Genomic DNA, 56,000 nt, shown 5'->3' with positions numbered 1-56,000 from the left:
CGGCCAAAGGGATCAGACTGTAAATCTGACGGCTCAGCCTTCGCTGGTTCGAATCCAGCTCCCTCCACCACTTTTCTACTTCTTATCTAGTAATTCATCTGTTTTATACAAACTATTTAAAATACCCACTGCAAACTACTTCCATGTATTTTTAACCATTGTGATGCTGCTTTATATTCAGGATAAAACGTTTCAACCCGTTGCCAAAATGCTTTACTGTGATTTAAATAACGCAAATGTGCTAATTCATGAACTATTACATAATCTATAATGTGGTGAGGCGCACAAACAAGATGCAAATTAAACGTTAGCTCACGTTTACTATTACAACTTCCCCACTTTCGCTTATAAACTCCAATATTTAAATTCTCAGGTAATATCTCTTTCATTTGAGTGCAGTAATAAGCTAATTGCATTTCTATATAGGCAGTTAACTTCTCTTTTAAATATGCTTCCAATAACTTTTGATGCTTTTGTTGCTGATGCTTAACACGAGAAGATACCGTAATTAATAATCCCTCATCTAAATAAGGTTTTACTGCAGAGTCAGGACCTTGCTCAAACCGTAAATTAACTACTTCTGAAAAAAGACGTATTTGTTCTTTTTCAAAGGGGTATTGTTTGGTATCAGTTGCATTAAGCTGCTTTCGTAACTGGGCATCTACCCACTGTTTTTTTTCATGTAACCAGCTATCAATTTGATTTTTTGCCACATAACTAGGAGCATATACCGTCACTTTTTGATTGTGCACTTTAATAGCAACTGTTTTTCGTCGGGCACTTTTTTTTAGCTGGTACTCAAACACAATAACGTCTCATAAATAAATTTTATATGCTGATGCAATAATATCGTATCTACTGCGTATATTTAATACTTATATTTACATAATAAAATTGCCTCTTATTTAATAATTAGCATTGTAACCTTCTTTACTTGTAGTTTTATAACTAACGAAATCGTATTAATAATTTAAAGTTGTTTTTTATAGTTCAAAAAACATATAGCCCCAATCTAAATATAAAAGTTAAAGCGATATTTGAGTAATAAAAGATAATTATTAGTTATAAAGTTGTTGTTTTAAGGCATTCGTGGAATTAACAGTTTATTTATTAAGAAATTACATTAAAATAAAAATATAAAGACTATATTTTGAGCCGCTATGTTATCCGCATTTTTCATTAAAGACCAAGATCCAAGCTTAATTGTGAATGGGGTTTACGATCCTGTTTTGGTATCGATGTCTGTTTTAATTGCAATATTTGCTGCATTTTTTACAACTAAGCTCATTGATTTAGCAAAAGAGACTAAATTTCCAAGTTATCAACGTATCGCTAATATAACGGCAGCAACTGTTTTTTCAGCCGGTATTTGGAGTATGCATTTTATTGGTATGCTGGCTTTTTCGTTGTGTACTAATATCAAGTACGATCCAACTATTACATTGTTATCTTTTATTCCCGCATTTTTGGCCTGCCAATATGCTGTATCAATGCTGGTAAACAGTAATGGTAATTTTAAAGTATTAGCTATCTGCTCAGTATTACTCGGCTCAGGTATAGGTACCATGCATTACAGTGGCATGGCTGCAATGGAACTCTCTCCATTATTGCGTTACGATCCTTTAATGTTTGGGCTTTCAATTATTGTTGCAGTGGCACTTTCTTTCATTGCTTTATATTGTCGTTTCAACCTTGAAAAAGTATTCCCAAATTTAACCTCTCTCCAAAACCGCTCAATTAGCGCTCTTATTCTAGGTTCAGCCGTCGCAGGCATGCACTATATGGGAATGGCAGCAACGCGTTTTGTTGCAACCTCTCCACTGCTATACGACGATGTTAATGCTACAGCAGGTCTTACTTTTGTCGCTATCGCGGTTGCCACAGCAACGGTCGCAATAACAAGTGTAGTTGCCGTTCTTAACGGCATGGTTAGATATAAAATGTTGCTGGAAGAAAAGTCGGCTGATGAGTCTCGTTTAAATGCTATTTTAGGCACCGCTATTGATGGCATTGTGACAATAGATCATAAAGGCGTGATTTTGAGCTTTAACGAATCAGCGAGTAAAATTTTTGGTTGGCGTGAAAGTGAAGTACAAAGCAAGAACATAAAAATGTTAATGGACGATACCATCGCAGCACATCACGATAGCTATCTTTCAAGTGCTAAAAATGTTGATTTAGGCAAGGTCATTGGTGTTAACCGTGAAATATTAGCAAAACATAAAAATGGTCACTTATTCCCTATTCGCTTGGGTGTAGGAGAGGTAAACCAACCAGGACAAAACCCGTTATATGTTGGTTTTATAACTGATTTAAGTGAGCAGCGAAAACTACAACGAAACATTATTGAAAAAGAACAAAAATATCGCTCTTTAATAGACAATATGCCAGGTGTCGTGTTTCGATGTAAATTTGATATTAATTGGACTATGTTATTTATAAGCCCCAGAATATTAGAATTAACGGGCTATAAATCAGAGGAATTTACTGAGCATTGCATCGAGTTTAACGATCTTGTTTTAAAAGTTGACCAACAACCTATCCTAGATGCTATTACATTAGCTATTGAAGAAAAACGACAATATTCTATTGAATATAGAATTAGGCATAGAAATGGCAAAATTTTATGGCTTTTAGATAAAGGTAGTTTTGATTTTTCAGATAAAGCGACACCGCAATGGATTGACGGCGTACTAGTCGATATTACTGAACGAAAAGAATACGAAGCAAAATTAGAAAAATCTAAACTCCAAGCAGAAGAAGCCGCGTTTGCAAAGCAATCTTTTATGGCTAATATGAGCCACGAAATACGCACGCCTATGAATTCAATTATTGGTTTTAGTGACTTGTTAATGGATACCCCACTAGATCAAGAACAACAAAAACATCTTATTACCGTTAATAATGCCGCACGTTCTTTGTTACGTCTACTTAATGAAATTCTTGATTCAGCAAAATTAGAGCGCGGCAAACTGACTATAGAACCAATTCACTTTAGTTTAAAACCTGTAATAGATAGTATTATTTCTACCTTTTGGCTTGAAGCTAAAAAGAAAGATCTTAACCTAACTCTCGATATTAAAGCATCTGTACATACAGCCTACTATGGTGACCCTGATCGAGTAAGACAGGTGCTTACTAATCTTATAGGTAATGCTATAAAATTTACCGAACAAGGCTCTGTAACCGTCACCGTAAGTACAACACAAAACGAGCACCTGTTTTTTGAAGTTCAAGATACGGGTATTGGTATTGCTAAGGATCGTGTAAAAGCTGTTTTTCAGCCTTTTGAACAAGCAGATGGCACAACTACACGTCGATTTGGAGGCACTGGGCTTGGTACAACGATAAGTAAGCAACTTGTTGAACTTATGGGCGGTACAATTAATCTAGTGAGTAACATAGGCAAAGGCACTTGCTTTTACTTTTCATTACCATTAGAGGAAGGTGACGAAACTAAAATAGATTATTTTGACGGTCTACATACTCAGCTACCAGCGCTAAGAGTGTTAGTTGTTGATGATATAGAACAAAATACAGAGCTTCTTTCGTTGTTACTTTCTCGCGATCAACACATAGTAACTAAAGCGAGTAATGGGCTTGAAGCCATTGATATTTTTGAGAAACAAGATTTTGATGTTATTTTAATGGATATACATATGCCTGAATGCGACGGTATTGAGGCAACAATTAAAATACGCAAAATTGAAAAACAAAGGCAATTAAAATACACACCTATTATCGCCTTAACAGCGAGTGTGTTACAGCAAGATAAACTGACTGCAAAAAAAGCAGGTATGAACGGTTTTGCAAACAAACCAGTCGATATAAATCAACTAAACCAAGAAATTGCTCAAGTTTTAGGCCTGGGTTTAGCAAAAGAAATTGTAATATCGCAAACAGACCCTAGTGCCCAACACATTGATTTTGAAAAAGGCTTAGCTTTATGGGGCTCTAGGTGCAAACAATTAACTGAAATCACTAAATTTACTAATGACACAGACAAACGATTTGAAACTCTATTAAACGAACCGCTATCTGATATAAAAGATATTGATAGTTTAATTCATACCCTGAAAGGTGTTGCTGGAAATCTAGGTCTTAGTACTTTAATGAAGCTATTAGCCAGTTTAGAACAAGCAACCGATGCTAATATTGATGGTATTTTATCGGCAATAAAAAATGAGCTTGCCGTCATAACTAAGTTACTAGCAAGTAGTGTGTGTAAAAAACCAGATAATACAGTTGAAGAGACCGATACATTATCAATAACTGAAATAAAAGCACTTTGTGAGCAACTTTACCAAGATGCCAAAAATGCTGAACTTAATGATGATCTACTTACTCAATTACAACGTAACCCTGCATCACAATTTAAAGAAAATATAGCTGATATAGCAGACGCATTTGATGAGTTCGATTTCGATGCCGCAGAAGTGAAATTAGAAACTTTACTTGAAAAATTAACACATGAATGAGTATTAATTAATGGATTTTTCTTCCGATAGGCCACGTATATTAATTGTTGACGATGAGCCAGCAAATCTAAAAGTAATGCGAGAAGTGTTAGGTAATCAATATCGAATGTCTTTTGCTAAATCAGGAGATGCAGCCCTTGCTTTGCTAGAAAAAGATCTGCCACAGCTCATTTTACTCGATATTATGATGCCAGATATGAATGGCTTTGAAGTATGTCAATTAGTAAAAAGCAATCCAAAAACATCTCATATTCCAGTTGTTTTTGTAACCGCCTTAGGTGATGAAAGTGATGAATTTAAAGGTTTTGAGCTTGGTGCTGTAGATTATATTACTAAGCCTATTAGTCCTGCAATTGTAAGAGCAAGGGTTAAAACACATCTTTCACTTGTGCAAGCTGAACAACTAAAACAAGCCCATGTAGATTTAGTACAGCGATTAGGGCGCGCTGCAGAGTATAAAGATACCGATACGGGTGAGCATATTGTTCGAATGAGCCAATATTGCAAAGTACTTGCATTAGCATTAGGTATGCCAGAGCATCAGGCTGAATTATTACGCCAAGCCGCCCCTATGCACGATGTTGGTAAAATCGGCATTCCAGATGCTATCTTATTAAAGCCTGGACGACTAACAAGCGAAGAATTTGATCATATGAAAAAGCATGCTGTTATAGGTGCGCAAATTTTAGCTAATTCATCATCTCCTTTATTGCAACTTGCTCATAGGCTGGCAATTGAACATCATGAAAAGTGGGATGGTACCGGCTACCCTAATGGGCTAAAAGCTGAAGAAATATCAATAGAAGGTCGAATCGTTGCTATAGCAGACGTATTCGATGCACTTACATCTAAACGCCCTTACAAAGAAGCTTGGAGTGTTGAAGAAACAGTTTCACATATGCAAAAACAAGCCGGAATTCATTTCGACTCTGCTCTAATGGAACTATTTATCAGTAAATTAGACGATATTCTTGCTATAAAGAATGAAAATCAAGGAAGTTAATCTTTCTTAGCTGAATGAGACCCTAAGCTAACTTTTGGAAAATAAGATTTAATATAAGTGTAGTCGTGAGAAGTAATCTCATGGCTATTGCCGCTTTCGTCTTTAAAGTACATAGAAAATGTTACACCATGATCTGCTAAAATTACTTTTATATTTAAACACTCAAAATGTGAAAGCCACTGTATAAACTGCTCGCCAGTTGCCAAAAATGCAATCCCTTTACTGCATCCCTCTCCTTCAAAAAGTGCTAAACGAGTTGTTAAACTAGCATCTTCAAGAGTTAAAGGTCCTTGCCCACTCTCATTCCAAAAGGCAAGCTCGGTTACTACGCTAAAACCTAAAACATGTTCATACCACTTAACGGCATTAGCTAAGTTATCAACATTTAAATGACAATGATCGATACCAGATAATGTAGGTGTGTTTGTATTATTCACATTACTCACCAATTTCTGACTTTAATTGTTCTAAAAATTCGTGCATGTACGTTGTACGTCTTTTAGCTTCATCTTTAGCTGATGGCGTATTCATGCTATCTGCAATATGTAATAACTTTATAAAAAAATGATCAAGCGTGTATTTCTTATCATCGGCTTCACGTTCAATACAAAAAGGGTCTTCTGGATTATACAATAACCGAGAAATTGAGCCACCAACCTTCATGCACCTGCTCACCCCAATAGCGCCCAATGCATCCATTCTGTCTGCATCTTGTACTATTTGCGCTTCAACAGTTTTAATTTTTATATTGGCGCTGAAGCTATGTGCTGCAATTGCATGATGAATCTCATCAAAAAGTGATTCGTCATAATTAACAGATTTTAAAAACTCTAGTGCTTTATCTGCAGCCATAGTAGAAGCTTTTGCACGATCGGGATGATTTTTAGCTACGGCTACACAGTCGTGCATCCACGCTGCCGGTAACACTACCGACATGTTTGCCTGCTCTGCATTACACAATTGTATTGCAACGCGCACCACTCGCTCTATGTGTGTAATGTCGTGAGCTACATCGGCATGCACCAAAGAGGTTATAAATTTTCTACATTGTGAATTAAGCATTTCTAAATCGGGGCTTAAAATGGCGTCAGGCACTAATAGGTTCCAAAAGCTAATGAATCGATGAATTACCCGTACTTTACCGTGCTTTATGCCCCTCTTGCAAAACATTCATTGTATGTTGCTCGTTGCTTGACTAAAATACAGCGCTTATTTATTACTACTGAGAAGCCCTATGTCATCTGCCGTTTACCTACAAGCTGGTCGCGATAAATCATTAAAAAGAAAACACCCTTGGTTATTTTCAAAAGCCATCAAAAAAATTAAAGGTAAACCAGGATTAGGCGACACAGTAACGATTCATGACAGTGAAGGTAAGTTTTTAGCAACAGCCGCTTACAGCCCTCATTCACAAATTCGTGCTCGTGTTTGGAGCTTTGACGAGAAAGAAGTAATCGATCAAAACTTTTTTGAACGCCGTTTACGCCGCTCATTAGAAGCACGTAGCCAAGTAATTGAAGAAGGCGGGTTAACAGGCTTTAGATTATGTGCTGCGGAATCTGATTACCTACCTGGCGTTACAATCGACAAGTTTGATAACGTATTAGTGTGTCAGCTATTAAGTGCTGGTGCTGAGCGTCATAAAGGCGAAATTGTAGGCGCACTAATGTCTATTTTCCCTGGATGTAGTATTTATGAGCGCTCTGACGTAGAAGTACGTAACAAAGAAGGCTTAGAGCCAATTAAGGGTGCACTTTGGGGTAATGAACCAACACAGCCAGTACTTATTGATGAAAATGGTTTTAAAATTGAAGTCGATATAATTAATGGTCATAAAACAGGATTTTATTTAGACCAACGCGATAGCCGTGCTGCACTTGAACGCTTTTCAAAAGGTAAAACCGTACTTAACTGCTTTAGCTACACAGGTACATTTTCATTATACGCTTTGCGTGGTGGATGTGAGCATGTAACTAATGTAGATGTATCTCAACCTGCTTTAGATACAGCAAAGCGTAACGTTGAACATAATAACTTAGATTTAGATAAAGTTGATTTTGTTAAACAGGATGTATTTAAGTTACTACGCCAATACCGCGATGAAGGCAGACAGTTTGATACTATAGTAATGGATCCACCTAAGTTTGCTGATAATAAAGCACAGCTAACAGGTGCATGTCGTGGTTATAAAGATATCAACATGATTGCCATGCAAATACTTAAACCAGGTGGAACGCTATTAACGTTTTCATGTTCTGGTTTGATGGAGCAAAATTTATTTCAAAAAGTAGTCGCTGATGCAGCACTTGATGCGGGTAAAGACCTACTTATAATGGAGCGCTTGAATCAAGCTGCCGATCACCCTATCGCAGGTAGTTACCCTGAAGGCTTTTACTTAAAAGGCTTAATCTGTAAGGTATATTAATAACTAATGATTCAATTTAATTAGTTAAACTGAATGATTTCAAGCCCTGCGGTTATAGTGCCATCATCTTCTTTGCTGGCACGTATTACTTTAGCCGTTGCCTTTAAAGGGGCAATACTTGGATGAGTAGACGCTATATCAACAGATAAAATAGTGTTTGGTTCGAGTAAATCATCTAAATGCAGCGACAACCCCGTCGCACTTAAATCTGTACACTCTGCTGTATAGTTTAAACCCGCAACAGGTTCTATTGTTGTTAAATTTGCAGGCGTATTCACCTGCATACGTCTAAAGTTTCGTTTGTCGTCTGTAAACATATTACCCTCTACACAATCGTATTAATTTGCTCTAGTAATACACCCATAGAAAAAGGCTTTACTACATAAGCATCACATCCGGCATCAAATCCAGCTTGTTTTTCAAGTGGCGATTCAAGTCCTGAAACCATAACAACGGGAATATTTTTTGTTTCTGGGGTATGTTTAAGCATTCTACATGTATCATAACCATCAAGCCCTGGCATACATACATCTAGTAATATAATGTCCGGAGGATTAGCAATTGCCGATGCAAGGCAACTTTGCCCAGAGTCAGCGTAGCTAACCTCAAACTTTGATGCTAGCCCAGCTTTGAGTATCTCGTAATTAAAATACTCATCGTCTACCACTAACAAATGTTGTCTTCTCGTTTCATTCAATGAGGACATGTGTATGCCGTTTCCTTCTCATAACAAAAAATAAATCCTTCTATTAAGGTACTAAGCTTAATAGAAAATGCAAGTTTTATTCAATTTCTTTTATCGCATTTAATACACGTTTAGCAGAAATTGGATAAGGCGTACCTAACGTTTGTGCGAATAATGATACTCTTAGCTCTTGCTGCATCCAAAAAATAGCTTCTACTTCTGGTGGATGAGGCATACCTTTTGGTGTTTTATTAGCTAATTTCTTATACTCTAATGCTACTTTATCTAGCTCAAGTACACATAGCCTATCTTTGTTAGGGTCTACAGGCAGTTTTTCTAAACGCTTTTGAATCGCTTTTAAATAACGAATTAAATCCCCTAGTTTCATTGCACCATGTTGGCTAACAAAACCTTTAAAAATGAGTGATTCCAGTTGAGATTTAATGTCGCCATGCGCGGTTATCATAGTTAAATCAACTCGCCCTTTCATTTTTTTATGTAAAACATGGGCAATACTTAAAACTTGTTCAACTTGGACTGCAATTTCTACAACAGCATCACCTAACTCACCGCGTATATGCTCTTTTACATTTTCAAATGCATCACTGGTACGAATATCCCCGTACTTAACTAACAGGCTATCTACGCCAGAAGCTATACAATCATCAATTAGGTCAGCTATTTTACCAAACGGATTAAAATACAAACCAAGCTTAGCTTTGTTTGGTAAATTTTGCTGTAAATATTTAATTGGCGATGGCACGTTTAACAATACTAAGCGGCGCAAACCTTGTTGGTGCGATACTTGTGCTTTAACTTCGTTATCAAAAAGCTCAACTGCAGCACTTGATTTTTTATCCACCAGCGCAGGGTAAGCCTTTATTTCATACTGCCCTTGCTTTTTAACATACGAGCTAGGTAACTCGCCAAAATCCCATTGTGTTAAATCTACTTTTTCTATGCCTTTATCGGCTACTTTAGATAACGTTTGAGTCACTTCGCCTTGTAACTCAGCTTTAAGCTTAGCTAAATCAAGCCCGCGTGCGAGTAATTTATCGTTATCATCACGTACTTCAAACTGAAAACGTAAATGCGGTGCAAGCGCGCTCAAATCCCATGCCTCTGGGTCTACTCGCACGCCGGTCATTCTTAGTAAGCGATTGCTCAATGACTCAATTAAATTACCTTGCATTGGTTCTATTGCAGCAAGTACAGCATCTGCATAATTAGGCGCTGGTACAAAGTTACGACGAAGTGATTTAGGCAGCGATTTAATTAGTCCACTTATCAACTCATGTCTAAACGCTGGTATATGCCAATCAAAACCAATCTCTTGAACTTGGTTTAGCAAGGCAACCGGAATTTGTACAGCAACACCATCTACTGCTTGTCCAGGGTCAAAATGATAAGCAAGCGGTAAAATTAAATTATCTTGTTGCCATGTATCAGGGTAATCAAACTCTGTAATACTATTTGCACCGTGCTGCATTAACTCTTCGCGGGTCATGTGCAAATAGTGCTTATTTTGCTGTTTTTGGGTTTTATACCATTTTACAAATGCAGCACGATTATTGATCTCTTTTGGAATCTTTTTATCGTAAAACTCAAATAATGTTTGCTCATCAACTAAAATATCACGACGACGCGATTTATTTTCAAGAACTTGAATATCTTCAATTAATTCACGATTAAACTGTAAAAAGCTTTCATTTAAACCGAGATCTTGTTCTACCAGTGCAGTACGAACAAACAGCTCTCTACTTACTTTAGGGTCGATGTTGCTATAAACACATCGGCGCTTATTAACGACTAGTAAACCGTAAAGTGTTTGTTGTTCAAACGCGATTACTGCACCAGGCTTTTTCTCCCAATGAGGTTCTGTATAACTACGCTTAACCAAGTGCTGAGCCAAAGGTTCAACCCAGTTAATATCAATTTTAGCGTTAATACGTGCGTATAATTTACTTGTTTCTACAAGCTCCGCCGACATCATCCATTTAGGGCTTTTCTTAAATAATCCCGAACCCGGAAATATATAAAACAGGCTATTACGTGCACCTTTATAAACTTGTTTTTCATCTTTAAAGCCAATATGACTTAGCATACCGCTCAATAACGCTTTGTGGATAAGTTCGCCATCAGCCGCTTGGCTGGTTGCTTTCATACCCATTTCGTTGCATACAGTACTTATTTGATAAACAATATCTTGCCACTCACGCAAACGCATATACGCTAAAAAATCTTTTTGACACAACTTTCTAAACTGACCATTAGTCAGATCACTTTGCTGCTCTTCTAAGTAATTCCATAGATTTAAAAAAGCGATAAAATCTGAATCTGGATCATCAAAGCGTCCGTGTTTTTCATTTGCAGCGGCACGTTTTTCTTGAGGTCGCTCACGGGGATCTTGAATCGAAAGCGCAGCAACAATTATAATAACTTCTCGTAGTGCGCCAAGCTTATGCGCTGTTAACACCATTTTAGCTAAACGAGGGTCAACGGGTAATCGGCTAAGCTCTCTACCCGATTGCGTTAAACTCGTTTTGCTATCTCGCTGTGCAGGTTTTACCGCTTGTAGCTCTTCGAGCAGCATTAAACCATCGTTAATATTACGGCTATCTGGAGCTTGCACAAACGGAAACTGTGCCATATCACCAAGCCCAAGTGCTAACATTTGTAAAATTACAGAGGCTAAATTGGTACGTAGTATTTCGGGATCTGTAAATTCAGGTCGCGATATAAAGTCATCCTCAGCGTATAAACGGATACAAATACCCGCTTCAACACGCCCACAACGACCCATACGCTGATTAGCACTTGCTTGTGATATAGGTTCTATTGGTAAACGCTGAACTTTTGTACGGTAGCTATAACGGCTTATACGCGCAGTTCCTGGGTCTATTACATAACGAATACCCGGCACGGTTAATGATGTTTCGGCTACGTTTGTCGATAAAATAATATGGCGACGAGAATGCGGTGCAAATATACGGTTTTGCTCTGCGTTCGATAAACGAGAATAAAGCGGCAACACGTCGGTGTGTTTTAAATTACGCTTGCTGAGTGCATCAGCTGTATCGCGTATTTCACGCTCACCATTTAAAAAGATCAGTATATCGCCAGGACCTTCAGCACAAAGCTCGTCAACCGCATCAAAAATACCTTGCAGTTGATCGCCTTCTGCTTCCATATCATCTTTATTAATGTCGGTAATCGGGTTATAACGCACATCAACAGGGAAAGTACGTCCCGACACTTCAATAATTGGCGCATCATCAAAATGTTTAGAAAAGCGCTCAGGGTCAATGGTTGCAGAGGTAATGATTATTTTTAAATCAGGGCGTTTAGGAAGTAGGTTTTTTAAATAACCTAAAATAAAGTCAATATTTAAACTACGTTCATGCGCTTCATCAATAATAATAGTATCGTATTGATTTAAAAAACGATCTTGCTGAATTTCTGCCAGTAAAATACCGTCGGTCATTAATTTAACGTAAGTATTATTTGAAACCTGATCGCTAAAACGAATTTTAAAGCCAACTTGCTGACCAAGTTCACACTTCATTTCTTCTGCAATACGATTGGCAACTGTACGTGCAGCTAATCGACGTGGTTGAGTATGACCAATTAAGCCATCAACACCTCGACCAAGCTCTAAACACATTTTAGGGATTTGCGTGGTTTTCCCCGAGCCCGTTTCGCCGGCAATAATAACCACTTGGTTATTTGCTATAGCGTTTTTAATCACATCCTTTTTTTGACTTACTGGCAATTGCTCTGGGTAAGTCACCTTAGGAAGATTAGCTAAACGTTTATCACGAAACTCTTGGCTACGGGTAATATCAGCCGCTATTTTTTCAAGCGCGTGTGCATGTTTGCTTTCATCTGTTATTTTTTTTACGCCATGTAAGCGTTTTTTGAAAATGAATTGATCTTTTTTTAAGCACGTTTTTAGTTCGCCAAACAGCTGACCTAGGTTTACCACCCGCATACCTTACAAAATTAGTAAAAGAGTCGTAATTATATCAAATTAAATGGCTGGGGTTAATCCTACAAAACGTATAACAACTACACGTTTATTATATAAAAGGATTAGTTACTCACTTAAACCAATTATTCATCGTTAAAAATGCCCACATAGGTTGCTTGCGTGTTCGATTTGCTCGCGCGATACATTCCAGAAGTATTAAACGGCAAACTAATATTACCTTTAGTATCAATAATAATAACGCCACCAGTACCGCCAATCGGTTTAAGTACGCCGTTTATAACATCATTCCCCGCATCAGCAATGGTTTTACCCTGATACTTAACACGTGCACAAATATCACTGGCTACATTGTAACGAATAAAATACTCGCCATGCCCAGTTGCCGATACAGCACACGATTCATTCTCAGCAAATGTACCGGCGCCAATTACTGGTGCATCACCAACACGACCATAACGTTTTGCCGTCATACCTCCCGTTGATGTACCTGCCGCTAAATTACCATTTTTATCCAACGCTACAGCGCCAACAGTACCCATTTTATAATTATTAGGTAACGCCTTATGTGCGGCTTGATACGCTTTGCTGGCTGCTTTCGCTTTATCTAATTTTTGTTTTGCTTTTATCAGCGCTTCATAACGATGGGGTGTATCAAATAAGTTATTTTCAATTAACGTTACGCCTTGCTCTTTAGCAAACTCCTCAGCCCCTTGACCACTTAGCATTACATGTACAGAATTTTCCATTACTAAACGCGCTAAATTAATTGGGCTCTCTATATGCTTTACACCTGCCACTGCACCTGCTTGGCGATTTCGTCCATCCATAATCGACGCGTCGAGTTCATGGCTTCCTTCATAAGTATATACCGCACCACGACCAGCATTAAAATAAGGCGACTGTTCCAGCACTTCAATAGCCGCTGTAACCGCATCTAAACTTTCACCACCAAGTTCAAGTACTTTGTAACCAGTTTCAACGGCTTCACTTAGTTTATCTCGGTAAAGTTGCTCTTGCTCTGGTGTAAACCGTGCTTTTTCGATTGTGCCAGCCCCACCATGAATCGCAATAGCAAAAGGAGTCTCCACGCTTAACGCATCATTACTTAACGTTAAACAGCTGCTGGCAGTAATTGCAAATAATAATTTTTTCATAGTGGACTCTCAGGGTTTATAGGCTATTTATACAATTTGAATTGTTGTGGCTAAAATTTCAACTAAAGTGAGTTTAATGACATAAAAAAAGCGCCCTAAGGCGCTTTTTAAATTTAACGTGTTTTTAATTAAGCTTGTTTAGCTTTTAAACGCGCTAAACGTGCTACTTGGTGTGTAGACGTTAGGAAAGAATAAATTGGTGCTAAATAACCGCGTTTACGAAGTTCTAAGAAGTCTGCATCGCTTAAGCTATTTAATTTTTTCTCATCGATAAGGTAAATACCGTTGATGTCTTTTTTCTCGCCTTTAATATCTACTGTTAGCGTTTGTGCTACTAGTAACTCTTTATCAGCAAGGAATTTAGTGAACGCGTCAGTCACTTGAGAAAACTCAATGAACGATACTAGCGCTTCTTTACGACGTTTAAGGTAATCAGTTTCTTCGCCGTTTTCAAACAACGCGTTACCTTCTTCTTTACCTACAAGTGAACTGCCTTCATCAAGCACGATACCAAATTGATCTTGGTCAGGGTGTTTAACAAGACCTAATGGGTAACGAGTAGACGCCATTGGTGCAAATGCAGCTGTCCATTTACCATCTTCAACAAAAAGGTTTTCGCCTGGCTCAAGACCAAACATAGCAACGGCTTGATAAGTATCATTTTCGTTATTTTTAACGAATGACATTGGAAACTCGTTTGCTACACGTGCAAACTCATGTGCAACTACTGGCACTAAATGTTGAGTTTTCATAAATTCTACGTTGATGCCATTTTTAATTTTAATGTCGGCATGTTTTTCGTTGTGTAAAGGCTGTACTTGTTGCTCCGCCATGATACTGCTCCGTTTATTTTTAAATTATATAATTCATTGTTAATACCTTTAGGCTAATGCTTTTGAAACCAAAAAGGAAGGGAAACTTTTATGACAACCGTCATGAAAAAATAAAATTTAAATAAATCTGTACGTTGCCAAAAAACATACAAGTAATAAAATTAAAATGTGCTTAAAAATAATACGTTACATGGCTAATACCTATACAGACCCAGCGTTTTAATTAACAAAAGTTAACACTTAAAATATTATTTCTTTGTTTTTAGCGAGTGATATTTAAGCAAACAAAAAGGCAGCTAAAATTAGCTGCCTTTTCTAAATGTACATTAAACGTCTAATTTTTAAATTAAGGCGCCCAATACACTTCAATATTTATACTTGGGTGATTAAGTACAGCGCGTAATGGCATGTCGTTTACATTACCATCCGCTCTAGCTTGTTTGTAAACAGCGAGCTTTTCTTCACCGCTAATTAAAAGCTTAACGACTTTTGATTGTGCAATCGCATTTAAGGTCAGGCTCATTCGCTCTGTAATACTTCCTGTAACATCACTTTGTATTGCATTAATAGCGCATACAAGGTTCTCGGTCGTTAAACCGTTCTCTAAACCTTCAGCATTAGGAAAAAGCGACGCAGTGTGTCCATCAGGACCCATACCTAAAATAGTTACATCAAACGGGCGTTTTAATGCACCAAACGCATTTTCACATACATTGGTACCTTGCTCTGCTGTTTGTGCTTCATTTTTCATAGTAATGAAATTTGCAGCAGCACCATGATTTTGAAGTAATGTGCTTTTTATAAAAGCTTCGTTACTTTTTTCGTGAGTTGGCTCTACCCAGCGCTCATCAACCATTGCAACATCAACATTTTGCCAATCTAAATCAAGCGTCGATAAATGTTTATATGCAGGTGCTGGCGACGAGCCGCCAGATACCATTAATACAGCACGTCCATCATTTGCTATACCATCACGTAAAGATTGCTCTAGCGTGGCAGAAAGCTCTGCTGTTAGTTCGTCTTTACTGTTAAAAAACTTTTCAACTAGTGTCGCCATTACTTATGCCTTATCGCCAGTGTTAAACCAAACATGGTTATTTTCTGCCAATAGTTCATCAGCATCATCCGGTCCCCAACTACCAGCACGGTAAAGCGCAGGTTTACCCTTTTCTTGCCAACGGTCGATAATTGGATCAATCCATTTCCATGCTTGACGAACTTCGTCGCGATGAATAAATAGCGAAGGATTATTTGCAGCCGCATCTAGCATTAAGCGCTTGTATGCATCTGAATGAAAACCATTGCTATAAGCTTGTGAAAGCTCAATGTTCATTGTTACTGGCTCTAGCTGCATTTGAAGGTTATCAAGGCGCTTAGACATAAGCGTTAATTGAATTGTTTCCTCTGGTTGCAAGCGAATAACAAGACGGTTTGGTTCGATATTACCTACATCATCTTCGTATATATTGTGTGATACTTTTTTGTATTCAACCACAATTTCAGCACAGCGTTTAGCCATACGTTTACCTGTACGAAGATAAAATGGAACACCGGCCCAACGCCAGTTATCAATGTGTGCACGAATAGCTACAAACGTTTCCGTTTTACTTGAACCTTCTTTTAGCTCTTCTAAGTAACCTGGTACAATTTTACCGTTTAAGTCACCTGGTACATATTGACCACGTACAATGTTTTCATCAACATCGCTGCCATCAATTGGGCGAAGTGCTTCTAATACTTTTAATTTTTCGTTGCGGATACTATTCGCATTAAGTTTATTAGGCGCTTCCATTGCCACTAAACATAATAACTGAAGTAAATGGTTTTGAACCATGTCGCGTAGTGCACCCGCTTTATCGTAAAAACCTGCACGGCTTTCTAGCCCTACTGTTTCAGACAAACTAATTTGGATGTTATCAATAGATTTAGCGTCCCACATGTTTTCAAATAATGAATTTGAAAATCGTAGTGCCATTAAGTTTTGTACTGTTTCTTTACCTAAGTAATGGTCAATACGGAATATTTGTTCTTCTTCAAAAAACTCTGCAATTTTAGAGTTAATTGCTTCAGCAGATTGACCGCAATAGCCAATTGGCTTTTCAACAACAACACGAGATGTTGGTGTTACTAAGCCTTTTGTAGATAATATTTCACAGCAAGTGCCATATACAGCAGGTGGAAGTGATAAATAGAACACACGTGATTTAGTGCTTTCGTGTTCATCTAAAATACCTTTTAACACATCCCAATTGTCGTCAGCTTCAGTAACGTTGCTTACTACAGGTACTAAAAAGGTAGAGAATGCTTTCCAATCTTTAGCGTTAAATTCGCCTTTACTTAAAAATTCTTGTAATGCTTGGTGCGCTGTTTCTATGTACTCAGCTCGCTTATCTTCTTCGCGAACAGTTGGCAGTATACGTGAGCCTTCAGGTAAATTACCTTCTTGATATGCTCGATACATTGCTGGTAGTAATTTGCGTAACGCAAGATCACCACCGCCCCCAAAAATTATAATATCAAAAGGATTAAGCATAGTTACTCTCTACGTTTAGGATACCTATTACAACTGCACCGGCAGTATGGTATGCCTGTTTACTTATTGGATGATGTTAGCTTTTATAAGTATGTTTAAACAAAAGCCTACTGAATTGTTCTTTATTGATGATGTTTTTATTATTTGATCATCTGCGCTTGTTAAATGAGCCTTAGGGGCCCTGTATTTCCTCTCACAAAAATACAGACCCTAAGCACTCCAGCGCTACCCGTTCAAAGGTACTCGGTTTGCTTACTTTAGTTTGCGTAAGCTAATTTTTTACTGCGTACGGTGTTGTTTATAGTACGCCATTAAGCCGTTTGTAGAACTGTCGTGATTGTGTTTAACACTTTCATCTGTCAGTTCACTTTCAATTTTAGATGCCAACCCTTTACCTAGTTCAACACCCCATTGATCAAACGAACATATTTCTAAAATAATGCCTTGGCAAAATATTTTGTGCTCGTACAGTGCAATTAAACGACCAACTGTCTTAGCATCTACAGTATCTAATAGCATAGACGTTGTAGGACGATTGCCCTGATGAATTTTATGATTTAGCAATTCATCAATTTGCGCTTGTGATTTACCTTTAGCGGTTAAATCAGCAGTTATTTGCGCTGCATCTACACCGGTCATCATCGCTTCTGTTTGTGCAAAAAAGTTAGATAATAAAATATCATGGTGCTTATCAACACTTACCTGTGGTTTAACCGATGCTATAAAATCAGCTGGCACAACCACATTACCTTGATGTAAACACTGGTAAAATGCATGTTGACCATTAATACCAGTCATACCCCAAATAATTGGAACCGTTGTGTACGGCACTGTTTCACCAGCAAAGTTTACGTGTTTACCGTTACTTTCCATTTCGCCTTGCTGTAAATAAGCAGGCAACATATGAAGAGCTTGGTCGTACGGCAAAATAGCTTGTGCTGTGTAACCTAAAAAGCTGGTATTCCATACACTTAAGAGCGCCATAATTAACGGTACGTTTTGCTCCAAAGGCGCAGCTTTAAAGTGTTCATCAACTTCAAACGCCCCTTCTAAAATAGCTTCAAATGCTTCAAAACCTAAATACAAAGCAATCGGTAAGCCTATCGCACTCCAAAGAGAAAAGCGACCACCAACCCAATCCCACATAGTAAATACGTTTTCGTCGCTAATACCAAAAGCGGCCGTTTTTTCTAAATTAGTACTTACCGCAACAAAGTGCTTTGCAACAGCACTGTTATCATTTGCGGTTTCTAAAAACCAGTCAACGGCTGTTTTAGCGTTAGTCATGGTTTCAGATGTAGTGAATGTTTTAGAAGAAATAACAAACAATGTTGTTTCAGGGTCAATTGCTTTTAAAACAGACGCAATCTGCACGCCATCGGCGTTAGATACATAATGAATATTTAAAGTGTCGTCAGCTAATGCTTTTAATGCTTCAGTTGCCATTTGCGGACCAAGGTTTGATCCACCAACACCAATGCTAACCACATTTTTTACAGCTTTACCTGTGTAGCCTACCCATTTACCACTGCGTACTTTTTCAACAAACACTTTAATTTTTGCTAGTTCGTTATCTACCGCTTGCGTTACATTTTCACCATCAACAATCAGTGGTGTATGTGCACGGTTACGAAGGGCTGTATGTAATACTGAACGCTCTTCGGTGATATTAATTTTTTCACCGCTAAACATTTTTTCACGCCACGTGGCAATGTCACACTCTTTGGCAAGTGAAATTAACTGAGCAAAAACATTTTTATCAATAAGCTGTTTTGAGTAGTCGAATAATACACCCGGAATTTGGGTCGAAAATTCAGAAAAACGCGAATCGTCTTGTGCAAATAATGTTTTAAGATGTGTTTGTTTCATCTTTGCTGCACTTTGCTCAAGCGCTTGCCAACTTGCTAATTGCGATCGGTTAGACATTTAATTATCCCCTAAGTTTTTCAACTAATTGATTTAATATTTCTTTTTTATAAAAGCAACACATTTGTAAGTGCTCATTTATACGTAAATAAAGCGTTCTTAGTATAACGAATAATGAAAAAAAAATGCTGTTTTTATAATTTCAGGTGCAGATGATAACGCACTTTTTTGCTTTTGACACCGGTATCATAAAAATTTTATAAATTAATTGACCCGCAATTTTAAAGGCACTGGCATAGTTTAATTGTTTAAAATGAAATATTAATGAATTTTAATATACCGTTAAATTCAAGTAATCGCTATTTGCTAATATAGAACAAATAAAAAGGTCAGCTATAAAGCTGACCTTCAATATTTTTTATAATTAATTAGTAGCTAAGCGCTAAACCACCATTGAGGTTATAAACAGTTTTGTAGCCAAGCTGCGATAAATTTGTAGCAGCAAGCTTTGAACGGTTGCCACTTCGACACAGTAATATATAGCTATTATTTTTATTGAGCTGACCTTCTACAATAGCATTTGCCATTCGACTTAACGGAATATTTAGCGTTTTATCACTATTGCTGTTAAACAACTGAGCTACATTATTAGCACCGTGCTCGTAAGGTTCTCGTGTATCTATTAAAAATGCATTATCGTTATTTAACATCGTTTTTGCAGCATCAAAAGTGAGTTGCAACGTTGTCACACTCGGTATTGCATCAACATAGCCACATAACTGCGTACTACTAACTTGCTTTTGTGTATCGTAATGCTCTTTTTTTACAGCAAACTCATCAACCGTTATATCACCCGAAAGTAGTTCATTAAGTAAGGGGGTTTGTTGCTGCTGCACATACCAGTTCATAGCAAAGCATTGTTGATAGTCGTGCCCGGAGCAAATTACGCTATTATTTGAAAGTTGTTCGTTTAGTAAAACTAAAGACTGCCCCATGCTATAAGCGCTTCCCCCTTCTAGTTTGGTATTGCCCAAACCGGCTGGTAAAACTAAGTCTCCGCAAAAGCAATAACGTGCCTGCCCACTTTTACTTTTTAATATGTAAGTTACGCTATCTTTGCTGTGACCTGGCGTTGCTATTTTTTCAAGTATATCATTATCTAATTCAATGGATTTACTGTGCGTTGACCAACCTAATTCGTCAACGTCAGTCTCAATTAAATGCGATGCTAAAACACTTCTTAATATAGCGGCTGCTGGGTTACGGTCTTGGTGTGCGTGCGTATCTAAAATTGCAGCTATTGTTAAGTTTTGCGTATTTGCGATTTTTTCAAAGCGAGGGATCAGCTCACTTATTGGATCAATTATTACCGCTTGTTTATTATCGCTTACGTATAACCAACTACATGCCCCTAAATGTCTAAATTGTGTTAAGCCAAGTGCACACACTTCTTGTGTTGGTGTTGTGCTGTCTGACACGATTAAACAATTTGCTTGTAAAATAGGTTTTAGCGCTCTAATACACCTGCATGCGTGTGCAATCTCTTGCTCAGTAGTTGCAGGTCCAAACGATAACCGAATCGCATTTTCGCTTTGCCACGTTGTTGCCCCCATTGCATCTAACACAAAACTTGTTGATGCACCTGTACTGCAAGCAGACCCACCACTAACACGAATTCCTGCTGCATCAAATAAATCAATCACCTCTTTGCTTGTTAAGTCATTAACTGCAAAGTTAAGTGTTGTAGGCACCGAATAAGCAAAATCATGATTAAATGTAATATCACCAAATGTATCGCTTAGCGCGCAATGTAATTGATCTCTGTAAATATTTAATACATCAGTTGATTTGAATGTTGAGTCGGTTTTATCAAGCAATAAACTGAATAACTTATTAAGCCCTGCAATACCTGGTAAGTTTTCGGTACCTGAGCGCATACCGTTTTCTTGCCCGCCACCCGCAATAAAAGCCGTATAAGCACTACCACTGCGAATATATAAAAGCCCTATTCCTTTTGGAGCATAAAGTTTGTGCCCTGAAAACGGTGCATAATCTATTGTTGTTTCGCTAAGTGCTAGCTGTTGCTTACCCAGCGCTTGAACGCAGTCAACCATCCACGACACATCGCTATTGCGGCTTCTTATTGTGTGCTCTATTGCTGTTAAGTCTTGATATACGCCGGTTTCATTATTAACTGCCATAGTGCATATCATTAATGCATTATCAATATGTTGAGCAATAAACTCTAAATCTAAAATACCGTTACCATCAACAGGAATAGCAAGTACTTTGGCGTTAATTTCAAGCACACTATTCCAATGCTTTAACGTATTTGGTACCGCTTTGTGCTCTGTAGCACCATATAACAACACTGGATTTTTTTTATTATGTTTTTTAGCGTTAATCAGTGTAGAAACAACAGCGGTTTGAATACCTTCGGTCGCGCCAGATAAAAACAAAATATCGCCATCGGTCGCACCTATAACTGTACGTGCTTTTTGGCGTGTTTGTTCTAATAAATGTTTGGCTTGAATACCAGTAATGTGCGGGCTTGAGGGGTTACCAAAACATATTTGCATGGTATGAGAAACTACATCAGCGATACAAGGCAACACGGGAGTTGTTGCGTTTGCGTCAAGATAAACTTGTTTCGCTGGTTCATCTTGCAATAAAAACTCAGACATTAAAAAACGCACCTTATTACTAAAAAATATATCTTATTACCAATAGTACATAAATTTAAAGGTAATGAGTAATAATCAATTAGCACTAGAGGTGCGTTTACTATGCTTTTTTATACTAAAAGTCTGTTTACTTAATTATTCACTGAGCTCTTTAGCAATTTCTTCGTGGGTAGATGACCACGCTGTTATTAATGCTTTTACTAATGAAGCCAGCGGTATCGCAAAAAACACCCCCCAAAAACCCCATAAGCCACCAAAAAACAGCACAGCAACAATTATAAACACAGGGTTTAAATCGACTGCTTCTGAAAAGAGTAAAGGTACAAGCACGTTGCCATCAAGTGCTTGAATAATTCCGTAGATAATTAAAATAGTCCAAAATTGAGTTTCTAATCCAAATTGAAATAACGCCACTGCGGCTACCGGAATGGTTACAAGTGCAGCGCCAATAAACGGAATTAACACCGAAAACCCAACAAGTACGCCAAGTAATGCTGCATAGCGTAAATCTAAAACAGTAAACGCAATAAATGAAGTGCCACCTACAATCAAAATTTCAAACACTTTTCCGCGAATGTAATTCATGATTTGCTGATTCATTTCGTTCCATACCTGTAAAATTAAACGTCGTTGCTGCGGAATAAGTGTAGCAACGCTGCTTGTTAGCTCAAGTTTGTCTTTAAGCATAAAAAACACAAGTAGCGGCACTAATACTAGGTAAATTAGCCATGCAACTACATCTTTTAAAGACGTAAGCGAAAACGAAAGTACAGCTTGACCAAACTCAACTACCTTAGCTTCAACGTTTGCCACTATTACTTGTACTTGTTCGGCATTAATTAAACTCGGGTAATGCTCAGGAAGCGCAAGTAAAAATGACTTTCCTTGCTCAATCATATGCGGTGTTTCTTGCACCAAATTACTCGTTTGCTGCCAAAGCACCGGCCCTATTACTAAAATAAGCGTTAACATAATGCCAATAAAAATTAGCATTACAATAATTGTGGATGTAAATCGTTTTAAACCAAAACGCTCTAAATGCAGCACAGGCCAATCAAGTAAGTAGGCTATTACCAATGCAACGAGTACAGGCACTATTAACGAGCCAAAAAAATACAGTAAGGCAACAGATGCCAGTAACAAAAATAATAGGGTAAACGAATGAGGATCTGAGAACTTCCTTTCGTACCACGTTTTTACATACTCAAACACGTAATAGCTCCACTAATAACAACCCCTGTTGTTTATTTAAATTATAATTATAATCATTTTTTTGCAAAAACCGCTCTATGTCGTTCGCGGCTTCACCCTTGTTCAAACTAAAAGTAATGCTTTGCTGTAATGATAATGCTTTACGTAGTCCTAATTTAAACTGAATAAACTGTTGAGGACACTTATAAATTCGCAAATCTTGTTTCAACATACTCGCTTTACCAACGTGTTAAAATGAATAATAAGTCGTATCGCCACGGTCTAGTAATTTATAACACGTGAACAAAGGTAACTTTTTCTTAAAACAACCACTGCAATGGTTTATCCTTACACCATAGTTAGCAGTAAGGATAAGTTAATGCCCGGCACGCATAATAAAGCGCAACTGCCAAGTAATCCAACACTCAAAGAGATTAATTGGTTTAAAAAACAGATAAACTGGGGAGAGTTACCTCCTTTTTATCACCTTGTTGCCTCATCAATAAGCGAATCTGAAGGGATTTTAGAGCATGGGTTTGATAACGCTGTTAAAAATTTAATTGATAAGCGTAATTGGAATTTAGATTTATTAGAGGGTTATGAAGATAACCTTGGCGAAATTTATACTAAACATAAGCCACGTATAGCACTGCACCAAGTGTTTACAGACAGAGGGTTTGAGCTTTGGGCTCAGCCTTATGCTAAAGACGTAATTATTGATCAATACATTAAAGGTAACCGCTTTGTAGAGTTTAAAGTATGGGACCCACTTTCAATGAAAAATTTGATTAGAATAAACCAATTACATAAGTTTATTGGTTTTTACTTTGAAAGCGGCGACAAAGCAGATAAAGCCATTATTTTACACGCACATAAAGTAGTGCATAAAATTATCACTTTTTTGCAGCGTGAATTGAACGTTGTAAAGCTAGATGGAGTCACAATAAAAGAACTCTATCAATTGTGCGAAAAAGATAGCCGTGCAAGTAGCGACGAAATAGACATTGCCAAAATTGCTATTGGCGAAAAAATTAACAAGGAATAAAATGCAGCTAAAATCAGCCTTTATCACTTTATGCAGTGCCGCGCTTACGTTTAGTCTGTTAGTAAGTGAGCCTTTAAAGGCGCAAACTAACTTTACACTTCCTGATTTAGGAACTTCTGCATTACAAGCTCTTCCGCTAGAAAAAGAACAAGCGATTGGCGAAGTAATGATGATGCAAATACGTGGTTCATCACCGGTAATAAACGACCCTGTACTTGACGAATACTTAACGACTATTGGTCGTAAACTAGTCGCCAACGCGAACGATGTGCGTTTTCCATTTTCATTTTTTTGGATAAACAACTCTGAAATAAATGCATTTGCGTTTTACGGTGGTCATGTAGGTGTGCACACAGGGTTAATAGCTCAAGCAGATAACGAAAGTCAATTTGCCTCAGTGCTTGGTCACGAAATTGCCCACGTTACTCAACGTCATTTAGCGCGCAGAATTCAACAACAACAAGATAACAGCGCCCTTACTATTGCCGGTATGATTGCCGGTATATTAGCCACGGTTGTTGCGCCAGATGCAGGTATTGCGATTATTTCAGCAAGCCAAACACAATCGGCTTTTAGTCAGTTAACGCATAGTCGCTCTGCTGAGCAAGAAGCTGACCGCATAGGCATGCAAACACTTAATAATGCAGGCTTTGATCCACGCGCTTCAAGCGAGTTTTTAACTAAACTAGCTGCACAAATACGTTATAAATATAAGCCACCTGCATTTTTGCTGACTCACCCATTACCAGAGAGTCGTGTATCAGACGTACGCTTACGTGCGCAACAATTTCCTGTTCGCCTTATGAATGCAAGCCTTGAGTTTAATTTAGCAAAAAGTAGAGTACTTGCGCGCTACGACAATAAACCGGAAGAAGCTGAAAACTTATTTAGAAAACTACTTCGCGAAAACACATATAATAACACCGCGTTAAAATACGGTTTAGCCATAAGCTTACTTGATCAGAAAAAACTAGACGAAGCAGCTCCAATTTTAGATGAGCTTTTAAAAAGCGACCCTAAAAATCTATTTTATATAGATACACATACAGATTTACTTATAGCGCAAAAAAAACCTGATGAAGCCGTTAAGTATTTAGCTAATTTAAATCAATACCGTCCCAATAACCAAGTAATTACGCTTAATTATGCCAATGCTGCGCTTGAAGCTAAGCAGTATCAGCTTGCCGAAAATATTCTTAAGAGTTTCTTACTTGAAAAGCCCGATCACAACTTAGGTAAACAACTACTTGCTGATGCCTACAAAGAACAAGATAAATTAGCCGCCTACCACGAAGCTAACGCCGATGTATTATCGCAATATGGTGCATATTTAAAAGCGGCTGACGAAGTGCAAAAAGCACTTAATTTTGTAGATTCAACTGAGCTTGTTAAACAACAACGCTTAAAAGCACTGCTTACTCAGTACCGACGTTTACAAAAAGAGCTTGCAAGACTTTAAGTCTGCAAGCGCTTGCCCTAAAATAGAGGCAATTCACACTTTGGATACATTTTATGTCTGTTACTATTTACCACAACCCACGTTGCTCTAAGTCTCGCGAAACCCTAGCGTTACTTCAAAGTAATGATATAGAGCCAAGTATTGTAGAATATTTAAAAACACCGTTAACTAACGAGCAAATTTCAACGCTTATAAATCAGCTAGGCTTTACATCTGCACGAGAACTAATGCGTACGAAAGAAGACGACTACAAAGCACTTAGTTTAAAAGATGAAGCAAACGAAGACGCACTTATTAACGCTATGGTGCAAAACCCAAAACTGATTGAACGCCCTATTGTGGTTAACAATGGTAAAGCAGCAATTGGTCGCCCGCCAGAAAACGTACTAAGCGTTTTATAATGAGTGTAACTATAGTAGTGCTTTATCACTCAAGCCATGGTTCAGTTGAAGCAATGGCGCACGAAATAGCTGAATCGATAGAACAGCAAGGTGCCACAGCACTGCTTCGTACTTTTGTAGCAAAAAATGCACACGACATTGTGATAAGTAAAGATGATTTAATAAATTGTGATGGACTTGCATTTGGCACCCCTACTCGCTTTGGTATGATGGCTTCTCAGGCAAAAATGTTTTGGGAAACCACCAGCGATTTATGGTTAAAAGGTCAACTAATAGATAAACCTGCATGTGTATTTTCGTCATCAAGTAGTATGCATGGCGGCAATGAAGCAACCTTGCTCAACTTATCGCTACCGCTACTACATCACGGAATGATGTTACTTGGCGTGCCGTACGATGTCCCTGAACTACTTGGCACACAAACAGGCGGAACGCCTTACGGTGCGAGCCATGTTGCAGGCAGCAGTAATAGTTCGCAGTTAAGTAAAGACGAAATTAAAATATGTCAAAGTGTGGGCAAACGCCTCACTCAAATAGCGAGAAAACTTAAATGAATACAGCTGATATTCCAGCTAAAAAGCCGATAACAATTAAATTTCAACGCACAGCCCTCATTGGCTATATTGGGTTGTTTATTTTAATGCCACTGTGGATGTATATAGTGCCTCCTCAAGAAGGTCCGCTTGATGTGGTTTCTCTTTTTCTGCCAATTATACCGCTATTACTCCCGCTTAGAGGAATAATTAAAGACAACACATACACCTATGCATGGGCTAACTTTATTGTAATGCTGTATTTTATTCATGGGCTTACTATGCTTTGGGTAGCACCAGATGAGCTAATATGGGTATTGTTAGAACTAGTATTTGCATCGGCAATGTTTATTGGCTGTACATATTACGCAAGGCATCGCGGTCAAGAGCTTGGTTTAAAAATTCGTAAACTTAAAGAAGAACTTGCAGAAGAAAAAGCGGCAAATGAGCACAATAAATAACAATATATTTGTTTAATTTAAACATAAAAAAACGCGCTAAAATAAATTTCAGCGCGTTTTTTATTAATTTTTTAGCTTATTATCACATAAGTAACTTTAACTAAACCAAATCACTCAATGCCGCAAGCGTTACAATACTCGCCAAACCAAGCTGAGCAACTAAGCTTATTAAAGAAAATATTCTTAAAACAAACAAACCCCATGGATGTTTAATATGAGGATACAAAGCACAGCGCTTAAGGCTCATCGCAAAGAAAAAACATATAACGGTAAGCATCGTTAAACCAAGCGTTAATTCGCTTTTAACCGTGAGCGTATCATCAAAAAAGAAAAACAACTGCAAAGGGAAAAGTAACGTAACAATAGCATGTAACGCATGTACTTTTTTAATTCGAGCAAACTGCCCATCTGGCGACAATTCTTTAATTCCAAAATCGCGCTCTAAGCACTTCACTAAATTAGTAGCTTTAATACTAACCGCTAATCGGTAGCAACTTAAGCCTTCTTTGTTTCGAGTTCTAAAATCGTAACCGGCTTTAATTAACAACACCATTAACGATTCATTTTTAGAAAGCACCGCGTAATGTAGGGCTGTGTTACCTAAATTATCACTCACTTTTTTGTCTTGTTTTGTAAGAAGCGTTTCAACTACACTTACAAAACCTCGCTCGGCCGCCCACATAAATGCCGTTTTGTTGTTTTCATCAGCAAGAGTACCTGTAGCACCTTGCTCAATAAAACGCATTGCCATAGTTTGCTTAGCTGTTTTTTTACGTAAGTGCGTTAGTAGTGCTTTTTCAAGCAATACAACAGAGTCAACATCAGGGGAAACCTGCGTAAGTAACGTAAAGTAATCTTTTCCTGTCGCTACTTTTTCACTTGCAAGCTCAGATAGTTTTTCTAAGTCTGCAACTGATTCCGGAATAAAAGTACTTAGGCGATCTCTAAAATCGAGTTCTTTCCATAGCGCTAAAGTATCAACCGCAGAAAGCTTACTGCCATTATTTAAAGCATGTTCAATGAGCGTAAAATAACGTTTGCTAAAAAACAGGCTTAGTAAAGATTGAGGTGTAGCAATAGCATTTTGCGCAGCAACACTTGCATATTGCTCCAAGCGCTGGCAAAGCATTAATACTAAGCTTTCAGGGGTATATTCATTATCATAAAAATGGTTTTTAACCGCACTAATATACGCTTGCGCGTCTTCGTCATATTCAGAAATATGTTGAAAGAAGCACTCTTCAAAAGGTTCTAACGGCGTTAACCACGCCAAATAATAAATAGGCGGTAAAACAGTGGTACATACACCATCATCTTCATCTGTAGAACGACAAGCAGGCCAGGCTTCCAAAGCATCTAAAATAAAGGCACCGTTTTGTTCTACAAGTCCTTTAATAAGTAATGGGTATTCCTTTGGCCAAATCAGTACATTTTCCATTAAAACAACACAACTCCAGTGTAGCTTGGGTAAGTGGTCAGTTATAGCAGTTTTTAGCTGACACCACGCTTAATCAAAGAGTGAATATTCTAGCACACCCTGATCCCCACGCTAGCCCTAAGTCGATGAATAAGCAAAAATATAAAAGCAGCCGAGTACATAAGTACTTGGCTGCTTTTTTGGTTGGAGCTGTGCTTAATCAGAGCCAGACAAATATGGGTTATTTATTCTTCAATTCTGTAATTACTTGCTCTAAACCAACATCCGAAATACGCTGAGTAATCTCTTTTTGTTTAGCACTTAGTAACGAAATACCTTCAGCAACAATATCATATACTTTCCACTCATCATTTTTACCTAAACGAAGCTTAAAACTTAAATCGATTGTTGGTGCGTTTGGTTCAATAATTTGCGTATTAACTGTCGCGTATTCAGAGTCACTTTTTGCATTATTTTTTTCAAATACTACTTTTTGACCCGTGTATTTCATTAATGCACCAGCATAAGTGCCTGTTAAGTAATGATCTACTGCATCAATAAAGCGAACGGCTTGTTCACGCTCAATGCCTTTGATGTGCTTACCTAACAATTTAAACGACACAAACTTAACATCTATATGTGGCATTAAACGTTTTGATACGATTGCCGACATTGCCTCTTTGCTTGCATTACCTTTGGCATTTACTTGGGCAATGTCAGAAAATAATGTATTGGCTACTGATTCAAGCAATTGATCAGGAGATGTTTGTTCTTTAGCAAAAACTGAACTGCTTAATAATGCAGTAGCAAGTAGTAAAAGTTTAATGAGTTTCATAATATGTTTTGTCTGCGTGATTAATATGTCTGCAATTTACGCGATAAATACGCAATGAAAAAGACACAAATAAGCAATTTATTAATGCCAATTCAGCACCAATAAATTTATTAACGCAAATTCAAGTAGTTACTAGCCTCTATTAACACCCCATAAACAACCGGCATTTTGTCCTCATTGAATTTGCTAGTGGGTCGCCCTTACTATTTGTTTATCAACTTGAACCAAATAAAAGTAGTCACCTATGAAAACGTCACTCAAAACATTTTTTATATCTTTTATATTAATACTTTCGCTTTTTGGAAAATTTGCTTTTGCCCAATCAAATCATGGGTACGCGGTTGATATACTTAAGGGTGAAGGTAACGTAAATGGAATTAAATTAGCATATCAATATCATGCACCTAGTATGCAAAATCTGATTGGCGATGCCCGTTTTTATTTTGAAACCAGTGTAAATATGTGGGAGTACCGACACGGCGATCAAACACAGTCAAACCTAGTTTTAGCCATGTCGCCTGTATTACAATTTCCCGCGTTTAGCTTTAACAACACTCCGTTTTATGTTGAAGCAGGAATTGGCGTATCACTAATAGATGAAACCGAGTTTGCAGGTAAAAACATTAGTACACACTACCAATTTGAAGATCGAGTTGGTTTAGTTGCCGACTTTGGTGAAACAAACGTAGCCCTTAGAGTAATACACTACTCCAATGCGGGGTTTAAAGAACCAAATCCAGGTCTTAATTTTATGACATTGTCGGTAGCAAGGCGCTTTTAAAGCAACCTAAATTTTAGTTAAAATAATTACTAATATGCTGAATTAAAATAATATTAAAATTTATCTTTCTCTGATCAAAATTTATAGTAGTAGCAATGCAAATTTACGCGTTAATAGCTTACTTATTGCAAATAAATTAAACGCAGTTAGTATTTAAATAGCTGTTTTAAATAGATTTACTATCAAGGTTTTAAGGGGAATGAATACAAGCGTAATGTGGTTTTATTTATCAAATAGAATGGTTTTGTATTTTATTGATATTTAAATACAAAGCCGTCAAACTTTAGCTTTGTTTAAACTTAAGAAAAACCCTTATGCAAACTTGGCATATAGTCACTATTGTAACCATTATTATTGGCAACATTGCACTTATTAAATACTCTGCAAAAGTGGAATTTAAAAAGCACGAACCAAAACTCAAAAACACGGTACGCACAAAAAAGCCCTGATTAATCAGGGCTTTTTAATACCTGCTAAACCTAGCCTACGAGCCAATGCGCCATAAGGGCAATAACCGGTAAAGTAATTAGCGTTCGCAGAATAAAAATAATAAATAACTCTAAAATATTTACTGGTATTTTACTGCCTAATAAAAGTGCGCCAACCTCAGACATATAAATAAGCTGAGTTACACTCATTGCTGCAATAATAAAGCGCGTTACATCACTTTCAATAGTAGTCGCCAATATTGACGGAATAAACATATCGGCAAAACCAACCATAATAGTTTGTGATGCTGCGGCTGCTTCTGGTACTTGCAATAACTCTAAAAATGGTACAAACGGCATACCCAAATACTGAAATATAGGCGTATGCTCAGCAATAATGAGTGCAAATGTACCTACAGCCATAACTACGGGTAATACACCAAACACCATATCAAGCGCGTTATGTACGCCCTCTTTTATAGTGCCTTTAACACCTGTTGAGTTATCTGCTTTAGCAAGTGCTACATCTAACGAATGACCAAATAAGCTTTTATGATCAGGAATTGATTCAGCATTTCTATCTGGCTCACTGCCATCTATTAGTAAATCTTTTTTAAAGCGCAGTGGCGGTAATCGCGGCACAATAATAGCGGCTACAATACCCGCTAAACATACCGTTGCATAAAACGGTGCAAATAGGTATTCAAGTTTAACTTGCCCTAACACCACTAAGCTAAACGTAATAGACACCGCTGAAAATGTAGTACCAATAATGGCTGCTTCGCGTTGTGTATAATGCTTTTGCTCATACTGCCTTGCAGTCATCAAAATACCTACGCTGCCATCACCTAACCACGATGCAGTACAATCAACCGCGCTTCTGCCTGGTACACCAAATATAGGGCGCATCACTTTAGTCATTAACGTACCAGCAAGCTCTAACAGGCCAAAATTAATTAATAGCGGTAATAATAAACCCGCTAAAATAAATACTGAAAACAACACAGGCAATAACTCATTTAATACGAGTGCGCCAGTGCTGGTCGAGGTAATCATCTCGCTGCCCATGCTTAAGTACGTCATTAAAACAAATGCCATACCAAATAATCGCACCACTAACCATGCCCAGCTCACATCAAACAAATGCTTTAGCAAAGGCGATTGACTAATAGCAGCGGGTTTAAAGGCTTTAGTAACAATAGAAACAACACCAGTAATACAAATAATTACAGTAATAAAGGTTTGTATTGATTCAGCCATAACCCCTTGTACAATTTTTGCCATAACGGCAATAGGAATGGTCATTCCTGCAGAAATATCAATAACTATTTCTTTAAAGAAAATACTGCTGAGTGTTTCAGAGAGAGCTACTTTCATCTCTGCGGAGGTCGTTATGGGTGTCATAAATAAAAACACACCAATTAACGATGGAACTAAAAAAGTAAACCAAGTGCGCCACGTGTAGTGTGAGCGAGGAGGTAACTGTGACATATTGTTTAACCCATAAAAACCACAAAAAGAGCATAGCGCTCTTTTTGTAGTAAAATTTATTATTATTTAAATTTTAATGCCACGCTTAATGAGTGCAGCTTCTAATGCTTGTTGTAAACCATTCATAGTACCAGGCTCAAGCGTTTCGCCCTTTTCATCCATCCACGTTAAGCTTGTACCGCCTTCTTTAGTTTTACTAACTAAAATTTGGTACTGACCTTCATCAATAGGTAATTGTGCAACTTCATCGCCCCAAATAGAATCCCATACACTGGTTTCTGGTGCTTTGTAATCTGCCGTAATTAAGCCAGTTTCTTGGTTAATTTCAACTATAGTGAAAGATAAACGCTCTAAAAAGCCAGAAAAACGATCAAATACAGCATCGTAAGACTGCTCAGTAACCAATGCTGCATTACCTTTATTATCAAAGCCCATTTCAATTGAAATAATACCTTGGCGTTTACGCATATCAACTTCAAGTTGGCGATAACGATAATCAAACTCTGCAATTACTTCGTTAAGTGCACGCACTTCTAATTGCTGCTTTAATATATCAGTAAGTGTGTTGTCACCTTTAAAGTCAATCAACTCAACGCGTAAAGAAGCAGTACGTTGATGTGACTTTTCTTCAATAGTAAATCTAAACTTTTCTAAATCGGCGTTTTCACTATCGCCCCAAAGCCAGCTTTCTTCTGTTTTAATAATTGAATACCAATCGGTTTCAATCACACCTAACAGCTTATCTTCTTTAATCGTTGTTGCGTTATTGTCGTTTAGAACCGATTGAATCGAATCCCATACAAAGTCATCTAAATCAACAATGCCATCGCTTTTATCAAAATAAACACGAGACAATGAATCTGTTTCTTCAACCCAACTGCCTTTAGCTACGGTAAGTACTTGAGCAGGCGGACGGTAATTAGTTGCGTCTGGTTTATTGTCGTACTGACCAACTTCCATTTTAAAAACGGGATCTTGAGCTGGTTGTGACAATGACGCTGGCGCTTTTACAGGCTCATGTGTGCGATAATTACGCTCATTATGTGCATCGTTAGTAAATACACTACACCCTGATAAACTTACCAATACACTTACTGCAAGTGCTTTTGGGATCCAATACTGCACAGATATTTCTCCTTAGCATACCCTTTAATTGTTTTAACAAGTATATGAGTGGGTTATGCCGATTTGGTTCAGTGTAAAATCGATATTAACTTTACATTTATTATTTGGCTGCCTAATTGCAATAAAGTTCAGCACTTCAACTTAGAAAAAAACTAAGCGCAAATAAACAAATTTTAGCTATGGTACTTTCCTGTGCAAGTAAAAACAAGAAACACCGCACTTTAAAAACGCTTAATTACCGTGTGCTGTAGTTTACAGACGGTTTTGTGTTAAACTTCGCCGCCAAACAGCCTCTCGCGTGTGTTTAGTGCTGTTGCCAATTTAGTTGTTAATAATCCAAGTAACTTAGGTATTTTAACCCATGACTGCATTTTCAAATCATCAAATTGTTTTAACTGCTATTGGCGAGGATAGGCCTGGTATTGTAAGCGAACTTACCCAATTAGTAAGTGACTGCCACTGCAATATAATAGATAGCCGCATTGCTATTTTAGGCTGCGAATTTACCTTTATAATGTTACTAAGCGGCGATATGTCGGCAATAAGCCGTATTGAACACGTTTTACCAACTAAAGCCATGGAACTCGGTCTGCTTACCATGATGAAGCGCACAGCAAGCCACACTCAAAGTGAGTTTTGTGCAGGATACACACTCGAATATACAGGCATAGACACCCCTGGTACACTTAGTAAAGTGACCCGTTACTTTGCCGACAACAGCATCAGCATTTGCTCGTTAAAATCAGACACATTCGATGAACAAGTCGATACTAAAATGCGCTGTGAAATAGAATTTAATATTCCGGTTGATGTAGATATAGATCAATTTAAAATTAGTTTTGAGACCCTTTCTCACACGTTAAACGTAGATTATATTTTTAAACGAATTCGTTAAGGATGCTAAACATGAACACAATTAGTCCATTACAAGCCGGCGATACTGCCCCCGCTTTTAGCCTACAAAACCAAAACGACGAAACAGTAACATTAAGCGAGCTGTTAAAAGAGCAACAAGTGCTTGTGTACTTTTACCCTAAAGCGTCAACCCCTGGGTGTACTGTACAAGCCGAAAACCTACGCGATGAGCAAGCACAGCTTGCTAAATTTAACACCCGCGTTGTAGGTATTAGTCCAGACCCGATTAAGCGCCTTAAAAACTTTGAAACTAAAAAAGAGCTCAACTTTGATTTATTAGCCGACGAAGACCACGCCATTGCTGACGCATTTGGTGTATGGGGTTACAAAAAGTTTATGGGTAAAGAATACGATGGTATTCACCGCCTTACGTTTTTAGTAGGTCAAGACGGTAAAGTTAAACACCTATTTGATAAGTTTAAAACCAAAGATCATCATCAAGTGGTTTTGGACTATCTCGCAGCAGAGTAAGTAAGTGGCAGAGTAAGTTAGCTACCAGCTATTAAAAAAACAGAAAAGCGTTGCTCAAGGGCAACGCTTTTTTATGCCTATAAATTTGCGCTATATAAAACTTAAATAGCAATAGAGTAAATAATTTATTAAAACTTTCAAAGCACTTATTTTTAGCACCTTGCCAATTGGATACTTAAACCTTGAATAACAGCCTAAAATTTAAACTTTATTTAACTGCCTTAATCATCTGTATTATCGGTTTTAATTTTTCTGAGCCAAGTATGCAATTTTACTCAAACCCGTTTTATATCGGTAGTTTCGTTTTTGCTATTGCACTTATAATCTCTGTAATTAATTACGCCTGCCCTGCCTGTAAGAAAAACCAAGTAATGCGATCTATTTCTAGTTATAAGCTCCCCACTAACAATTGTTATAACTGTGGGAAAGAGATTGATAACAAGAGAAGTCAGTAAGTCGCGTATTCGATGCGGCTTATTACTACTTAGTAAATTTAAAGTGCATGGTTTGAATGTTCTGTCATAACCTAGAGCAAATACCCCTAATATTTACATTAAAGGATTCACCAAGCTCTACCTGCTTTCTTTTGTGATAACTCTTTTTTGGATAACCCATTATCTAACTTTATTTTGATAACTCGTCATTGCTTTATTTATTTTGCTTCTGGTATTTTTTAATAATTATCATTCCTTGATGTCTTATTTCAGGGTACATTGCTGTTTCATAAAAATGGGATATACCTAAAAAATATAGCAACTCACGCAAATCATAATTAATACAACTAAGCCATTGAAACAAAGAAGAAAGAGGATTTTGTCTATCTTCTGTTTTAAAAAAATATAAATTAGAAGACTCCTCACTTTCATAGATATCAATAACCATATAAGAGTTGTCGTATTCTCCATATATATTTAAATCTATGCGGGGATCTTGTAAACAAATACCCTCTTCATTAGCAATGATTAAAATCCAAGTGCTCAAGCTAGTAATATCGCCTATGGTAAGCATACCAACATCTACTTTTTTAACCGACTCAATCCCTTTTTCGATTCCTGTTGCATTGTTTACTTTTTCTGTAAGATCATCTTCTACTTTATGTTCTATAAATTCGTCTGAACTCATGCAATATCCAAATAGTTAAATATATATTTTGGGAAGCCTGTTAGGACGTTGAGTAGTAAAGATTTGTCGGGTTTCGTTTCAATCAGAAACTAAATTAGTCACCCAAACTTAGCTAAATAAAAATTAAAGTGGGTTATGAAGTGGACGACCCCCCAAACAGTATCTATGCGTCACACTGGTAATAACTCAAACTCAGTTAAAGGAAACATTCACCATGAAAATTAAGAAATTATAGAAAACTAAAGGAGACAAATTTTGACTTCACACATCATGATTAATTAATGACAACTTTTATCACTTTTCAGCCATTTGATAATACAAAGGACCGAAATAAATTGATAGAGCCTTTTTATCGTTAGGTTGGGTTTCGTTTCACTTAATAACAACGATGAAATAACAACTTTGACACTCCTCCTAACCTCCTTCACAGGTAACGATAAAAAATGGACTTTTAGTTAAAAAGTTAGCTTATTAGTAGCTTTGCTTATTCAATTAAGATGTCTGCCGTGTACTTTTAAAGAACAACCGTATTAGTAATAGCAATGTGAACAATACTTAAAAAAACACTTTACGATTAGGCATAAAATTTTCTTATGTTCTATAACTTATAAATTACATCGAATAGAAGATGATTAAAACTGCATTTCAGGCACGTGTTCAGGGACAATCAACTCGCCTTCGGTTAATTGCATTATTTCATCAACAGACACACCAGGCGCACGTTCTAATAAATGAAACTTACCTTCTTTAATTTCAATAAAAGCTAAATCAGTAAGTACTTTTTTAATGCAAGCTTTACCGGTAAGCGGTAACGTACACTGCTTTAATAACTTAGATACGCCATGTTTTGATGCATGAGTCATCGTGACAATGATATTGTCTGCGCCAGCAACTAAATCCATAGCTCCACCCATGCCCTTTATTAATTTTCCAGGGATCATATATGAGGCGATATTTCCTTGGCTATCAACTTCAAATGCTCCTAGAACGGTTAAATCAACATGACCACCACGGATCATGGCAAATGATTCAGCAGAATCAAAAAGTGATGCGCCTATTGCCATTGTTACGGTTTGTTTACCTGCATTAATAAGGTCAGCATCAATTTCCTCTTCAGTTGGAAATTGCCCCATGCCTAATAACCCGTTTTCAGAGTGCAACATTACTTCAATACCTTCAGGGACATAATTAGCCACCAGAGTTGGAATACCAATCCCCAAGTTAACGTAATAACCATCTTTTAATTCTTGCGCAACTCGTTGTGCCAGCTGTTCTCTTGAAAGAGCCATAAATCCTCCTTATTTGTTAACCGATTGAGTAGAACGAGTCGTTCGTTGTTCTATTTTTTTTTCGAATGATCCTAGAATTAATCGGTCTACGTAAATACCCGGTGTGTGAATTTCATCGGGATCTAATTCTCCCGGCTGTACTATTTCTTCAACTTCAACGACGGTTATCTTACCTGCTGTAGCCACCATAGGATTAAAATTACGTGCTGTTTTCCGGTAAACCAAGTTTCCATATGTATCTGCTTTCCATGCTTTTACGATGGCAAAGTCACCCGTTATAGCTTCTTCTAGAATATAATTCTTTCCATTAAACTCGCCTACAACTTTACCTTGGGCAACTGGTGTTCCATAACCTGTGGCAGTATAAAAAGCAGGAATACCAGCACCACCGGCACGTATTTTTTCGGCTAAGGTACCTTGGGGAGTCAATTCTACTTCAAGTTCACCAGCCATCATTTGTGATTCAAAGTTAGTATTTTCACCAACATAAGACGCTATCATTTTTTTTATTTGTCGATCAAAAAGTAGTATACCTAAACCATGTGTAGTGGTTCCGCAATTATTTGAAACAACCGTTAAGTTTGTGGTTCCTTTTCTTTTTATTTCATGAATTAGGTTCTCTGGTATACCGCAAAGACCAAAACCACCCGATATTATGGTCATACCGTCCATTAAGCCCGCCATTGCCTCTTCGTAACTATCGACTACTTTGTTAAAGCCTGACATTGCGTATCCCCTTAGATATTTGTGTTGTTATTTTTATGATAGATATCGTATTAAATACCCGATTTTTTAGCTCGTGCTAAAATAGCTCTAGCGTGGGTACGCACCGGTTCATCCACCATTTCGCCATCAACTGAAATTGCGCCATCACCTGAAAGCACTATTTTTTCCGCCCAAATCATTTCTGCTTTTGAAGGAAGAAATGCACGCTTAACCTCTCCAACTTGTTTAGGGTGTATGCATAGTTTCCCTGTAAAACCGAGGTTTTTTGCATGAACGCTATCATCGAAGCTGATGTTTAGATCATCAAGTGCTGTTGTTACACCATCAATCGGAGCCGCAATTCCAGCAAGTCGAGATGCCATTATTAATTCAGACCGTATCGGTAGAAGAACCTCACGCAAATGAGCGCAACCGAGGTCAGTACAAAAGTCCACTGAACCAAAAGCAATTCGTTTAACCCCTTGTGTTGCCGCAATGCTTCGAGCATTCGATACTCCAAGAGCTGTCTCAATGAGTGCGATAATTGGAATTTTTTCTCCGAGCGCCTCGAAAACGCTTCTTATTTGCTGAGAATTTTCAGTTTTGGGAAGCATAACTGCAGCAACAGAAAGTTGGCGCACGGCTTGCAAATCTTCGATGTGCCACGATGACCCTTCCTGATTTACCCGAACAATTACTGGAAGATCAGTAAAATCACAAGTAAGTGCCTTACGAGCATATTCCTTTGCATCAACAGCTACAGCATCTTCAAGGTCAAGGATAATAGAATCTGCACCAGAAGCAGCCGCTTTACTAAAGCGTTCAGGTCGGTTTGCGGGTACAAAAAGTGGAGTAACAATATTTTCAATATTTAACATTAAGTGGCTTCCCCGTAAAAAAGTTATGTGCCCAATTACAGCAAAGCTGTAGGTTATCGTGCACTATAAAAACAGAAATTTACTCAACAATATTATTTAAATTTATCTCTCTGGCTTTTTTAACGCAGGAATAGGACCGTAATTACGTTGTTCTCCCACAAATATAGCTGCAGGTGCAGGATAAGATACAGGACCATTTGGAGAATCGACTGTGATCCGACGTAAATGAGGATGATTTGATAGTCCGCCCATATCATTTACTGAAGCAAAAGCGACATCAGCATTATCGAGTAAAACTTCTGCTTCATCTTTAGATAAAGTTGCAAATCGAGCAGCTACAATTCCGTCTGTTTGCTCTCTAATGCCGACACGATCCACATTAGTTGCAAAGCGTGAATCTTTACCAAGCGCAGCATCTCCTATAAATTCAGAGCAAAGCTTGACCCACTCTCTATCGCTTTGAATAGAGATCAAAATTTGTTGACCATCTTTAGTATCAAAAACACCGTAAGGAGAAATTGATGGGTGAGCCATACCTACACGCTTTGGCGGTTTTCCGCCTTCAAAATGAAGCAGTGGTACAGTGAGCCAATCAGCCATAACATCAAACATTGAAACTGATATTTGAGCCCCTTTACCAGTTATTCCTCGACCAATTAAAGCTTCCAAAATGGCTGCATGTGCAGCCGCCCCAGTAGCAATATCGACAACAGAAGTGCCAACACGAGCTGCCTGATCTGGTCCGCCAGTAATAGAACAAAGACCTGACTCTGCTTGAATTAAAAGATCATAAGCTTTTCGATGTGCCATTGGCCCTTCTTCACCATAGCCACTAATAGAACAAACAATAAGTTTAGGATAATCACGTTTAAGCATCTCGAAATCGAAGCCTAACCTGGCTAATGAACCTGGTTTAAGATTTTGAACAAGAACATCAGCTTCAGATAAAAGATTCGTTAGATCGTCTTTTCCTTCAGGAGTAGTTAGATCAACAGTGAACGTGTCTTTACCCCGGTTAAGCCAAACAAAATAGCTGCTCTGTCCCGCTGCAACAGTGTCATATCCGCGAGCAAAATCTCCAGCTGGTCGTTCAATTTTTATAACCTGGGCGCCAGCATCGGCAAGGCGAGAAGTAGCAAAAGGAGCTGCAACAGCTTGCTCTATAGCTAATACTTTTAGACCTGCCAGTGGAAGGTTCGATTCTTTAGGGTTTTCCTGCGCGTTGAATTTCATATCAATAGTTCTCTAATTAAATTTTATGGGCGTCAGCTTGAACTTCGGGAATAGCTGCACGAAAACTATCAAGTTCTAAGCATGCCGCCTCTATCCGACAAATCGTTGGAAAGGGAGACAGATCGACATCAAAGCGGCGGGCATTATATACCTGAGGTACTAATAACACGTCTGCTAGAGTCGGTGTGTCACCATGGCAAAATTTTCCAGTTTTAGTAGAACAAGTTAATAGTTTTTCAAGTGCAGGAAAGCCTTTTTCAATAGTGTTGCGATACCAAATAACTTTATTTTCTGGATCAACCTTCATGTCGTTAATTAGATAATTTAGAACATTAAGGTTATTAACTGGATGGATATCGCAAGCAATTACTTGAGATAATGCTCGTACTCGAGCTCTATCTACTGGCTCACAGGGAAGTAGTGGTGGCTCTGGGTAGGTTTCATCTAAGTATTCTAGGATAGCTAAAGATTGAATTAAGATGGTTCCATCATCTAACTCCATTGAAGGTACCTGCCTTTGAGGGTTTATTTTTGCATAGCTTTGTTTAAGTTGTTCACCGCCATCTCTAAGTAAATGAACAGGAACACTTTTATAAGGCAGACCTTTTAAGCTAAGACCAATGCGCACGCGATAAGCAGCAGACGAACGCCAATATGTATATAGTTTCACAGATTATCTCCCCTATTTTCTTGTGATTTGTTCAGATGAATGCAATTTTATACCTTCAGCATTCAAGCGAACTTTTTCCATTAGCCGGATTAATGTTTCACGCTCATCCTGCGATAAACCGTCAAGTGCCTGTTTTTCTACATCACGAACAATTGGGATCAACTCGGTCATCGCCTTTTTTCCTTTAGGCGTTAAATTCAAGAGTACCGATCTGCGATCTGTTGGGTCTTCGTGTCGCTCTAAATATTTACGTTTTTCAAGGTCTGCAACCCCCCTAGAAACATTAACCTTAGCCATACTAGAATATTTAACGACATCTTTTGCCGTTACGTGTTTATGCTCATTAAGCACAACTAAAACTCGCCATTCGTGAACAGAAAGTCCATGGGATGTAGCATATGCTTCTCGGACCTTACTGCTTATAGATGTGTAGTAAACTCTTACCTGATAAGGAAAAAAATCACTAAAAATGAATTCTTTTATTGGTTTGCTCATTACAATACTGTCTCTCGTTATTTATTAAAGACCTTGACCATATAGCCTAATGTTATTCAACTAACCGGCTGTACATAGATAATCTCGACCTTAAACAATTGGAGTTTGTTTCATATGGAACTAGTTTAGTTGAGATTAAATAAATTGCAACAAACAATGAAACATAAATAAAAATCATATTTAAAAGCATGTTATGCATAAGAATCTATAATTTAAACATTGTTAATATATTAAAAAATAAAAAACGCAATGCTAAACAATTGACATAGTTCCAAATGTATCTAATAATTGTTTTCTATTTATATCCTTATTTGATGACGAATAGTCAGTGCCTAGACCAACGAGTAATAACAGGACATATAGAAGGCTCAAGAAACTCGATGTAGTTAAGTAGTAGATGATCGAATCGGAATATAAAACCAAGCGAGATCCCAACACACCTGTGGGATGCGTGATAAATAATTAAGCTTATAAAAGGAATCGACACATGAAACTAGCAACATTAAAAAACGATACACGAGATGGTCAACTAGTTGTCGTCTCTCGTGATTTAAGTCAGTGCATTACAGTACCTAATATAGCCAGTTCGCTACAGCAAGCACTTGATAATTGGAGTACAACATCACCATTACTTAATACTGTTTACCTTGCTCTAAATAATGGTAGTTTAGAGTCTCAACCTTTTAACCAGTCTGCTTGTACTGCGCCACTACCTCGCGCTTATCAATGGGCTGATGGCTCGGCTTATGTAAACCACGTTGAGTTAGTCCGTAAAGCACGAAATGCTGTATTGCCAGAAAGCTTCTGGACAGAACCTCTAATTTACCAAGGGGGGTCTGACGTATTTCTTGCACCCCACGATGATATTCCACTAGAGGATGAGTCTTGGGGGATGGATCTCGAAGGTGAAATTGCTGTTATTACTGACGATGTAAAAATGGGAACCAAGCCTGAAGACGCTGCAGATAAAATCAAGTTAGTGATGTTAGTTAATGATGTAACGTTACGTAACGAAGTTCCTGCAGAACTCGCTAAAGGGTTTGGTTTTTATCAAGCCAAACCTTTCGGTACATTTTCACCTGTTGCAGTAACGCCTGATGAGCTGGGTGATGCATGGCATGGAGGAAAGCTCCATTTACCGCTACTTGTTACCATTAATGGGGAGTTATTTGGTAAGGCTAACGCAGGCGTAGATATGACCTTTAATTTTTCGACCATTATATCTCATGCCGCTAAAACACGTCCTTTAGGTGCTGGGACTATTGTTGGATCAGGTACTGTATCTAACAAACAAAATGGTGGTCCTGGTAAACCTGTTCCAGAAGGTGGATTAGGTTATTCTTGTTTAGGCGAGATACGTATGATTGAAACAATTCAGTATGGTAAACCAAGTACACCTTTCCTACAGTTTGGCGATCATGTGTGTATAGAAATGAATGATGCAAAAGGTAGTTCAATCTTTGGATCTATCAAGCAGACAGTTGTTAAGTTTAAATCAAATAACTAAAAAAATTCAATCCAGCCCATCACAGGCTGGATAGCGTTTGGAGTTATCTCATAAGAAAAAAGAGTGACTAAAGTACAATAACTCTGAAACTTTAACCTTTTAAACCTAAAAGTTTGCGATATTTACTTATAAACAAATCTTTACCTTTGATAACACTCGTTACCCAATTTCCAAAGGTTGCAATAACAAGAAATGAATTACCTTTATTTGGACCTAGTGGCAAAAATAAAGGTGCTTTTCCTGCGGCCCAAGGGGAGTAAGGTTTAATTTGATTTAGGGCCTTTCCTTTCACTTGTTCTTTTAGCATTTTGGTAAGCCATCGTACTTGTCGACTAACAGCAACAATCGTCATAGCATCTGTGTTATTTGCAACATCACCTGCAGCAAATACATTATCAAATGTAGATGGACGTAAGTAACTATCGACCTTAACACGATCCGATTTATCTTTTGTAATGTTAGGTAACCCGTTAAGTACAACTGAAGCAGCACGTGAACCTACCGTAGGAATGATCAGATCTGCTATCAGTGTATTACCGTCAGACAAACTAAGGGTACCAGAATAAGGAGTGGTTAAGCTTTCAAGATTGTTCACTCTCACACCTAACTTTACATCAACACCAGCGTCATTAAGTTTTGAGGCAAGGGAAGCTCCAAACTTAGGTGGCATTTGTAAAAATAGACTGGAATCACTAGAGATCAACGTAACGTTTTTCTCTGACATTGCATAACTAATTTCACCAGCTAACTCTGTTCCAACAGTACCGGCACCGACAATAGCAACAGACGATGCTGCTTTTAATTTATCATGTAACCCCTTGACGACAGAACAAAAGTCATCGATATTATCACCTGCAGGTTTGAAAGCGTCTCCATTAGTAGATCCCGTTGCAATGACTATAAAGTCGGCCGCAATGTGTGTGTCATCCATTAACGTGACACCATTTTCATCTACGCTAGTCACTTTTCCTTTTATTACTTTCCCTTTTGATAGGAGTAAGTCATAAGGCATTAATGCGCGATCTAATAACGAAGGGTCTACAATGGCACGTATCATTGCTGGCGCATGAACGAAGGATTTGCGTTGCTCTATAAGTGTAACGTCAAGATCATTATCTAACGCTTTAGCTAATTCAACGCCTAAATAGCCGCCACCGACTATTACAAGTTTCTTTCTCATTTTAAGACCTATTACTTTTTTGGATAAACAATTTCATGTAAACCTTCTGATAGATAGGTTTGGGTAACGCCATTTCGAGTTACTATAAGCTCTTCTTTTGCTATGTAACGATAAGCATCTTCTCCAGGAAGGAACTCCCCTGGTTCAATCATTACTAAAGCTATAAGGTCTATATTGGCGATATAACTTAAATCACCTTTTGAACCTTTAAGCGTCAAACTTTTTGAGAATGTATAACCCATGATATCTTCAGTCATGATGTCATTAATGACAGCTGTGGCTTTTACATTCTCTGGATCTGTCATCGATTCAGAAGGAGATATTATAAGATTTTTACTGTCAGTGACCAATGCGCCAGACTGAAGTATATTATCTTCAAAATCCATAATTACAGAGTAGTCGATAGAAATATCAGATGAATGCACTTTCCCCCAGTACCAATTTTTCACCCTACCCGCTAGACTTTTTTCCCCCCAATTATGATCGTGATAACCTGTTCCTTTTACTTTTGTTGTTTTACCATTTTTATAAAGTTCGCCTTCGATATGACCAGAAGGAACAGCAACTGTCCAAGGCATTGGTGTGTCGGTTCCTTCGGATGTGTACGGGTGATTACCTTTATTTAAGGTTAACTTTGCACCATAGCCGTCAATCATTGTATAAAGTTCGTAATGATCGCCACAGTCTTTGCAGTATTCTTCTTTACCAAATGTTACATCACACTTTATATCGCTAGTTGATACGTCTGTCTCCGTGTATTTCTTTATTTTAGATATTTCAGATTGGCCCCTCGGATAAATATTTAATCTAACAGAAGGTTGTCTAGGTTTTAGCCGTGTGTCATTTAAGGAGAACATTACAACCAGGAAGTCACCATTCTCAAAATGGGCATCAAAGTACCACCACTCAAAATGTTCTTCTCTATTGGTGACAGGAAAATCAATATGAGTTGCATCTGCTTTAACGTAATTAAGTGTTTTATTAACCATTTAAAAACCTCTTAAATGTGTAGTGTTGAGTATATTCCATAGCCGTTTAGTAAAATATTATTTTTACATGCTTATGAAACAGACCGCAATATATGCGGCCTTGTCATTTTTATCTAAAACTTAGACTGTGGTCGGTACACTAGATCAGCCTCATTGAGTTGACGATTTACCCAATCTCGCCTTTCTTTGGTAATTTTCTTATCAAGCTTTTCAGCATAAGCTGGATTGTTCAACCGACGTGTACCTCGAATATAATTCTTTGGTCCTGTTACGATCAAATAAACAAGCCCCCAAAATTTCGCTTTAGGAAGCTCTGCAACCTCATGTGTTTCGGGTGAAACAAAAAATGCAGTCATCGCTATGTTTGACTTGTATTCCCACCAACGCTTAAATCTCTCAAGACCTTTAAGTTCTTTAGGCGGTTCAAAACAATCCATAAAGGATTTACACAAGCGAATACCATCCGGATCATCCGACGCTTCTGACGAAAGCATCAAGTGATACAAAATTTTCTGCCCCTCCTTGATCGTTGTAGGGAATGGAATATCATAGCTGTAACCCATCACATGTGACACATAGCGCCACAAGTGCATCATTGCTTCGATTTCTTCATCGGTTACTTTTCGACCCAACATACGACTGGCTTTACCCAAAACTAAAGCGGAAATAATTGGTGCAGCCAGTAAACCTGCTTGGTTAATCGGCATGCCGAACTCTTCAGGGTCCCACTTTTCGCTACTAAACACCGCACGACGGATAAGTGTATGCAGCAAGCGCACACGAAGTGCTGTTTTCCAGCCTTCCCCAAATTTTTTCATGCCGCCCACTTCAGAAATTTCAGTCCAGAAGTTACAGGTTAACAAGAAACGTTTATATGCAGTATCATCTGAATATTGTCCTGTGGACATTAATGTACGTGAAATGTTACGAACGCGGTAACCGTCTAATGTAGCAATACCTTGAAATTGAAAACCATAAGAACCATAACCACGATAAGTTTTTGCACCGAGCTCTATCTTGTCCCAATCTAGCCATTCTGGATCTTCAGAGACCTCTTCCCAAATAGCTTTCAATTCAGGAGATGGGCTTTCAACGGCATCAATGCCACCCGTCAAAATTTGGTTGATTACTTCATGCGGGTTCTCGCCGTCACGACGAATTTTAAGAATAGCAGCATCCGACAACGGGTCCCCAGACCAGTTCGACATGCTCATTTTTTTCGCGAATTCAGGATCATATTCAGGGATTTCCTTAAACAAAAGCTTCATGAGTTTGTCTACATTTTTCCGACCAGGATTCTCTTCAAACGGATATACAACCATGTCACTAGGAGGCGCTGTTCGCCCCTCTGCTATTGTTAACATTGCTTGGTCTATTGCAAGCTCTGCAGCAAGATCTTTTTCATCAAGTAATTTCATTAGTGTTGTTCTCCGATGCGAGCGATAACCGATTTTGATTCTAAATAACCACCAAGTCCTTCAGTGCCTAAATCACGTCCAACACCAGATTGACGGAAGCCTCCAGTTGGTACGCCTGCAGGGGGGAAAGCTGCACTATTTATAAACACCGTACCAACGCGCAAGTCACGTGCCGTTCGTTGAAGAGTCGCGTGGTTTGAACCGAAAATGGTTGCACACAAACCATAGTCAGATGCATTAGCTGCCTCGATGACTTCGTTGATATCATCAAAAGTTTCGATAGTCATTACAGGACCAAAAATTTCTTCTGTAAGTAACGCACTATTTTTAGGGAGATCGGTGATAATAGTGGGTTTAATAAAATAACCATCACTTTCAATTGCCTTTCCTCCGACTAGAACTCGACCTTCTTTTTCGCCAAGTTTAATGTAGTTCATTACACGTTCAAATTGGCCTGCAGAGCACATAGGGCCAATCATATTACCATCTTGTAATGCATTACCTTGTGGTAAGTTTTCTGTAAACGCAATACAAGCTTTAGCCAATTTTTCAGCAATAGAGGTATGAGCAATAACCTTAGAGCCAGATACGCAGATCTGACCTGAGTTGGCAAATGTCGCCATGCAAATCATCGGAACTATAGGTTCAAGATCCGCATCACCCATAACAATTACTGGATTTTTTCCGCCTAGTTCTAAACTTAGGCGCACCATTCTATTTGATGCTTTTTCGTGAATGTGTTTACCGATAGAAGTTGAGCCAGTAAAGGCAAATTTGTCTATGTTTGGGTTATCTAATATAGCTTCTCCAACTACTGGACCTTCACCCGTTACCACATTAAATACACCTGCAGGAAAACCAACCTGTCGCACAAGTTCTGCAAGACGGAGTACAACTAATGAGGCGTCTTCAGCAGGTTTCATAACTACAGTACAACCTGCAGCAAGTGCTGGCGCTAACTTCCAGCTCGCTATCATTAATGGAGCATTCCAAGGAATAATGGCACCAACAACACCTACTGGCTCTTTTGTTGTGTAACTAAAGTAATCACCTTCGTGCATATCAGGATCAATATCGATTGTTTCACCCTTAATCTTTGTTGGGAAACCCGCAAAATAACGAAAGGTTTGAACGGTTTTCAACACTTCAAAACCAAGGGCAAGGTGGCGAGGTAGACCTAAATCTGCAGCGATAAGATCAGCAAGTGTTTCACTGTCTTCTTCAATCGCGTCTGCTAGTTTGTTCAGCAGCTTCTCACGATCTTGAGGGCTACATTTACGCCATGGAGAGCCAATAGCAAAAGCGCTTTTGGCCGCCGCACAAGCCCTATCTACGTCTTGCGCTGTTGCGCGAACTGTTTGACCGATGACCGTTGCAGTCGATGGATCAATGACATCAGTCGTTTGATCACTGTTACTGGCTGTCCATTGTCCATTGATAAATAGCCCAGGGTTACTCTCAATGAAATGACGAGATGTGTCGCTGATTAAATCTAGAGCTGATTGCATTACTTTTCTATTCATTATTACTCCCCACAATGCCGTGAAGTGACATTTTCAATAATTGTGTGTGTTGTGTAGTGTGTGTTGTGTGTTTTTGTTAATTCAAACCTTAACGTAAATAATATATTACAAAGTGTAATGTAAACGCAAGATATATTACAACTTGTAACGTATCTAGGATTTAATCAAAAGAGATAAGTAAATTTCATCCGAAAGCACCTCTCTTATATAACGTTCAACACAAATCGGCTTATATTGGGGTCTATTTAACGACAAGAAAATTGAGTTAGCGCTAGGCAAAAATATTTGCATCTCGTTGTTATCACTCATTGCTCCTGCATTACTCTACTTTCAGCACACATAACGTCGTAAATAAAAAAGTGTGTTCAATTATTTATGCATGTTGGCATAAATGAAGTTATTTCCAGATCATTTGATTAAAGTGAAACATTGCGAGGTTTAGAGAAATGTATGTTTATCTTTGAATATAAGCACGATCATATACTCGTCGGAATATAGTCTATATTAAACAAAAATAGTTTATGGACATCACTTGAGAATTTTTAAAATATCGTTGAAATAAAAATTAGTCATTTTTATTTCGTTTGAAAAGACTTGAAGTTATCAACACCAAGGTGAATAAGTTGTGCGACATTGAATGACGTTGTTTCGATATCCCAAGGATTATTTTTTTGTAAAAAACTTTGCAAAACACCATCTAATGCAGCGGTAGTAAAAGTAGCAATAAACTGCATATCATTATCACCAAGAGAGTGACCATAAGACTCTTTGAGTAAACTTACCGCCCTTTTTCGACCGCGCTCTTGCAATAATAATTTCGTTTTTAACCCTGCGTGACCGCGTAAAGCTAAGTGTAAAAGATGATTTTCTGGATCTATACTATCAAAAACAATGCGAAAGTATCCGGCGAGAAGATTTACACTAGGCTCCATCTTATACTGACTCACTTGCTCAATTTTAACATCTAGTTGATCTTGCCATTCCTTCACCGCTTCATCCAATATTGCCTGTCGCCCTGTATAATTACGATAAAACGTTGGACGTGAAACGCCTGCTTTTAGCGCTATTTCTTCAATAGAAAGTTCATCTAAAGACTTTGTTTCTAATAACGTTGCGAGCGCTTGCTCGATCTTTTTTCTACTTTTTATTTGTCTTGCGTCCAAAATAAAACGATCTCTATTTAACTTTAATATCAGGTTAAGGACCAAAGTAAAACATTATTATGATGATTATTTACGTATTCTACTTTGAATAAATTGGAAATTAGATTGTGATAACGTCTCTAATATATCACATTATTTTTGTTAAATTTGGGCTAGATTCTAAAAGCTATAGCAAAATGTGAGTATATTCATAAGGGTTATCTAAAATCATTAAGGTAAGTAATACGTAGCGTAAACATCTTCATCTTATAGGTTTTACATTAAATGTTGGTTTGGTTATTTATCATCTCTTTTTTGACTATTTGAAAAAAATGACACAAAATCCCGAATACTAGCTTACACCGCACATAGCGAGAAATTATTCTTTCTCAAGATCGATTATAATCTACTTTGGCTTGCTATAAATAATGTATACCAAAAGGAAATATTTTGACGTTAACTGAACAAGCTATTGAAAAACTGCGTGAGGTCATTTTAATTGGAGTCCTTGCTGATGGAGCGTCTATTACAGAGAGGCAGATCAGTGATCTTCTAAGTATGTCTCGCACGCCTGTGCGTGCTGCAATGCAAGCATTAGCAAACGAAGGGTTGCTGGAGTACGAATCACAACGAGGTTATCGGGTTCGCACGATTAATCTTGAGACTATTTTTGATGCATTTAAAGTGCGAAGTGCTTTAGAAGGGCTCGCCTGCCAAATAGTGTGCGAAACAGGCTTGTCAGATGAAACCACAGCAATACTGAAAAGTTGTATTGAAAAAGGAAGAATGTTACTTGAAGGTGCGGGAGAGGGATTTCAGCATAACGAATGGCGAAATATGAATGAGCTATTTCATCAAACTATTGTTGATGCTGCTAATAACGACACCCTTAGTAGCTCTTTGGCAAAAGTAGTTATGATGCCGATGCTCTCATTTAAAGTGATTGCCACTACGTTGACTAGCCCAAATATGACTCTATTGGAAGGCTCGCAGCGCGATCATGAACAAATTTTAGATAGCCTGCAAGCTGGTCAATCAACTCGAGCATCTAATCGTATGCAAGAGCATATTCTCGTGGCTGCGGATTTAATTTCGAAAGATGCTAGAAAGCAACTATTAGTGGTTAATAAAATATCACCAAGCATTTAACATTGGCAGTTTTATAAAAATAGATAAAAAAATATTATTCCTGTACTCCTTAAACATAAGGAATACAGGGTTTATATACTATGATGTTATGTATTGCCGTGCATGAAATCGTCAACATCAGGTGCACGTTTCGTCTTCGACCACTCTTCTAACATTGGTCCTGCTCTTTGGTTTAACTTTAAGACCATTTCTGGTGTTGTTGTGTCTGCAACTAACTCCATTCGGTGCCCATTCGGATCAAAGAAATATATAGACTGGCAAATTTTGTGATCAGTAGGTCCAACCACCTTGATGCCCCCGTCTTGCAAGCGATTTTTATAGGCTAAAAGAGTTTCCATGTCCGCAACGCGAAGTGCTAAATGCTGTACCCAATCAGGTGTGTTCTTATCCATCTGCATATCTGGTGATTCCGGCAATTCGAAAAATGCTAAAAATGAACCATCCTCCATCTTTAAAAAAATATGAATATGAGGGGACCATTCGCCTGTTGATGGCACCTTATTTTCTGCAACGGAGATAGTTAGATTAAGGTCCATGTATTTTTTATAGAATTCAGTTGTTTCTTTAGCATCGCGACAACGATAGGCAACATGGTGCAAGCCATATACGGTCATATTATTCTCCTGTTATATATTTAAATTATTGATCTAATAAATTTACTCGTCATTTTTAGAACCAAAGCCTGGTAATAAATTAAAGCGTTTTAAAATAGTTTTATTCTTTTCTCATTTACTCAATTTTATCTTTTAATACTTTGCCTGTAATAGTTCAGGGTTGTTTGCATGAGCAATTCAAAAATGTATTCCTTCTAGTCTTTCTTTTCCCTTATCTTTTTATGCTTCCTTCCCATCAACATTAAGAAAAAAATAATTTTTGGATCTCTTATTTGAGATGAACAGACGTATTCTGATGATAAATTAACCTTTCTGGTATACATTTTACTAGCAAAACCTATTTATGTATGTATATTAAACTAAAATGTATACCAAAGCATTTAAAATAATAATTATTTCTAATAGACCATGGGGAGCAGAACAATATGTTTAATAATAAAAACTTTAAAAATAAATTGAGTAAAAAAGTATTAGCAAGCACCGTAGTAATGTCCATCATTAGTAGTAATGCGTTAGCGGGAGCCATTGACTTTAGTGGAATGCCTATCACTAAACTATTTGAAGAAGGAACTTTTATTGAAGCTACATATAGCCAAATTTCAGTCGATTTTTCAGGAACGGATATAGCAGGTATAGATACAGGGCAGCTAACGGATGACATTAAAGTTTATTCATTTACCTATAAGCAAGATATAAACGAAAAACTATCGTTTGCATTAATAAAAGATACGCCTTTTTATAATGAGACCACTTATGGTGAAGGTTTTTTTGCGGGGGTAAAAAATGAAGTACAAGTTGATAGTATTACTGGTCTATTGAGATATAAACTTAGCGAGAATTGGGCGGTACATGGCGGAATAAGTGGACATAAAAAAGATGCAACAACGTATGCACCTGCTACGTTAGTTGAAGGTGGATATACGCTAGAAACTAAAGGTAATGTCAGCTTTGGTTATGTAGCTGGAGCAACATATGAAATTCCGCAGTATCATGTACTTGTTGGACTCACGTACTTTTCTGACGTTGACCAAGAGTTAGATGCTACAGAAAATGGCGTGGAAACAGGGAAGTTTGATGTTACGACTCCTGAATCAGTTAATCTCGACTTTCGCTTTCCTGTGAGTACAGAAAACTTGGTTTTCGGTACTGTAAGATGGACGAATTGGGATGGTTATGAAGTAAAACCACCAAGCGGTTTTCCTATTGCAAATATTTCAGAAGACTCATATAAATATAGCTTAGGTGCTTTACATCTATTTACGGAACGGTGGGTTGGATTCGTACGTGGTGGTTATGAATCCGGACCAAACGAGGAACAAACGCTTAATGGCTTTTATGGCAATATAAAGCAATTTGGAATTGGCACATCTTATACACAAGATAAGGTAAAGGTTACTGGGTTCGTAAATCGTATCACTACTGAAGCAAGAACAGGTATTATAGGGGCATTTGATGATGGTTCTGTAACAGCATTATCACTCTCCATTCAGTATAACTTTTAAGGGTGAGACTAGGAGCTGCTGATCTTTCAAATTAGCAGCTAAATCATTGAATGCGCCAGTACTGCCTTGATCTCAAATTACAATTTTAATTCATCGCATATGCTACTATTGCACGAAAATGTTTTAACCTTGCAAACGCATTTTCAACTAAAACCAAAAGAGTCCCCCACTAGAAAATTTTGGTCAAGCAGGCAACTGTGTTTTCTTGAACTTTTTTATTCAAAAACCAAGTGTTCTTATTATTTAAAGTCAATTTAAACTCAATTTAAATATGACTACGCACCTAGTTAGACAGTATAATTAAGCATCATTGATGATTAATTAAGACCCTTGGCTTTCACCTCATTCATCGTTTAGTGCCAATGTCAGTAACGTCAACTTTTGCTACTTTTAACCATTTGATCATACATAGGTTAAACCTCCCCCGCCATCACACCATAACTTAAATTTTTACGCAGACGAAAATAGCGTTGCCTGAGCGCTGTGCCCATGGGGTTATTTTGTCGTAGTCATGTTCAAATATGTGGATTTCGAAGTACGGCTTTAGGGCTTCTTTAAGCTCAGTATAACTAAAAGCAACCATTGGGTGCTCATCGTGCCATACGAGTGTTTTGTCTGCGGTGGTTTTTTCTATGCTGAGTTTTAATAACTGTTTGCTGCCAGTGCCACTGTAATGCCAACCAGAGCGAAATGTGAATACGCTATTTTCGCTTGTTGCTGTGTACTCTACAAATGAATCGCTGTCGATTTTGTTTTTATCAACTGTATTAATGCAAAATATTCCACCCGTTTTTAATGCACTGTGTACGCTGGCAAGGCATTCTTTTAACTTATTAATGCCGTCGCAGTAATGGATTGAATACAAAAAGCAGGTAATTAAATCCAAGTGCTCGGTTACCTTAAATTCACTCATGTTTTGCAATGAAAATTGCGCTTCTGGGCAACGCATTTTTGCTTTATCTAGCATTGGCTGGTTTATATCAAGCCCACTACTTTGGTAACCATAATCAATAAAATGACGTACATGCGGGCCGGTGCCACACGCTAAATCGAGGTGGGTGTTTCCGCCATTACCAAAAATTTGGTGCAACCTATGAATAGAATTACTTTGGGCTTGATAATCTATATCTGCGCACATTAAGTCGTAGTAATCAGAGAGGTCGGTGTAAAGCGCATTTGCGGACATATAAGCCTAGTAGTTTGTAGTAGCGTATTTTGAGTCGCGCATAATAAACTAGTTATGGCTATTAACGAAGAAGATATGAACTTTAGGATAGATGTAATTTAGGGCTATAAAGTTTAGGGTTGCTGAATGGCGCTTTGCTTAGCTTATACAATCCACGCATTTAAATATCATAGAAAGTTGTTGTAAAACGGTGTGAAATTGAAGATTTGTTGGGTTTCGCTACGCTCTACCCAACCTACATAATATAACTTTAAGCTGCTCTTTAACTAATTCCTAAATACTTATGTACTTGTATTGATAGGCGCCAGTTTTTAGCAATACAGGTGTCGATTGCTAATTTGGTTGCTGATACTTTTTGGCTAATTGGCTGTAAGTAAACAAGCTTTGGATTAACACCTGTTTTAGCAAATAACGCTTCGAGCTCTTCTACGTGTTTTTGCATAGCAACGGGGTGTTTAATTTCGTTTGCGCGCTTCATAGCACTGGTAAGTACTTCATAACCGCCACGCATATTAATTTTTGGCGATACCGTTACCCATGTTTGCTCTGGGGCAAGTATTTCAAATGTACCACTGGTTTCTATTTGCGTGCTAAAGCCGTTCTCGTGTAATAAGTTACACACTGGGTTTAAATCGAACATACATGGTTCGCCGCCAGTTATTACAACGTGCTTAGCGGTGTAACCTCGCGATTGAAATAATGCGAGTACTTGCTCGGCGCTTGCCGTTGCCCAATGATCTGAGTCAGCCTTTTTTTCTACGGTTTCGTCGAGCGATACTTTATATACGTTATCAACATTCCACGTTTGCTTGGTGTCGCACCAAGAACATCCTACAGGGCAGCCTTGTAGTCGTAAAAATATTGAGGGTGTGCCAGTAAAACTTGCTTCACCTTGAATGGTTTCAAACACTTCATTAATTTTGTACAAAAGAGATCTCACTTACTACCTAGCAGCAAAATTGCTACTATAAAAACCCAAAAAGCGCTGTGCAAAAATTGTTATTTAAGCTGCGGGCGTGTAGTATATCGCGCCCTGATATAAACCTCTATTAAAACTAAGAGCAAAACAGATATGACGCAAAAAGTAGTTGTTATTTATTCCGGCGGTATGGACTCATTTACTGTATTAAATAAAGCCCTGCAACAAGGCCATGATGTATATGCCCTATCATTTGACTATGGTCAGCGTCATGTAAAAGAGCTTAAAGTGGCAGCAAGTGTGTGCGAAAAACTAAACGTGCCGCACAAAATTGTAGATATTTCGGCAATTAATCAGCTTATTGGCGGCTCGTCACTTACCGATGATATTGACGTACCTGAAGGCCATTACGAAGAAGAAAGTATGAAAAGTACGATTGTACCTAATCGTAATATGATTTTACTCTCGCTTGCGGTAGGTTACGCGGTATCACTTAAAGCAGGCCAAGTTTATTACGGTGCTCATTCTGGTGATCATGCTATATACCCTGATTGTCGCCCTGAATTTGTGCAAAAAATGGATGATGTTTGCCGTATTGCAAACTACGACGCAGTAGAAATTTTTAGCCCGTACTTAAACAATACTAAAATTGGTATTTTAACCGACGGTATGGAAATGGGTTTAGACTACAGCCAAACATGGACTTGCTACAATGGTCGTGAAAAAGCCTGTGGTAAATGTGGTGCTTGCCAAGAACGTCTTGAAGCATTTGCATTAAACAATATTACAGACCCGTTAGAATACGAATAGGCGCTATTTAGGTAATATTACCAACACTATTTGTATAAAATATAAAGGCTATCGTTGATAGCCTTTTTTATGCACGCTCTTCTGGCATCTAAATAAACATTTTTTATTTAATTTTTCCTGTCCTAACTTAATCAGCTTAATTGCATGTTTTCTATCATGCTCAAATTTACTGTTTTCAAAAACATATTGTGAATGCTCAAGAACGGCAAACCAATTTTCTTGTGCTTTATATAAATAAGTCAATTTTTCATGAATACTGTTTTTATTACATGTAATTCTATCTAGGCAATTTGTATATTGCTTGCACTTAAAAATCATCAATAGCAGATAACTTGCTAAAACTTGAATCATCACAGGTCCAATAGTCTTTCTTGCCATTTTTTTGTATGGTTACTGATCTTTCCTCTGTAACCATATCAAACTCTTCACTATAGTAATCGCTTACTACGACTCCACCATTAGCTTGTGTAAAAGTCATACTATGCTCTGTTACCAAAAAACGGTGATAACTCGACTTAGTTACATCATTAAGTCGGATAGAGTTGGTGAGGTTGGTTCCTTCAACATTAAACGTCTCCAACTTAAATGTTCCATTCATTTTACTAACAACAATTTCAATTGGCTTAGGTGCATCTGCTTGGCATTTAAATATAACCCCTAACTCACTTTGAGTTGCATTACACGGTGCAATAAAAAATAAGAGAAAGCTCAAAAAAACCAAAAAAAAGTTATTTTTTATCATATTTGAATCAGCTTAAATAAGAGGAGTTATAAATTAGTGACGTTTTTTATCGCACTTAAAATAGATAGTTTATTATTGTCGTTAAATTGCGCACGTATACATATTTTATTAATTATAAAAGTAAGCGTGTTATTTATTGCTGAATGTTCATCGTCAGCACTTAAAGGCTCTTCAACAACGTTATATTCTTTGTATTTATTTTTAACGTCATCAGGGGTCGAACTTTTATTTAAAGAAATAACATCAAGTGCACACGGTGTAATATCGGCATCATCATCGCCATCAAAATGAAAAAACAGGCACTCGGCCATTCTTTCTTCAAAAGTAACAGACATGCCTTTTTCTGGCATCACTACAGAGGCTTTATTAAACTTATGATTGTAACGATACTCAGGGTTTTCGTTAAACAAATCACGGCATAACCCCATCGCATTATTACTAAAATTAGAGCCAAGTACTTGCTCAATCACGTCAAAATCAATCATTATAAATATACCTTTAAATTATTGGTTTTAATATAAGCATAATAAGTAAACATAAAGCACTCACGGTTTAAATGAATGCTTTATGCCGGTGTATATTTGCAATACTAAGTAATTAAAACTGCTTCATAGGTTAGACATTAAGAGATAATTGGATTCAGGCCGCATTTTAATCGTCCTTTTTCTTTATCTCTTTTTGGGTTCGCTCTTCGTGCATATTTTGACAAAAAACTGATAGTT

At 37.7% G+C, this 56,000-nt stretch carries 51 protein-coding genes; 16 read left to right on the top strand and 35 right to left on the bottom strand.

Annotation, left to right across the window (positions count from 1 at the left end):
- Positions 1–116 precede the first annotated feature (116 nt).
- Positions 117–806, bottom strand: a complete 690-nt coding sequence (locus I6F65_RS15485) for a M48 family metallopeptidase (protein ID WP_197113746.1) — start codon at positions 804–806, stop codon at positions 117–119.
- Between the two features lie 354 nt (positions 807–1,160).
- On the opposite strand from I6F65_RS15485, the gene I6F65_RS15480 reads away from it, so the two are divergent.
- Together I6F65_RS15480 and I6F65_RS15475 are read left to right on the top strand one after the other, a co-directional pair.
- Positions 1,161–4,478 (top strand): MHYT domain-containing protein, encoded by a 3,318-nt coding sequence (locus tag I6F65_RS15480; RefSeq protein ID WP_197113744.1) that lies wholly within the window; start codon positions 1,161–1,163, stop codon positions 4,476–4,478.
- 10 nt (positions 4,479–4,488) lie between these two features.
- The gene (locus I6F65_RS15475; protein ID WP_197113742.1) at positions 4,489–5,481 is read left to right on the top strand and encodes a two-component system response regulator; all 993 of its coding nucleotides are present in this window, start codon (positions 4,489–4,491) and stop codon (positions 5,479–5,481) included.
- Here the strand turns inward: I6F65_RS15475 and I6F65_RS15470 are convergent.
- Positions 5,478–5,918: a VOC family protein gene (locus I6F65_RS15470; RefSeq protein WP_197113740.1), complete on the bottom strand. Its 441-nt coding sequence runs from the start codon at positions 5,916–5,918 to the stop codon at positions 5,478–5,480. The two genes, I6F65_RS15475 and I6F65_RS15470, sit on opposite strands and share 4 nt — an antisense overlap.
- 1 nt (position 5,919) lies before the next feature.
- A complete protein-coding gene (locus I6F65_RS15465; protein ID WP_166111788.1) occupies positions 5,920–6,576 on the bottom strand; it encodes an HD domain-containing protein in 657 nt (218 codons plus the stop codon).
- A 139-nt stretch (positions 6,577–6,715) separates the two neighbouring features.
- Here I6F65_RS15465 and I6F65_RS15460 point away from each other — a divergent pair, with 139 nt between their 5' ends.
- Positions 6,716–7,906: a class I SAM-dependent methyltransferase gene (locus tag I6F65_RS15460; RefSeq protein WP_024611572.1), complete on the top strand. Its 1,191-nt coding sequence runs from the start codon at positions 6,716–6,718 to the stop codon at positions 7,904–7,906.
- Between the two features lie 20 nt (positions 7,907–7,926).
- On the opposite strand, the gene I6F65_RS15455 is transcribed toward I6F65_RS15460, so the two are convergent.
- From I6F65_RS15455 to I6F65_RS21840, 11 genes are all read right to left on the bottom strand, one after another.
- Positions 7,927–8,223 (bottom strand): PilZ domain-containing protein, encoded by a 297-nt coding sequence (locus I6F65_RS15455; RefSeq protein WP_024611573.1) that lies wholly within the window; start codon positions 8,221–8,223, stop codon positions 7,927–7,929.
- Between the two features lie 8 nt (positions 8,224–8,231).
- The gene (locus I6F65_RS15450) at positions 8,232–8,612 is read right to left on the bottom strand and encodes a two-component system response regulator (protein ID WP_024611574.1); all 381 of its coding nucleotides are present in this window, start codon (positions 8,610–8,612) and stop codon (positions 8,232–8,234) included.
- A gap of 76 nt (positions 8,613–8,688) precedes the next feature.
- The gene (hrpA, locus tag I6F65_RS15445) at positions 8,689–12,576 is read right to left on the bottom strand and encodes an ATP-dependent RNA helicase HrpA (RefSeq protein WP_024611575.1); all 3,888 of its coding nucleotides are present in this window, start codon (positions 12,574–12,576) and stop codon (positions 8,689–8,691) included.
- A 128-nt stretch (positions 12,577–12,704) separates the two neighbouring features.
- Positions 12,705–13,736 (bottom strand): isoaspartyl peptidase/L-asparaginase family protein, encoded by a 1,032-nt coding sequence (locus tag I6F65_RS15440; protein ID WP_197113739.1) that lies wholly within the window; start codon positions 13,734–13,736, stop codon positions 12,705–12,707.
- 128 nt (positions 13,737–13,864) lie between these two features.
- Entirely contained in the window at positions 13,865–14,569 is a 705-nt protein-coding gene (locus I6F65_RS15435; protein WP_024612935.1) for a SapC family protein, read from the bottom strand.
- 346 nt (positions 14,570–14,915) lie between these two features.
- On the bottom strand, positions 14,916–15,626 hold the full coding sequence (gene pgl / locus I6F65_RS15430) for a 6-phosphogluconolactonase (RefSeq protein WP_024612936.1): 711 nt from the start codon (positions 15,624–15,626) through the stop codon (positions 14,916–14,918).
- Positions 15,627–15,629: 3 nt separating this feature from the next.
- Complete coding sequence (gene zwf, locus I6F65_RS15425; RefSeq protein WP_024612937.1) at positions 15,630–17,102, bottom strand: glucose-6-phosphate dehydrogenase; 1,473 nt, start codon at positions 17,100–17,102, stop codon at positions 15,630–15,632.
- A 279-nt stretch (positions 17,103–17,381) separates the two neighbouring features.
- A complete protein-coding gene (gene pgi, locus I6F65_RS15420; RefSeq protein WP_197113738.1) occupies positions 17,382–19,028 on the bottom strand; it encodes a glucose-6-phosphate isomerase in 1,647 nt (548 codons plus the stop codon).
- A 368-nt stretch (positions 19,029–19,396) separates the two neighbouring features.
- Positions 19,397–21,652 (bottom strand): aminotransferase class V-fold PLP-dependent enzyme, encoded by a 2,256-nt coding sequence (locus I6F65_RS15415; RefSeq protein WP_197113737.1) that lies wholly within the window; start codon positions 21,650–21,652, stop codon positions 19,397–19,399.
- Between the two features lie 135 nt (positions 21,653–21,787).
- Positions 21,788–22,864, bottom strand: a complete 1,077-nt coding sequence (locus tag I6F65_RS15410) for an AI-2E family transporter (RefSeq protein WP_024612940.1) — start codon at positions 22,862–22,864, stop codon at positions 21,788–21,790.
- On the bottom strand, positions 22,857–23,075 hold the full coding sequence (locus I6F65_RS21840) for a hypothetical protein (RefSeq protein ID WP_231613211.1): 219 nt from the start codon (positions 23,073–23,075) through the stop codon (positions 22,857–22,859). Before I6F65_RS21840 ends, I6F65_RS15410 begins: the two co-directional genes overlap by 8 nt.
- Positions 23,076–23,222: 147 nt before the next feature.
- Between I6F65_RS21840 and I6F65_RS15405 the strand changes: the two genes are divergently transcribed.
- The 5 genes from I6F65_RS15405 to I6F65_RS15385 are packed head-to-tail and all read left to right on the top strand — an operon-like array spanning position 23,223 to position 26,742.
- Entirely contained in the window at positions 23,223–23,888 is a 666-nt protein-coding gene (locus I6F65_RS15405) for a hypothetical protein (RefSeq protein WP_197113736.1), read from the top strand.
- Position 23,889: 1 nt separating this feature from the next.
- Positions 23,890–25,347: a M48 family metalloprotease gene (locus I6F65_RS15400; protein WP_024612943.1), complete on the top strand. Its 1,458-nt coding sequence runs from the start codon at positions 23,890–23,892 to the stop codon at positions 25,345–25,347.
- Between the two features lie 53 nt (positions 25,348–25,400).
- Positions 25,401–25,748 (top strand): arsenate reductase (glutaredoxin), encoded by a 348-nt coding sequence (gene arsC, locus I6F65_RS15395; protein ID WP_197113735.1) that lies wholly within the window; start codon positions 25,401–25,403, stop codon positions 25,746–25,748.
- Positions 25,748–26,302, top strand: coding sequence for an NAD(P)H:quinone oxidoreductase (gene wrbA / locus I6F65_RS15390; RefSeq protein ID WP_166111804.1), 555 nt, complete (start codon positions 25,748–25,750; stop codon positions 26,300–26,302). Before arsC ends, wrbA begins: the two co-directional genes overlap by 1 nt.
- A complete protein-coding gene (locus tag I6F65_RS15385) occupies positions 26,299–26,742 on the top strand; it encodes a DUF2069 domain-containing protein (RefSeq protein WP_024612946.1) in 444 nt (147 codons plus the stop codon). Before wrbA ends, I6F65_RS15385 begins: the two co-directional genes overlap by 4 nt.
- 100 nt (positions 26,743–26,842) lie before the next feature.
- On the opposite strand, the gene I6F65_RS15380 is transcribed toward I6F65_RS15385, so the two are convergent.
- Together I6F65_RS15380 and I6F65_RS15375 are read right to left on the bottom strand one after the other, a co-directional pair.
- A complete protein-coding gene (locus I6F65_RS15380) occupies positions 26,843–28,180 on the bottom strand; it encodes an ankyrin repeat domain-containing protein (RefSeq protein WP_024612947.1) in 1,338 nt (445 codons plus the stop codon).
- A gap of 220 nt (positions 28,181–28,400) precedes the next feature.
- On the bottom strand, positions 28,401–28,994 hold the full coding sequence (locus I6F65_RS15375) for a phospholipid-binding protein MlaC (RefSeq protein ID WP_197113734.1): 594 nt from the start codon (positions 28,992–28,994) through the stop codon (positions 28,401–28,403).
- A gap of 244 nt (positions 28,995–29,238) precedes the next feature.
- On the opposite strand from I6F65_RS15375, the gene I6F65_RS15370 reads away from it, so the two are divergent.
- Positions 29,239–29,775 carry an acyloxyacyl hydrolase gene (locus I6F65_RS15370; RefSeq protein ID WP_024612949.1) on the top strand — a complete coding sequence of 179 codons (537 nt, stop codon included), beginning with the start codon at positions 29,239–29,241 and terminating at the stop codon, positions 29,773–29,775.
- Positions 29,776–30,089: 314 nt separating this feature from the next.
- Positions 30,090–30,224 (top strand): DUF2897 family protein, encoded by a 135-nt coding sequence (locus tag I6F65_RS15365; RefSeq protein WP_197113732.1) that lies wholly within the window; start codon positions 30,090–30,092, stop codon positions 30,222–30,224.
- Positions 30,225–30,254: 30 nt separating this feature from the next.
- Here the strand turns inward: I6F65_RS15365 and I6F65_RS15360 are convergent, their stop codons facing one another.
- Entirely contained in the window at positions 30,255–31,694 is a 1,440-nt protein-coding gene (locus I6F65_RS15360; protein ID WP_024612950.1) for a YjiH family protein, read from the bottom strand.
- A gap of 66 nt (positions 31,695–31,760) precedes the next feature.
- Positions 31,761–32,819: an outer membrane protein assembly factor BamC gene (bamC, locus tag I6F65_RS15355; protein ID WP_197113730.1), complete on the bottom strand. Its 1,059-nt coding sequence runs from the start codon at positions 32,817–32,819 to the stop codon at positions 31,761–31,763.
- Between the two features lie 361 nt (positions 32,820–33,180).
- Between bamC and I6F65_RS15350 the strand changes: the two genes are divergently transcribed.
- Both I6F65_RS15350 and bcp read left to right on the top strand, forming a co-directional pair.
- On the top strand, positions 33,181–33,714 hold the full coding sequence (locus tag I6F65_RS15350; protein ID WP_197113729.1) for a glycine cleavage system protein R: 534 nt from the start codon (positions 33,181–33,183) through the stop codon (positions 33,712–33,714).
- Between the two features lie 11 nt (positions 33,715–33,725).
- On the top strand, positions 33,726–34,205 hold the full coding sequence (bcp, locus tag I6F65_RS15345) for a thioredoxin-dependent thiol peroxidase (protein WP_197113726.1): 480 nt from the start codon (positions 33,726–33,728) through the stop codon (positions 34,203–34,205).
- A 648-nt stretch (positions 34,206–34,853) separates the two neighbouring features.
- On the opposite strand, the gene I6F65_RS15340 is transcribed toward bcp, so the two are convergent.
- The 7 genes from I6F65_RS15340 to I6F65_RS15310 all read right to left on the bottom strand — a co-directional run bounded on the left by I6F65_RS15340 (position 34,854) and on the right by I6F65_RS15310 (position 40,597).
- Positions 34,854–35,327, bottom strand: a complete 474-nt coding sequence (locus tag I6F65_RS15340) for a hypothetical protein (RefSeq protein ID WP_197113723.1) — start codon at positions 35,325–35,327, stop codon at positions 34,854–34,856.
- A gap of 632 nt (positions 35,328–35,959) precedes the next feature.
- Positions 35,960–36,616, bottom strand: coding sequence for a 3-oxoacid CoA-transferase subunit B (locus I6F65_RS15335; RefSeq protein WP_166111826.1), 657 nt, complete (start codon positions 36,614–36,616; stop codon positions 35,960–35,962).
- Between the two features lie 9 nt (positions 36,617–36,625).
- Positions 36,626–37,342: a CoA transferase subunit A gene (locus I6F65_RS15330; protein WP_166111829.1), complete on the bottom strand. Its 717-nt coding sequence runs from the start codon at positions 37,340–37,342 to the stop codon at positions 36,626–36,628.
- A gap of 50 nt (positions 37,343–37,392) precedes the next feature.
- On the bottom strand, positions 37,393–38,199 hold the full coding sequence (locus tag I6F65_RS15325) for a CoA ester lyase (RefSeq protein ID WP_166111831.1): 807 nt from the start codon (positions 38,197–38,199) through the stop codon (positions 37,393–37,395).
- A gap of 102 nt (positions 38,200–38,301) precedes the next feature.
- Entirely contained in the window at positions 38,302–39,432 is a 1,131-nt protein-coding gene (locus tag I6F65_RS15320; protein ID WP_166111834.1) for a CaiB/BaiF CoA-transferase family protein, read from the bottom strand.
- Between the two features lie 16 nt (positions 39,433–39,448).
- The gene (maiA, locus tag I6F65_RS15315) at positions 39,449–40,102 is read right to left on the bottom strand and encodes a maleylacetoacetate isomerase (protein WP_166111836.1); all 654 of its coding nucleotides are present in this window, start codon (positions 40,100–40,102) and stop codon (positions 39,449–39,451) included.
- A gap of 12 nt (positions 40,103–40,114) precedes the next feature.
- Entirely contained in the window at positions 40,115–40,597 is a 483-nt protein-coding gene (locus tag I6F65_RS15310; protein ID WP_166111839.1) for a MarR family winged helix-turn-helix transcriptional regulator, read from the bottom strand.
- A gap of 487 nt (positions 40,598–41,084) precedes the next feature.
- Here I6F65_RS15310 and I6F65_RS15305 point away from each other — a divergent pair, with 487 nt between their 5' ends.
- The gene (locus tag I6F65_RS15305) at positions 41,085–42,104 is read left to right on the top strand and encodes a fumarylacetoacetate hydrolase family protein (RefSeq protein WP_166111842.1); all 1,020 of its coding nucleotides are present in this window, start codon (positions 41,085–41,087) and stop codon (positions 42,102–42,104) included.
- Positions 42,105–42,195: 91 nt separating this feature from the next.
- Here I6F65_RS15305 and I6F65_RS15300 read toward each other — a convergent pair whose 3' ends face one another.
- The 5 genes from I6F65_RS15300 to I6F65_RS15280 all read right to left on the bottom strand — a co-directional run bounded on the left by I6F65_RS15300 (position 42,196) and on the right by I6F65_RS15280 (position 48,377).
- The gene (locus I6F65_RS15300; RefSeq protein ID WP_166111845.1) at positions 42,196–43,284 is read right to left on the bottom strand and encodes an NAD(P)/FAD-dependent oxidoreductase; all 1,089 of its coding nucleotides are present in this window, start codon (positions 43,282–43,284) and stop codon (positions 42,196–42,198) included.
- A gap of 11 nt (positions 43,285–43,295) precedes the next feature.
- Positions 43,296–44,273, bottom strand: coding sequence for a hypothetical protein (locus I6F65_RS15295; RefSeq protein WP_166111847.1), 978 nt, complete (start codon positions 44,271–44,273; stop codon positions 43,296–43,298).
- Between the two features lie 113 nt (positions 44,274–44,386).
- Positions 44,387–45,691 (bottom strand): oxygenase MpaB family protein, encoded by a 1,305-nt coding sequence (locus I6F65_RS15290; RefSeq protein ID WP_166111850.1) that lies wholly within the window; start codon positions 45,689–45,691, stop codon positions 44,387–44,389.
- Positions 45,691–47,214, bottom strand: a complete 1,524-nt coding sequence (locus I6F65_RS15285; RefSeq protein ID WP_197113720.1) for an aldehyde dehydrogenase — start codon at positions 47,212–47,214, stop codon at positions 45,691–45,693. Before I6F65_RS15285 ends, I6F65_RS15290 begins: the two co-directional genes overlap by 1 nt.
- Before the next feature lie 575 nt (positions 47,215–47,789).
- Positions 47,790–48,377: a TetR/AcrR family transcriptional regulator gene (locus I6F65_RS15280; protein ID WP_166111856.1), complete on the bottom strand. Its 588-nt coding sequence runs from the start codon at positions 48,375–48,377 to the stop codon at positions 47,790–47,792.
- A 429-nt stretch (positions 48,378–48,806) separates the two neighbouring features.
- On the opposite strand from I6F65_RS15280, the gene I6F65_RS15275 reads away from it, so the two are divergent.
- Positions 48,807–49,505, top strand: a complete 699-nt coding sequence (locus tag I6F65_RS15275; RefSeq protein WP_166111859.1) for a GntR family transcriptional regulator — start codon at positions 48,807–48,809, stop codon at positions 49,503–49,505.
- An 86-nt stretch (positions 49,506–49,591) separates the two neighbouring features.
- Here the strand turns inward: I6F65_RS15275 and I6F65_RS15270 are convergent, their stop codons facing one another.
- A complete protein-coding gene (locus I6F65_RS15270) occupies positions 49,592–50,119 on the bottom strand; it encodes a VOC family protein (protein WP_166111862.1) in 528 nt (175 codons plus the stop codon).
- A 425-nt stretch (positions 50,120–50,544) separates the two neighbouring features.
- Here I6F65_RS15270 and I6F65_RS15265 point away from each other — a divergent pair, with 425 nt between their 5' ends.
- A complete protein-coding gene (locus I6F65_RS15265; RefSeq protein WP_166111867.1) occupies positions 50,545–51,621 on the top strand; it encodes an OmpP1/FadL family transporter in 1,077 nt (358 codons plus the stop codon).
- A 442-nt stretch (positions 51,622–52,063) separates the two neighbouring features.
- Here I6F65_RS15265 and I6F65_RS15260 read toward each other — a convergent pair whose 3' ends face one another.
- Positions 52,064–52,807, bottom strand: a complete 744-nt coding sequence (locus tag I6F65_RS15260; RefSeq protein WP_197113717.1) for a class I SAM-dependent methyltransferase — start codon at positions 52,805–52,807, stop codon at positions 52,064–52,066.
- Positions 52,808–53,069: 262 nt separating this feature from the next.
- On the bottom strand, positions 53,070–53,735 hold the full coding sequence (queE, locus tag I6F65_RS15255; RefSeq protein WP_197113749.1) for a 7-carboxy-7-deazaguanine synthase QueE: 666 nt from the start codon (positions 53,733–53,735) through the stop codon (positions 53,070–53,072).
- A 144-nt stretch (positions 53,736–53,879) separates the two neighbouring features.
- Between queE and queC the strand changes: the two genes are divergently transcribed.
- Positions 53,880–54,536, top strand: a complete 657-nt coding sequence (gene queC, locus I6F65_RS15250) for a 7-cyano-7-deazaguanine synthase QueC (RefSeq protein ID WP_024612958.1) — start codon at positions 53,880–53,882, stop codon at positions 54,534–54,536.
- 307 nt (positions 54,537–54,843) lie between these two features.
- Here the strand turns inward: queC and I6F65_RS15245 are convergent, their stop codons facing one another.
- Positions 54,844–55,248 (bottom strand): hypothetical protein, encoded by a 405-nt coding sequence (locus I6F65_RS15245; protein WP_158001082.1) that lies wholly within the window; start codon positions 55,246–55,248, stop codon positions 54,844–54,846.
- Between the two features lie 56 nt (positions 55,249–55,304).
- Positions 55,305–55,763 carry a hypothetical protein gene (locus I6F65_RS15240; protein WP_024612961.1) on the bottom strand — a complete coding sequence of 153 codons (459 nt, stop codon included), beginning with the start codon at positions 55,761–55,763 and terminating at the stop codon, positions 55,305–55,307.
- Positions 55,764–56,000: the final 237 nt, after the last annotated feature.

The sequence above is a fragment of the Pseudoalteromonas sp. SWXJZ94C genome, assembly GCF_015864385.1.
Lineage (GTDB): Bacteria > Pseudomonadota > Gammaproteobacteria > Enterobacterales > Alteromonadaceae > Pseudoalteromonas.
This window is presented reverse-complemented; position numbering and strand designations above follow the sequence as displayed.

What these genes read in the sequence shown, in the direction of transcription:
- I6F65_RS15400 (WP_024612943.1), top strand. Translation starts at nt 23,890, where the DNA reads ATGCAGCTAAAATCAGCCTTTATCACTTTATGCAGTGCCGCGCTTACG.
- I6F65_RS15240 (WP_024612961.1), bottom strand. Translation starts at nt 55,763, where the DNA reads ATGATTGATTTTGACGTGATTGAGCAAGTACTTGGCTCTAATTTTAGT.
- I6F65_RS15320 (WP_166111834.1), bottom strand. Translation starts at nt 39,432, where the DNA reads ATGAAATTCAACGCGCAGGAAAACCCTAAAGAATCGAACCTTCCACTG.
- I6F65_RS15365 (WP_197113732.1), top strand. Translation starts at nt 30,090, where the DNA reads ATGCAAACTTGGCATATAGTCACTATTGTAACCATTATTATTGGCAAC.
- I6F65_RS15375 (WP_197113734.1), bottom strand. Translation starts at nt 28,994, where the DNA reads ATGAAACTCATTAAACTTTTACTACTTGCTACTGCATTATTAAGCAGT.
- I6F65_RS15480 (WP_197113744.1), top strand. Translation starts at nt 1,161, where the DNA reads ATGTTATCCGCATTTTTCATTAAAGACCAAGATCCAAGCTTAATTGTG.
- I6F65_RS15295 (WP_166111847.1), bottom strand. Translation starts at nt 44,273, where the DNA reads ATGGTTAATAAAACACTTAATTACGTTAAAGCAGATGCAACTCATATT.
- I6F65_RS15475 (WP_197113742.1), top strand. Translation starts at nt 4,489, where the DNA reads ATGGATTTTTCTTCCGATAGGCCACGTATATTAATTGTTGACGATGAG.
- I6F65_RS15360 (WP_024612950.1), bottom strand. Translation starts at nt 31,694, where the DNA reads ATGTCACAGTTACCTCCTCGCTCACACTACACGTGGCGCACTTGGTTT.
- I6F65_RS15405 (WP_197113736.1), top strand. Translation starts at nt 23,223, where the DNA reads ATGCCCGGCACGCATAATAAAGCGCAACTGCCAAGTAATCCAACACTC.
- I6F65_RS15305 (WP_166111842.1), top strand. Translation starts at nt 41,085, where the DNA reads ATGAAACTAGCAACATTAAAAAACGATACACGAGATGGTCAACTAGTT.
- I6F65_RS15415 (WP_197113737.1), bottom strand. Translation starts at nt 21,652, where the DNA reads ATGTCTGAGTTTTTATTGCAAGATGAACCAGCGAAACAAGTTTATCTT.
- queC (WP_024612958.1), top strand. Translation starts at nt 53,880, where the DNA reads ATGACGCAAAAAGTAGTTGTTATTTATTCCGGCGGTATGGACTCATTT.
- I6F65_RS15310 (WP_166111839.1), bottom strand. Translation starts at nt 40,597, where the DNA reads ATGAGCAAACCAATAAAAGAATTCATTTTTAGTGATTTTTTTCCTTAT.
- I6F65_RS15380 (WP_024612947.1), bottom strand. Translation starts at nt 28,180, where the DNA reads ATGGAAAATGTACTGATTTGGCCAAAGGAATACCCATTACTTATTAAA.
- wrbA (WP_166111804.1), top strand. Translation starts at nt 25,748, where the DNA reads ATGAGTGTAACTATAGTAGTGCTTTATCACTCAAGCCATGGTTCAGTT.
- I6F65_RS15440 (WP_197113739.1), bottom strand. Translation starts at nt 13,736, where the DNA reads ATGAAAAAATTATTATTTGCAATTACTGCCAGCAGCTGTTTAACGTTA.
- pgl (WP_024612936.1), bottom strand. Translation starts at nt 15,626, where the DNA reads ATGGCGACACTAGTTGAAAAGTTTTTTAACAGTAAAGACGAACTAACA.
- I6F65_RS15325 (WP_166111831.1), bottom strand. Translation starts at nt 38,199, where the DNA reads ATGTTAAATATTGAAAATATTGTTACTCCACTTTTTGTACCCGCAAAC.
- arsC (WP_197113735.1), top strand. Translation starts at nt 25,401, where the DNA reads ATGTCTGTTACTATTTACCACAACCCACGTTGCTCTAAGTCTCGCGAA.
- I6F65_RS15370 (WP_024612949.1), top strand. Translation starts at nt 29,239, where the DNA reads ATGAAAACGTCACTCAAAACATTTTTTATATCTTTTATATTAATACTT.
- I6F65_RS15265 (WP_166111867.1), top strand. Translation starts at nt 50,545, where the DNA reads ATGTTTAATAATAAAAACTTTAAAAATAAATTGAGTAAAAAAGTATTA.
- pgi (WP_197113738.1), bottom strand. Translation starts at nt 19,028, where the DNA reads ATGTCTAACCGATCGCAATTAGCAAGTTGGCAAGCGCTTGAGCAAAGT.
- I6F65_RS15435 (WP_024612935.1), bottom strand. Translation starts at nt 14,569, where the DNA reads ATGGCGGAGCAACAAGTACAGCCTTTACACAACGAAAAACATGCCGAC.
- I6F65_RS15385 (WP_024612946.1), top strand. Translation starts at nt 26,299, where the DNA reads ATGAATACAGCTGATATTCCAGCTAAAAAGCCGATAACAATTAAATTT.
- I6F65_RS15340 (WP_197113723.1), bottom strand. Translation starts at nt 35,327, where the DNA reads ATGAGTTCAGACGAATTTATAGAACATAAAGTAGAAGATGATCTTACA.
- I6F65_RS15290 (WP_166111850.1), bottom strand. Translation starts at nt 45,691, where the DNA reads ATGAAATTACTTGATGAAAAAGATCTTGCTGCAGAGCTTGCAATAGAC.
- I6F65_RS21840 (WP_231613211.1), bottom strand. Translation starts at nt 23,075, where the DNA reads ATGTTGAAACAAGATTTGCGAATTTATAAGTGTCCTCAACAGTTTATT.
- I6F65_RS15260 (WP_197113717.1), bottom strand. Translation starts at nt 52,807, where the DNA reads ATGTCCGCAAATGCGCTTTACACCGACCTCTCTGATTACTACGACTTA.
- I6F65_RS15270 (WP_166111862.1), bottom strand. Translation starts at nt 50,119, where the DNA reads ATGACCGTATATGGCTTGCACCATGTTGCCTATCGTTGTCGCGATGCT.
- I6F65_RS15285 (WP_197113720.1), bottom strand. Translation starts at nt 47,214, where the DNA reads ATGAATAGAAAAGTAATGCAATCAGCTCTAGATTTAATCAGCGACACA.
- I6F65_RS15300 (WP_166111845.1), bottom strand. Translation starts at nt 43,284, where the DNA reads ATGAGAAAGAAACTTGTAATAGTCGGTGGCGGCTATTTAGGCGTTGAA.
- bcp (WP_197113726.1), top strand. Translation starts at nt 33,726, where the DNA reads ATGAACACAATTAGTCCATTACAAGCCGGCGATACTGCCCCCGCTTTT.
- I6F65_RS15455 (WP_024611573.1), bottom strand. Translation starts at nt 8,223, where the DNA reads ATGTTTACAGACGACAAACGAAACTTTAGACGTATGCAGGTGAATACG.
- I6F65_RS15350 (WP_197113729.1), top strand. Translation starts at nt 33,181, where the DNA reads ATGACTGCATTTTCAAATCATCAAATTGTTTTAACTGCTATTGGCGAG.
- I6F65_RS15330 (WP_166111829.1), bottom strand. Translation starts at nt 37,342, where the DNA reads ATGTCAGGCTTTAACAAAGTAGTCGATAGTTACGAAGAGGCAATGGCG.
- I6F65_RS15460 (WP_024611572.1), top strand. Translation starts at nt 6,716, where the DNA reads ATGTCATCTGCCGTTTACCTACAAGCTGGTCGCGATAAATCATTAAAA.
- zwf (WP_024612937.1), bottom strand. Translation starts at nt 17,102, where the DNA reads ATGCTTAATCCTTTTGATATTATAATTTTTGGGGGCGGTGGTGATCTT.
- I6F65_RS15335 (WP_166111826.1), bottom strand. Translation starts at nt 36,616, where the DNA reads ATGGCTCTTTCAAGAGAACAGCTGGCACAACGAGTTGCGCAAGAATTA.
- I6F65_RS15450 (WP_024611574.1), bottom strand. Translation starts at nt 8,612, where the DNA reads ATGTCCTCATTGAATGAAACGAGAAGACAACATTTGTTAGTGGTAGAC.